At 62.7% G+C, this 57050-nt stretch carries 55 protein-coding genes (1 of these 55 running past the window's edge); 29 read left to right on the forward strand and 26 right to left on the reverse strand.

What is annotated here, in order from left to right; all coding sequences use genetic code 11:
- On the reverse strand, positions 1–1041 hold a 1041-nt coding region (locus DKB74_RS16930; protein ID WP_109809385.1), incomplete at its 3' end, for an adenosylhomocysteinase.
- 214 nt (positions 1042–1255) lie between these two features.
- On the opposite strand from DKB74_RS16930, the gene DKB74_RS16935 reads away from it, so the two are divergent.
- A complete protein-coding gene (locus DKB74_RS16935) occupies positions 1256–2803 on the forward strand; it encodes an MBL fold metallo-hydrolase (RefSeq protein ID WP_161956898.1) in 1548 nt (515 codons plus the stop codon).
- Positions 2804–2827: 24 nt separating this feature from the next.
- On the opposite strand, the gene DKB74_RS16940 is transcribed toward DKB74_RS16935, so the two are convergent.
- Entirely contained in the window at positions 2828–3388 is a 561-nt protein-coding gene (locus DKB74_RS16940) for a YqgE/AlgH family protein (protein ID WP_109809387.1), read from the reverse strand.
- 113 nt (positions 3389–3501) lie between these two features.
- Here DKB74_RS16940 and DKB74_RS16945 point away from each other — a divergent pair, with 113 nt between their 5' ends.
- From DKB74_RS16945 to DKB74_RS16955, 3 genes are all read left to right on the forward strand, one after another.
- Positions 3502–3984: a peroxiredoxin gene (locus tag DKB74_RS16945; protein WP_109809500.1), complete on the forward strand. Its 483-nt coding sequence runs from the start codon at positions 3502–3504 to the stop codon at positions 3982–3984.
- Positions 3985–4100: 116 nt separating this feature from the next.
- Complete coding sequence (locus tag DKB74_RS16950; RefSeq protein WP_109809388.1) at positions 4101–4394, forward strand: hypothetical protein; 294 nt, start codon at positions 4101–4103, stop codon at positions 4392–4394.
- Between the two features lie 55 nt (positions 4395–4449).
- On the forward strand, positions 4450–5886 hold the full coding sequence (locus tag DKB74_RS16955) for an AMP nucleosidase (RefSeq protein WP_109809389.1): 1437 nt from the start codon (positions 4450–4452) through the stop codon (positions 5884–5886).
- A 165-nt stretch (positions 5887–6051) separates the two neighbouring features.
- Here the strand turns inward: DKB74_RS16955 and DKB74_RS16960 are convergent, their stop codons facing one another.
- Together DKB74_RS16960 and DKB74_RS16965 are read right to left on the reverse strand one after the other, a co-directional pair.
- Positions 6052–7908 (reverse strand): M2 family metallopeptidase, encoded by a 1857-nt coding sequence (locus DKB74_RS16960; RefSeq protein WP_109809390.1) that lies wholly within the window; start codon positions 7906–7908, stop codon positions 6052–6054.
- A gap of 59 nt (positions 7909–7967) precedes the next feature.
- Entirely contained in the window at positions 7968–8732 is a 765-nt protein-coding gene (locus DKB74_RS16965; protein WP_164497958.1) for an alpha/beta fold hydrolase, read from the reverse strand.
- Positions 8733–8900: 168 nt separating this feature from the next.
- On the opposite strand from DKB74_RS16965, the gene DKB74_RS16970 reads away from it, so the two are divergent.
- Genes DKB74_RS16970 through DKB74_RS16980 form a run of 3 tightly spaced genes read left to right on the forward strand, consistent with a single transcriptional unit; the run spans position 8901 to position 12016 of the window.
- Positions 8901–9344 (forward strand): MarR family winged helix-turn-helix transcriptional regulator, encoded by a 444-nt coding sequence (locus DKB74_RS16970; RefSeq protein WP_109809502.1) that lies wholly within the window; start codon positions 8901–8903, stop codon positions 9342–9344.
- Complete coding sequence (locus DKB74_RS16975; RefSeq protein WP_109809391.1) at positions 9337–10437, forward strand: HlyD family secretion protein; 1101 nt, start codon at positions 9337–9339, stop codon at positions 10435–10437. The genes DKB74_RS16970 and DKB74_RS16975 overlap by 8 nt, the downstream gene beginning before the upstream one ends.
- Positions 10418–12016: a DHA2 family efflux MFS transporter permease subunit gene (locus DKB74_RS16980; RefSeq protein ID WP_275658176.1), complete on the forward strand. Its 1599-nt coding sequence runs from the start codon at positions 10418–10420 to the stop codon at positions 12014–12016. The genes DKB74_RS16975 and DKB74_RS16980 overlap by 20 nt, the downstream gene beginning before the upstream one ends.
- 86 nt (positions 12017–12102) lie before the next feature.
- Here the strand turns inward: DKB74_RS16980 and DKB74_RS16985 are convergent, their stop codons facing one another.
- The 3 genes from DKB74_RS16985 to DKB74_RS16995 form a co-directional block, all read right to left on the reverse strand.
- Complete coding sequence (locus DKB74_RS16985; RefSeq protein ID WP_109809392.1) at positions 12103–12669, reverse strand: hypothetical protein; 567 nt, start codon at positions 12667–12669, stop codon at positions 12103–12105.
- 72 nt (positions 12670–12741) lie between these two features.
- Positions 12742–13770, reverse strand: a complete 1029-nt coding sequence (locus tag DKB74_RS16990) for an aspartate-semialdehyde dehydrogenase (RefSeq protein WP_109809393.1) — start codon at positions 13768–13770, stop codon at positions 12742–12744.
- Between the two features lie 227 nt (positions 13771–13997).
- On the reverse strand, positions 13998–16235 hold the full coding sequence (locus DKB74_RS16995; protein ID WP_109809394.1) for a S9 family peptidase: 2238 nt from the start codon (positions 16233–16235) through the stop codon (positions 13998–14000).
- A gap of 140 nt (positions 16236–16375) precedes the next feature.
- On the opposite strand from DKB74_RS16995, the gene DKB74_RS17000 reads away from it, so the two are divergent.
- Positions 16376–17389 carry a zinc transporter ZntB gene (locus tag DKB74_RS17000; RefSeq protein WP_164497959.1) on the forward strand — a complete coding sequence of 338 codons (1014 nt, stop codon included), beginning with the start codon at positions 16376–16378 and terminating at the stop codon, positions 17387–17389.
- Positions 17390–17523: 134 nt separating this feature from the next.
- On the forward strand, positions 17524–18828 hold the full coding sequence (locus DKB74_RS17005; RefSeq protein ID WP_109809395.1) for an OmpP1/FadL family transporter: 1305 nt from the start codon (positions 17524–17526) through the stop codon (positions 18826–18828).
- A 4-nt stretch (positions 18829–18832) separates the two neighbouring features.
- On the opposite strand, the gene soxR is transcribed toward DKB74_RS17005, so the two are convergent.
- Positions 18833–19315 (reverse strand): redox-sensitive transcriptional activator SoxR, encoded by a 483-nt coding sequence (gene soxR, locus DKB74_RS17010; RefSeq protein ID WP_420822422.1) that lies wholly within the window; start codon positions 19313–19315, stop codon positions 18833–18835.
- Between the two features lie 77 nt (positions 19316–19392).
- Here soxR and DKB74_RS17015 point away from each other — a divergent pair, with 77 nt between their 5' ends.
- From DKB74_RS17015 to DKB74_RS17030, 4 genes are all read left to right on the forward strand, one after another.
- A complete protein-coding gene (locus tag DKB74_RS17015) occupies positions 19393–19770 on the forward strand; it encodes a VOC family protein (protein ID WP_109809396.1) in 378 nt (125 codons plus the stop codon).
- 93 nt (positions 19771–19863) lie between these two features.
- A complete protein-coding gene (locus DKB74_RS17020) occupies positions 19864–21090 on the forward strand; it encodes an NADP-dependent isocitrate dehydrogenase (protein ID WP_109809397.1) in 1227 nt (408 codons plus the stop codon).
- 171 nt (positions 21091–21261) lie between these two features.
- Positions 21262–23037, forward strand: a complete 1776-nt coding sequence (locus tag DKB74_RS17025; protein ID WP_109809398.1) for a cation:proton antiporter domain-containing protein — start codon at positions 21262–21264, stop codon at positions 23035–23037.
- A gap of 48 nt (positions 23038–23085) precedes the next feature.
- Positions 23086–24708, forward strand: coding sequence for an acyl-CoA dehydrogenase family protein (locus DKB74_RS17030; RefSeq protein ID WP_109809506.1), 1623 nt, complete (start codon positions 23086–23088; stop codon positions 24706–24708).
- A gap of 7 nt (positions 24709–24715) precedes the next feature.
- On the opposite strand, the gene dinB is transcribed toward DKB74_RS17030, so the two are convergent.
- On the reverse strand, positions 24716–25798 hold the full coding sequence (gene dinB / locus DKB74_RS17035; RefSeq protein WP_109809399.1) for a DNA polymerase IV: 1083 nt from the start codon (positions 25796–25798) through the stop codon (positions 24716–24718).
- A 100-nt stretch (positions 25799–25898) separates the two neighbouring features.
- Positions 25899–28559, reverse strand: coding sequence for an alanine--tRNA ligase (gene alaS / locus DKB74_RS17040; protein ID WP_109809400.1), 2661 nt, complete (start codon positions 28557–28559; stop codon positions 25899–25901).
- Between the two features lie 163 nt (positions 28560–28722).
- On the opposite strand from alaS, the gene DKB74_RS17045 reads away from it, so the two are divergent.
- The gene (locus DKB74_RS17045; RefSeq protein ID WP_109809401.1) at positions 28723–29193 is read left to right on the forward strand and encodes a carboxymuconolactone decarboxylase family protein; all 471 of its coding nucleotides are present in this window, start codon (positions 28723–28725) and stop codon (positions 29191–29193) included.
- The gene (locus tag DKB74_RS17050) at positions 29190–30062 is read left to right on the forward strand and encodes a sigma-70 family RNA polymerase sigma factor (protein ID WP_205007899.1); all 873 of its coding nucleotides are present in this window, start codon (positions 29190–29192) and stop codon (positions 30060–30062) included. Before DKB74_RS17045 ends, DKB74_RS17050 begins: the two co-directional genes overlap by 4 nt.
- 9 nt (positions 30063–30071) lie before the next feature.
- Here the strand turns inward: DKB74_RS17050 and DKB74_RS17055 are convergent, their stop codons facing one another.
- The 4 genes from DKB74_RS17055 to recA form a co-directional block, all read right to left on the reverse strand.
- Positions 30072–31322, reverse strand: a complete 1251-nt coding sequence (locus DKB74_RS17055) for a M24 family metallopeptidase (RefSeq protein ID WP_109809403.1) — start codon at positions 31320–31322, stop codon at positions 30072–30074.
- Positions 31319–32638 carry a dicarboxylate/amino acid:cation symporter gene (locus DKB74_RS17060; RefSeq protein WP_239987577.1) on the reverse strand — a complete coding sequence of 440 codons (1320 nt, stop codon included), beginning with the start codon at positions 32636–32638 and terminating at the stop codon, positions 31319–31321. The genes DKB74_RS17055 and DKB74_RS17060 overlap by 4 nt, the downstream gene beginning before the upstream one ends.
- A 27-nt stretch (positions 32639–32665) precedes the next feature.
- The gene (locus DKB74_RS17065; RefSeq protein ID WP_109809404.1) at positions 32666–33310 is read right to left on the reverse strand and encodes a glutathione S-transferase family protein; all 645 of its coding nucleotides are present in this window, start codon (positions 33308–33310) and stop codon (positions 32666–32668) included.
- 257 nt (positions 33311–33567) lie between these two features.
- Positions 33568–34644: a recombinase RecA gene (gene recA, locus DKB74_RS17070; RefSeq protein ID WP_109809405.1), complete on the reverse strand. Its 1077-nt coding sequence runs from the start codon at positions 34642–34644 to the stop codon at positions 33568–33570.
- A gap of 138 nt (positions 34645–34782) precedes the next feature.
- Here recA and DKB74_RS17075 point away from each other — a divergent pair, with 138 nt between their 5' ends.
- From DKB74_RS17075 to DKB74_RS17085, 3 genes are read left to right on the forward strand one after another with little or no spacing between them, the layout of a single operon-like run.
- A complete protein-coding gene (locus DKB74_RS17075; RefSeq protein WP_109809406.1) occupies positions 34783–35217 on the forward strand; it encodes an acyl carrier protein in 435 nt (144 codons plus the stop codon).
- A gap of 46 nt (positions 35218–35263) precedes the next feature.
- Positions 35264–36277: an adenosine deaminase gene (locus tag DKB74_RS17080; RefSeq protein ID WP_109809407.1), complete on the forward strand. Its 1014-nt coding sequence runs from the start codon at positions 35264–35266 to the stop codon at positions 36275–36277.
- Positions 36277–36795 carry a phosphoribosyltransferase gene (locus tag DKB74_RS17085; RefSeq protein WP_109809408.1) on the forward strand — a complete coding sequence of 173 codons (519 nt, stop codon included), beginning with the start codon at positions 36277–36279 and terminating at the stop codon, positions 36793–36795. The genes DKB74_RS17080 and DKB74_RS17085 overlap by 1 nt, the downstream gene beginning before the upstream one ends.
- 10 nt (positions 36796–36805) lie before the next feature.
- On the opposite strand, the gene DKB74_RS17090 is transcribed toward DKB74_RS17085, so the two are convergent.
- The 4 genes from DKB74_RS17090 to smpB all read right to left on the reverse strand — a co-directional run bounded on the left by DKB74_RS17090 (position 36806) and on the right by smpB (position 42415).
- A complete protein-coding gene (locus DKB74_RS17090; RefSeq protein WP_109809409.1) occupies positions 36806–37159 on the reverse strand; it encodes a response regulator in 354 nt (117 codons plus the stop codon).
- A gap of 39 nt (positions 37160–37198) precedes the next feature.
- Positions 37199–39589 carry a hybrid sensor histidine kinase/response regulator gene (locus tag DKB74_RS17095; RefSeq protein WP_109809410.1) on the reverse strand — a complete coding sequence of 797 codons (2391 nt, stop codon included), beginning with the start codon at positions 39587–39589 and terminating at the stop codon, positions 37199–37201.
- Between the two features lie 151 nt (positions 39590–39740).
- Positions 39741–41795 (reverse strand): M13 family metallopeptidase, encoded by a 2055-nt coding sequence (locus DKB74_RS17100; RefSeq protein ID WP_420822423.1) that lies wholly within the window; start codon positions 41793–41795, stop codon positions 39741–39743.
- Between the two features lie 140 nt (positions 41796–41935).
- A complete protein-coding gene (gene smpB / locus DKB74_RS17105; RefSeq protein ID WP_109809412.1) occupies positions 41936–42415 on the reverse strand; it encodes an SsrA-binding protein SmpB in 480 nt (159 codons plus the stop codon).
- Between the two features lie 448 nt (positions 42416–42863).
- Here smpB and DKB74_RS18650 point away from each other — a divergent pair, with 448 nt between their 5' ends.
- Entirely contained in the window at positions 42864–43103 is a 240-nt protein-coding gene (locus DKB74_RS18650) for a hypothetical protein (protein WP_145961039.1), read from the forward strand.
- A gap of 45 nt (positions 43104–43148) precedes the next feature.
- Positions 43149–43403 (forward strand): hypothetical protein, encoded by a 255-nt coding sequence (locus DKB74_RS17110; RefSeq protein ID WP_109809413.1) that lies wholly within the window; start codon positions 43149–43151, stop codon positions 43401–43403.
- 151 nt (positions 43404–43554) lie between these two features.
- Here DKB74_RS17110 and dapA read toward each other — a convergent pair whose 3' ends face one another.
- Positions 43555–44436, reverse strand: a complete 882-nt coding sequence (gene dapA / locus DKB74_RS17115) for a 4-hydroxy-tetrahydrodipicolinate synthase (protein ID WP_109809414.1) — start codon at positions 44434–44436, stop codon at positions 43555–43557.
- A gap of 69 nt (positions 44437–44505) precedes the next feature.
- Between dapA and DKB74_RS17120 the strand changes: the two genes are divergently transcribed.
- A complete protein-coding gene (locus DKB74_RS17120; protein ID WP_109809508.1) occupies positions 44506–46515 on the forward strand; it encodes a lytic transglycosylase domain-containing protein in 2010 nt (669 codons plus the stop codon).
- Positions 46516–46593: 78 nt separating this feature from the next.
- Here the strand turns inward: DKB74_RS17120 and DKB74_RS17125 are convergent, their stop codons facing one another.
- The 3 genes from DKB74_RS17125 to DKB74_RS17135 are packed head-to-tail and all read right to left on the reverse strand — an operon-like array spanning position 46594 to position 47794.
- On the reverse strand, positions 46594–47001 hold the full coding sequence (locus tag DKB74_RS17125; RefSeq protein ID WP_109809415.1) for an MAPEG family protein: 408 nt from the start codon (positions 46999–47001) through the stop codon (positions 46594–46596).
- The gene (locus tag DKB74_RS17130; RefSeq protein ID WP_109809416.1) at positions 46998–47468 is read right to left on the reverse strand and encodes an SRPBCC family protein; all 471 of its coding nucleotides are present in this window, start codon (positions 47466–47468) and stop codon (positions 46998–47000) included. Before DKB74_RS17130 ends, DKB74_RS17125 begins: the two co-directional genes overlap by 4 nt.
- The gene (locus DKB74_RS17135; protein WP_161956899.1) at positions 47465–47794 is read right to left on the reverse strand and encodes an ArsR/SmtB family transcription factor; all 330 of its coding nucleotides are present in this window, start codon (positions 47792–47794) and stop codon (positions 47465–47467) included. Before DKB74_RS17135 ends, DKB74_RS17130 begins: the two co-directional genes overlap by 4 nt.
- Positions 47795–48161: 367 nt before the next feature.
- Between DKB74_RS17135 and DKB74_RS17140 the strand changes: the two genes are divergently transcribed.
- The 8 genes from DKB74_RS17140 (at position 48162) to putP (ending at position 53883) form a co-directional block, all read left to right on the forward strand.
- Positions 48162–48596 carry a DUF983 domain-containing protein gene (locus DKB74_RS17140; protein WP_239987578.1) on the forward strand — a complete coding sequence of 145 codons (435 nt, stop codon included), beginning with the start codon at positions 48162–48164 and terminating at the stop codon, positions 48594–48596.
- Positions 48577–49938, forward strand: coding sequence for an aminotransferase-like domain-containing protein (locus DKB74_RS17145; RefSeq protein WP_161956900.1), 1362 nt, complete (start codon positions 48577–48579; stop codon positions 49936–49938). Before DKB74_RS17140 ends, DKB74_RS17145 begins: the two co-directional genes overlap by 20 nt.
- A gap of 55 nt (positions 49939–49993) precedes the next feature.
- Positions 49994–50476: a transcription elongation factor GreB gene (gene greB, locus DKB74_RS17150; RefSeq protein ID WP_109809419.1), complete on the forward strand. Its 483-nt coding sequence runs from the start codon at positions 49994–49996 to the stop codon at positions 50474–50476.
- Between the two features lie 131 nt (positions 50477–50607).
- Positions 50608–50883, forward strand: coding sequence for an acylphosphatase (locus DKB74_RS17155; protein WP_109809420.1), 276 nt, complete (start codon positions 50608–50610; stop codon positions 50881–50883).
- Between the two features lie 54 nt (positions 50884–50937).
- Entirely contained in the window at positions 50938–51174 is a 237-nt protein-coding gene (locus DKB74_RS17160) for a hypothetical protein (RefSeq protein ID WP_109809421.1), read from the forward strand.
- A 93-nt stretch (positions 51175–51267) separates the two neighbouring features.
- Positions 51268–51999: an NYN domain-containing protein gene (locus tag DKB74_RS17165; protein ID WP_109809422.1), complete on the forward strand. Its 732-nt coding sequence runs from the start codon at positions 51268–51270 to the stop codon at positions 51997–51999.
- A 1-nt stretch (position 52000) separates the two neighbouring features.
- Complete coding sequence (locus tag DKB74_RS17170; RefSeq protein WP_109809423.1) at positions 52001–52276, forward strand: acylphosphatase; 276 nt, start codon at positions 52001–52003, stop codon at positions 52274–52276.
- Positions 52277–52371: 95 nt separating this feature from the next.
- Positions 52372–53883, forward strand: a complete 1512-nt coding sequence (putP, locus tag DKB74_RS17175; protein ID WP_109809424.1) for a sodium/proline symporter PutP — start codon at positions 52372–52374, stop codon at positions 53881–53883.
- Between the two features lie 73 nt (positions 53884–53956).
- Here putP and DKB74_RS17180 read toward each other — a convergent pair whose 3' ends face one another.
- The 4 genes from DKB74_RS17180 to ettA form a co-directional block, all read right to left on the reverse strand.
- The gene (locus tag DKB74_RS17180) at positions 53957–54781 is read right to left on the reverse strand and encodes a DUF3108 domain-containing protein (RefSeq protein WP_109809425.1); all 825 of its coding nucleotides are present in this window, start codon (positions 54779–54781) and stop codon (positions 53957–53959) included.
- A gap of 362 nt (positions 54782–55143) precedes the next feature.
- Entirely contained in the window at positions 55144–56022 is an 879-nt protein-coding gene (locus tag DKB74_RS17185) for a DUF4238 domain-containing protein (RefSeq protein WP_239987579.1), read from the reverse strand.
- A 351-nt stretch (positions 56023–56373) separates the two neighbouring features.
- Positions 56374–56517, reverse strand: coding sequence for a lmo0937 family membrane protein (locus DKB74_RS17190; protein WP_109809427.1), 144 nt, complete (start codon positions 56515–56517; stop codon positions 56374–56376).
- Between the two features lie 144 nt (positions 56518–56661).
- Positions 56662–57050: the 3' portion of an energy-dependent translational throttle protein EttA gene (ettA, locus tag DKB74_RS17195; RefSeq protein WP_109809428.1), read on the reverse strand. Its footprint extends 1291 nt past the window's final position; the window shows 389 of its 1680 coding nt (coding positions 1292–1680); the start codon falls outside the window, past its right edge; it ends in the stop codon at positions 56662–56664.

The raw sequence follows: 57050 nt of genomic DNA on the forward strand, positions 1-57050 counted from the left end.
CCCCGAAATCTGGATCTCGCTGTCGAAATGGCCGATGTTGCACACGATCGCCATGTTCTTCATCGCCTTCATGTGATCGGCGGTGATCACATCGGCATTGCCGGTCGCAGTGACGAAGATGTCGGCGCGCTTGACCGCATCTTCCATCGTCACGACTTCATAGCCTTCCATCGCCGCCTGCAGCGCGCAGATCGGATCGATTTCGGTGACGAGCACGCGCGCGCCGCCGTTGCGAAGGCTGTCGGCCGAACCCTTGCCGACATCGCCGAAGCCCGCGACGACCGCGACCTTGCCCGCCAGCATCACGTCGGTCGCACGACGGATCGCGTCGACCAGCGATTCCTTGCAGCCATAGAGATTGTCGAACTTCGACTTGGTCACGCTGTCATTGACGTTGATCGCCGGGAACGGGAGCTTGCCTGCCTTCGACAGGTGATAGAGGCGGTGCACGCCCGTCGTCGTCTCTTCGCTGACGCCCTTGATGTTCTGCACCGTCTGGGTGAGGTAGCCCGGCTTGCGCGCGATGAACGCCTTGAGCGCGCGCTGCATCTCGACCTCTTCCTCATTCTCCGGCTCGGGCAGGCTCTCGCCCGCTTCGACCCGCGCACCCCACAGCGCGAACATCGTCGCATCGCCGCCATCGTCGAGGATCATGTTGCAGGTCTCGTCACCCCAATCGAAGATCGAGCCGACATAGTCCCAATATTCGGCGATCGTTTCGCCCTTCACTGCGAACACCGGAACCCCGGTTTCGGCAATCGCCGCCGCCGCATGGTCCTGCGTCGAGAAGATGTTGCACGTCGCCCAGCGCACGCTCGCACCCAGCGCCGTCAGCGTCTCGATCAGCACCGCGGTCTGGATCGTCATGTGCAGCGATCCCACGATCCGCGCACCCTTCAGCGGCTGCGCTGCACCAAATTCCTCGCGCAGCGCCATCAGACCAGGCATCTCGGTCTCCGCAATCTCAATCTCCTTGCGGCCCCAGGGCGCAAGCGAAATGTCCTTGATTACGCAATCCTTCGGTTCTGCGACGGTAGCCACGCGATAATCTCCTGAAGACGAATGAAAGCCAGCCGCAAAGCGTTGCGGCCCGATGATTGTCACGTAGAGATTTGCGGCCGCGATTGCAAACCGAATATAAAGATTTCTTTATATCCCACCGGAGCACCGCCGCGATCCGGATGTGCCGGGGTACTTGCCTTATGGGCGGCGAAGCTGGGATGATCGGGCAAAACAGGACCCGGAGAAGATGTTCATGCCCTCATGCCGCCTGCTTCTGGCGATCGCCACCGCCCTGGCCCTTCCCGCCGCGGCTAGCGCGCAGAACAGCCTCCCCCTGCGTCAGGACAGGCTGGCGCCGGGCTTTGTCGCCGAACGGTGGAACGAAGACGGCTATGCCATCGGCTTTGAGAGCGACAATCCGTGGGGCGAATATACTGCCTATCTGATGGCGACCGATGCGGACGGACGGCGCAGCTGGCGGATCGAGCAATATCTGCCCAATCCCGGCACCGATTTCCGTCAGGGTTCGACCATGTATCTGGTCGAAGGCGACGCCCGCGCGCTGCTGATCGATACGGCGCAGCCTTCGCAAAACCCCGCCGATCATGGTTTGAAGGCGCTGGTCCGCACGTTGCTGGGCCATGAAAATGATGGTTCGGTGCGGGACGCACCGGTGGATTTCATCGTCGCCAACACGCATGGCCATGCCGACCATATCGGCGAGAACCGGCAATTTTCCGATCGTACCCTCTACTATATGGCGGGCGACTGGCCCGACGCCGCACCGGCCAATTATGTGCCGGTAAAGGAAGGCGGCGGCCCGACGCCCAATGGCCAAGCGCTGGGCAGCATCGATCTGGGCGGGCGCGTGTTGCGCGTGATCGACATGCCGCCGCATACGCCGGGATCGGTAGGCTATCTGGATAGCGCGCATGACATGTTCTTTACCGGCGATGCAGTCGGATCGGGCTATGTCTGGCTGCACTGGGCAAGCATCAGCCGATATGCCGCGACGATGGATCGCATCGCGGAACTGACCGAAGGCAGAAGCGATCTGGCGGTGCTGCCCGCCCATTTCTATCAGATCCGCGCCGATCACCGGCGGTTCGGCCCGCTTGGCCACGAATATCTGCTCGATCAGCGCGCAACCGCGCATGGCGTGCTCGACGGGACGATCGACGGCGAACCTTATTATGTCGTCGGGCCCGGTGCGGTCTGGGCGGGCACGGGGTCGGCGCGCATGACCTATGCGTTCGAATGGCTCGATCCCGAACCCGGAGCCGATTATCGCGCCATCGCCATTCCGGGCCACATGGTGTCGCCCGCACAGGCAGACGCGCGTTATGCCCCGCTATTTGCGATGCACACGCCGCTGTTCCTGATCCGCAGCCGACAGGGCGAGACGCTGTATCTGCTGATCGGTTCGCGCGCGGCGTTGCTGATCGGGACCGGACTGGGTGCCCCGGGGCTCGCCGATATGGTCGAACGGCTGAAAGGCGATGTTCCGCTCGAAGTCGCGCTCCTGTCGGATGATCCCGCACAGGCCGGCGGGCTGGCGCAACTGTCGCCCGCCGCAGTCCACCGCCCAGGCGACGGAGACACGATCGAACTGGGCGCAGCGCCCGATGGCACGGCGATCACGCTCACTGCCGTGGCGGCGGATTCCGCAAGTGTCGCGCTGCTCTCACCCGGAGACCGCACGCTGTTCCTCGGCGAGGGCGAAGCGCCCGCCGGCGCAAAGGGCCTGTACGACCTGATCTACAGCGCGCGCAGCAGCGCTTGGATGGTGACGCCGCACTAGGTCGTGAACCCTAGTCGCGCAGCATCACGCCGTACCGGTGTCGTTCGCCAGCAAACGCGGATCGATTCCCGCCTGACGAAACCCCCGCGTCCAGCGATCGGCGGCGGCCCCGTCATAGATCAGATCGACATCGCCCGGCGTGCTGAACCAGCCATGCCGTGTCATTTCCTCGTCAAGCTGGCCCTCGCCCCACCCGGCATAGCCGAGCGCGACAAGCCAGCGGCTGGGGCCGTTATTGTCGGCAATCGCCTTGAGCACATCGACGGTTCCCGACAGGGCCCAGCGCCCGGCGACATCGATCGTGTCCTGCCCGCTCCAGTCGGTCGAATGCAGCACAAAGCCGCGCCGCGGTTCGACCGGCCCGCCGAAATGCACGGGCAGGTCGGGAACATTGCCCGGATCGATTTCGAACTGGCCCAGCAGGTCGTGAAGCCCGAGCCCCTCGATCGTGTCGCCGATTCCGATTCCCAACGCGCCCTCGCCGTCATGCGCACATATCGCGATCACCGCGCGTTCGAAGCGGGGATCGCCGATTCCCGGCATAGCGAGCAGAAACTGGCCCGTGAGGAAGGAAGGACTCTCCATCTGAAGGCAGCATAGCCTGCCTCTATTCGCTTCGCCACCGGTTGAAATCGCGCGCCGTCGTCCCGATTGAATCGCAGTGCCGCCGATACGCGGCCGATCAGGAGGAGAGTTTCATGACCATCACAGTCGGTGATCGCGTTCCGCAGACCAAATTCGTCAAGATGACCGAGCAGGGCCCGGAGCAGGTCGAATCGGAAGATTATTTCAAGGGCCGCAAGGTCGCCCTGTTTTCGGTGCCGGGCGCCTTTACCCCCACCTGTTCGGCCAAGCATCTGCCCGGCTTCATCGAAAAGGAGAGCGAGCTGAAGGCCAAGGGCGTCGATGAAATCGCCTGCACCGCCGTCAACGACGCATTCGTGATGGGCGCCTGGAGCAAGGCTGCCGGCGCCGACGACAAAGTGACGATGCTTGCCGACGGCAACGGCAATTTCGCGCATGCCGTGGGACTGGAAATGGACGGCTCCGCATTCGGCATGGGGACACGCGGCCAGCGTTTTTCGATGCTGGTCAATGACGGGGTCGTCGAACAGCTGAATGTCGAAATGCCCGGCGAGTTTCGCGTGAGCTCGGCCGAACACATGCTCGAACAAATGTAAGATATTCGCGTGCCGGGGTTTTCTGCACTCCGGCACGCGAAAGAAACGACTTTCGACAATGGAACTTGCGGACGCTGGCCGAGTTGGAATCCCATCAAGCAATCGGAGGAATTCCCATGGTTACCGACACCGCCGAACTTCCGCCCCAAACCAATGACGCCACTGCCGACAAGACCGGCGAAACTGCGTCCGAAAAGGCAAGCGCGTTCGTCGCCAGCGCCCGCGAAAAGGCCGGCGAAGCGATCGACACCACCGTCGATACCGTCAAGAAGAACCCCGTGACCGCCGCCGCGATCGCCACCGGAGCCGTTGCCGCAGTCGCCGGCGCGCTGTTCGGCGCGAGCAAGCTGCGCAAAAGCGAAGACGACAGCGGTTCGACGGCGAAGAAGCGCAAGACAAAGGCCGACTGACCCCGAAACGCCACGATTGCTTGCAAGCCGCGCTGCGTCGCTATAGCGGCATAGGATGGCAAAGGCTTCTGAGATCGTCGCCGAACTGGATCGGCTCTACACCGCCTCCGTGGGGAGGCTTCGCGATGCCCTCGACAGATATCTGACCGATGGCACGCCGCCTCCCGCCTCCGCGCGCACGGACGGTTCGTTCGCATATCCCGAGATTCGGGTTCGATACGGTGGCGGGCTCGATCGGCCCGCCCCTCCCCGGTCGTTCGGGCGGTTGGTCACGGCGGGCGAATATCATGCCAGCGTCACCAAACCGGCGATGTTCGCCGAATATCTGTGCGAACAGCTGACCTTCCTGATCGAGGATTATGACGTCGAAGTCGACGCGGTCCCCGGACGGCAGGAAATCCCCTTTCCCTATGTGCTCGATCCCGGCCATGCGCTGAGCCTCGACGAAGTGTCGGCGGCCGAACTGGCGCATCATTTCCCGGCAACCGAACTCGCGCATATCGGCGATGAAATCGCCGATGGCGTGTGGGAACAGACCAAGGGGTCGCGTCCGCTCGCGCTGTTCGACGGGCTGCGCACGGATTTTTCGCTCGCACGGCTGCGGCATTATACCGGCACGCCGCCCGAGCATGTGCAGCGCTATATCCTCTTCACCAACTATCACCGCTATGTCGACGAATTCGTCCAATGGTCGGTGCGGCAGTTGAATGAGGGCGGACGTTTCACGCAATTTTCCGCCGCGGGCGGCGTCGTCATCAACCCGGGCGATGATCCGTCACAGCTGATCAACGACAGCGCGTGGCGCAAGCATCAGATGCCGGCCTATCACCTGATGGCGCCCAATGGTTCGGGCGTCACATTGGTCAATATCGGCGTCGGCCCGTCAAACGCGAAGACGATTTGCGATCACCTGGCGGTATTGCGGCCCGAGGCATGGCTGATGATCGGCCATTGCGGCGGTTTGCGGCCCAGCCAGCGGATCGGCGACTATGTCCTCGCCCATGCCTATCTGCGCGACGATCATGTGCTCGACGATGTCCTGCCGCCCGAAATTCCGGTCCCGGCGATCGCCGAGGTCCAGCTTGCCATGGCGCGCGCGGCGGAGACGATTTCGGGCCAGTCGGGCGACGAACTCAAGCGGCGGCTGCGCACGGGCACGATCGTCACTACCGACGATCGCAACTGGGAGCTGCGCTTCTCGCAGTCGGCGCTGCGCTTCTCGCTCAGCCGCGCGGTCGGCATCGACATGGAATCGGCAACGATCGCCGCCCAGGGCCTGCGCTTCCGCGTTCCCTATGGCACCTTGCTCTGCGTGTCGGACAAGCCGCTCCATGGCGAGCTCAAGCTGCCCGGTCAGGCCAACCGCTTCTACGAACGTGCGATCAACGAACATCTGCGGATCGGCCTGCAGGCAGTCGAGGAACTGCGCAAGGAAGGTTCCAAGCTCCACAGCCGCAAGCTGCGCGCGTTCAACGAACCGCCATTTCGGTAAGCATTCGGCGCCGAACTGTACGTCTGTGCTGAGCCTGTCGAAGCACCGTTCTTCTTCCACCACTAGGCGGAGGAAAACAGCACTTCGACAAGCTCAGTGCGAACGGACGGACTCAGTCGGCCTGTGGCATGATGCCGCCCTGACGGGCGGGAAGGTTCCGGGCGCTTACCAGCCTGCCTCATACCCCGCATTCTGCTCGTCGAGCCATGCTTTCAGCGGCGCGAAATATTCCATCATCGCTTCGCCCGAGATCTCGCGGCTGCCGGTAAAGGCTTCGAGCGCGTCGGGCCAGGGCTTCGACATGCCCATTTTGAGCATCGCGTCGAGCCGCTCGCCGACTTCCTTGTTACCGAAGAAGGAACAGCGATGCAGCGGCCCGGTCCAACCCGCCTGTTCGCACGCCGCCTTGTAGAACTGGAACTGCAGCAGCCGCGCGAGGAAATAGCGCATATAGGGCACGCTTCCGGCGATATGATATTTGCCGCCGGCATCGAACCGGGTTTCATCGCGCGCCACCGGGGGAACGATCCCCTGATATTGCAGGCGCATCGCATCCCAGGATGCCTGATAATTTTCCGGCTGGATTTCGCCCGAAAACACGCCCCAGCGCCATTTGTCGATCAGCAGTCCGAAAGGCAGGAACGCGACCTTGTCCATCGCCTGTCGCAGCAAAAGGCCGGTATCCTTGTCCGCGCTCGGCACCTGGCTTTGGTCGAGCAGGCCGGTCTGCACCAGATATTCCGGCGTGATCGACAGCGCGACAAAATCGCCAATCGCTTCGTGGAACCCGTCATTCGCCCCGCCGCGATAGAGCAAGGGCTGATCCTGATAGGCGCGCTGATAATAATTATGCCCCAGCTCATGGTGGATCGTGACGAAATCGTCCGAATTCACCTTGATGCACATCTTGATCCGGACATCGTCCTTGTCGTCCAGATCCCAGGCCGATGCGTGGCACAGCACTTCGCGATCGGCGGGCTTGAGGAACATCGAGCGTTCCCAGAATGTCTCGGGCAGCGGCGCGAACCCCAGCGAGCTGTAGAAATTCTCGCCGGTGCGGACCATTTTCAGCGCGTCATAATCCTGCGCCTGCAGCAGGTCGCCGATATCGAAGCCCAGATCGCCCGAGCCCTCCGGCGCGACGATGTCATAGATATTGCCCCATTCCTGTGCCCACATATTGCCGAGCAGGTCTGCACGGATCGGGCCGGTAGCGGACTGAACCGAATCGCCATATTTCTCGTTGAGCTTGTGCCGGACATAGGTGTGCAGCGCGATGTAGAGCGGCTTCACTTCGTCCCACAGGCCGTCGACCATCTGCGCGAATGCGTCGGGCGGCATATCATAGCCCGAGCGCCACATCGCCCCGACATCGGAAAAGCCAAGTTCGCTCGCGCCCTGATTGGCGATATCGACCATCTGCCGATAATCGCCGCGCATCGGCGCGCCGACATTGTCGTTCCAGCTGGTCCACATTTCCTTGAGCGCCGCCGGATCGCGCTCGGTGCCCATCGCCGCTTCGATATCGCTGCCGCTGATCGGCTGACCATGCAGCGTGCCCCTGCCCCGCGCGTAGAGCGAGCTCATCCGCGTCGACAGATCGGACAAGGTCGCTGCAGCGCCGTCCCGCGTCGGCGCCGGCAGCGTGATCGCGCTACGCAATATGTCGAGCATGCGGATCTGATCGTCAGACAGCCCTTCGATCGCGCGATATTTGGCCGCTTCCAGGGCGAAGCGCACCGACATCCGCGTCCCTTCGGCCTGGCTTTCCGACGCAAGTGCATCGGTGTCGTGCGTGATATAGGTCGCGTTGACCCAGGCAATACGCGAAGCGGTCAGGTTGAACGCCGCATATTCGCGCTGAACCTTGTCGAGAAAGGTAGCTGCGTCTTCCGAGCTCAGCGTGTCGGCGGCTGCGGTTACCGGCGCGGTCGTGGTGCCGGTGGAACCATGGTCCTGCGCCACTGCCGGCGTAATGACGAGCGAGGTGATCGCGATCAGCGACGTGCCGGTTCTGAACATGATCGATACCCTGATTTGGAGAAGCCGTACGCACAGACTGCGCAAAGCCCCCCAACGGGTCAAGCTGCGAGGAAATCGGCGATTGCCTGTCCGAATTCGGGCTTCACGATCGCGCTCATATGGTTGCCGGGCACTTCGGCATAGCGTGCGTCGGGCAGCGCTTCGGCCAGTTCCTGCGCACTGCCATTGTCGCGATCCTCTTCGCCGCAAACGACCAGCGTCGGCTGGGTGATGGCCGCGAGTTCTGCCCGCGTCGTATCGACAAAGGTATCGACGATATGGATCAGCGCGTCGGGATCGCCGCCGGTCGTCTTCAAAAACGCCTCTGCCATCCATTCGGGTGTGCCGCGCTCATGCTTTCCGAAATTGGCGAGGATATTGCGGAAATGCCGTCCGCGCCGATGGGTATCGACAATCCCGTCCAGCCCCATGCCGCCCAGCACGACGCGACGCGGCGATGCGCCGCCCGCTACCAGCATCCGCACCGTCGTTCGCGCGCCGAGCGAATAGCCGCCCAGATCATATTCGGTCAGTCCCAGATGCGCGATCAGCGCAAGATTGTCGCGCATCAGCGCATCGGGCGGATAGGCGGCGGCATCGTGCGGCGCGGCACTCGCGCCATGCGCGCGCAGTTCGGGCATGATGACGCGAAAGCCGCTGGCGGCAACCTTCCGGGCATGGCCATAGCGGACCCAGTTGGTCCAGGCGTTCGAAAAGAGCCCGTGGATCAGAATGACCGGCCGCCCCTCCCCCGTTTCGCGCCATGCGATCGACTGTCCGTCGAAGCTGGAAAAATATTGCGGGTCGGGAAGCGTCTCGGTCACGGAACCTCGGAAGCGTTGATGGATTAGGTCCAATCGGACAGGCACGGTGGTACCGGGATCGACGCCCCAAGTCGAGCTTTTGCGTCGGTTTCAGCGTCGAATGCTGCACTGCAAAAATAATTTCGGTTGCGACTAGAAATTGATGTCTATGCTTATTATATGCGCCGCATGGCTGAGACCCTCGGTTTTGTGATGAAGGATATTTCGCGGCTGATGCGGCGTCGTTTCGACGCCCGCGCCCGCGAAATCGGAGTCACGCGCGCCCAATGGCACACCTTGTTCGTGCTGTTGCGGAATGAGGGGATCAACCAGGGCGGCCTTGCCGAACAGATGGAAATCGAACCGATCACCGCATGCCGGATGATCGACCGTCTCGAAGATGCGGGACTGGTCGAGCGCCGCCACGATCCGGGCGACCGGCGCGTGCGCCTTATCTATCTGACCGAAGCTGCTCGTCCCCTGATCGAACGGCTGGAGGTCATCGGGGGCCAGGTGACGGAGAGCGCTCTGGCGGGCGTATCCCCGGAGGAACGGGAGCAACTGGATGCGATTCTGGGAAAGATCCGCGCCAACCTCGCTCCGAACGATAATGAAGAGATAGCCCATGGCTGACGCCGATCCCAAGATTGAAATGCGCGAGATGGACGTGAATGCCACCGAAGCCGAAACTCCCGAAGCCGAGGCGACGCCCGCCGCAAAGCGCAGCTGGCTGCGCCCGATACTGATGTTCGGCGTGCCGATTCTGGTCGCGCTGGTGATCGGCTATTTCTGGCTGACTTCGGGCCGCTATGTCTCCACCGACAACGCCTATATCTCTCAGGACAAGGTGTCGGTTTCGGCCGAAGTGGCGGGCCGCATCGTCGATGTCGCGGTCAAGGAAAACCAGAGCGTCAAGCAAGGCGATCTGTTGTTCCGCATCGACCCCGAACCCTATCGCATCGCAGTGCAGCAGGCCAATGCCGCCATCGCCGACGCGCAGGTCGATCTGGAAACGCTGCGTACCAGCTATCAGGGCACGTCCGCAGATATCGAAGCGGCACGCGATCAGATTCAGGCGGCGCAGCAGGATTATGACCGCCAGGCCGAACTGATGCGGCGCGGATTCACGACGCGCGCGCGGCTGGAATCATCCGAACATGCGCTCGAACAGGCACGTGCCGGGCTACAGCGCGCGCAGGCAGCTGCGGCCGAGGCACGGTCCAAACTGTCGACCGGCTCCGCCGTACCGGGTGAGAATCCCGCCATCGCCGCAGCGCGCGTGCAGCGCGAACAGGCGCAGCTCAATCTGTCGCGCACCGAAGTCCGCGCGCCGGTGGACGGCGTCGTCAGCCAGACCGACCGGCTTCAGGTCGGCCAGCAGATGATGAGCGGCCTGCCGGCCGTCACCATCGTTGCCAACGGGCTTTCCTGGGTCGAAGCCAATTTCAAGGAAACCGACCTCGATCACATGTGCGTCGGCCAGCCTGCCGAAGTGACGGTGGACGCCTATTCGGGTCTGCGCCTGCGCGGCCATGTCGCCTCGATCGGCGCGGGCACCGGATCGGAATTCTCGCTGCTCCCGGCACAGAATGCCAATGGCAACTGGGTGAAGGTGACACAGCGCGTACCCGTCCGGATCGCGCTGGACGAAGCCAGCCCCCGTCCGCTGATCGCCGGTATCTCGGCAAATGTGCGAGTAGATATTCGTGGCAACTGCCAGCGGTAAAGCATCCGGCGCGCGCGGACGCGCAGCGCCCAGGCCAGCTGATCACGAAGGTCAGGCAGCGCTCCCGGTTACCAACCGGGGGCTGCTGACTCTGGGCGTCATGATGGCGACGCTGATGCAGATCCTCGATACGACGATCGCAAACGTCGCGCTTCCGCATATGGAATCGGCGCTCAACGCCACGGCCGACACCATCACCTGGGTTTTGACCAGCTATATCGTCGCGACCGCAATCGCGATCCCGATCACCGGCTGGCTGGCCGACAAGGTGGGATCGCGCAACCTGTTCCTGATCGCGGTGGTCGGCTTCGTCGCATCGTCGGCATTGTGCGGCATGGCCACCAGCCTGACCGAAATGGTCGCCTTTCGTGCGCTGCAGGGTATTTCCGCCGCCTTTATCAACCCGCTCAGCCAGACGGTGATGCTCGACATCAACCCGCCGGAGAAACAGGCGCGTGCCATGTCGATCTGGGGCATGGGCATCATGGTCGGCCCCATTCTGGGCCCGGTGCTCGGCGGCTGGCTCACCGAGAATTTCAACTGGCGCTGGGTGTTTTACGTCAATTTGCCCGTCGGCATCGTGACGTTCCTGATCCTGTGGCTGCTGCTGCCATCGCGACCAAAGCGGCAGCGATCGTTCGATCTGTTCGGCTTTTCGATGCTCGCGCTTGGCGTGTCCGCGCTCCAGCTGATGCTCGACCGCGGGCAGCAGCAGGACTGGTTCTCGTCCCCCGAAATCGTGATCGAGGCACTGACTGCCTTCACCGCGCTATGGATTTTCGTGGTCCATATGGCACTCGGCAAGAATCCGATGTTCGAGCGCGGACTCTGGAAAAACCGCAATCTCGTGACCGCAATCGCCTTCATGCAGGTGATCGGCGTGGTGATGATGGCAGTGATGGCGCTGCTGCCGCCGATGCTTCAGAATCTCTACGGCTATTCGGTGCTCGACACCGGCATCCTGCTCATGCCGCGCGGCATCGGCGTGCTGCTCACCATGGTCGTGTCGGCGCAGCTTACACAGCGCGGCTTCGATCTTCGCTGGGTGGTGGGGATCGGCCTTGCGATCGCGGCGGTTTCGCTATGGGATATGACGCACTGGTCGCTCGACATGGGATCGCATCTGATCATCGTATCGGGGTTGATTCAGGGGCTCGGCCTGGGGCTGGTGTTCATGCCACTCAACAATCTGGCCTTCGCCACCCTGCCGGCGGAATATCGCACCGAGGGCGCCAGCCTGCTCAACCTGTCGCGCAGCGTCGGCGCCTCGATCGGCATCTCGCTGGTCACGACCATGCTCGCGCGCAACATGCAGGTCAGCCATGCCGATCTGGCGCAGTTCATCAACCCGCAATCGCTCGACAGCTTCGATCCGTCGATGCTCGAAACCCTGGGCAGCATGGGGTCAGCGGTGATGGGCATGGTGAATGCGGAAGTCACGCGACAGGCAGCGATGATTGCCTATCTCAACGATTTCTGGGCGATGATGATCATCACTGCGGCGTCGATTCCGCTGGTCCTGCTGCTTCAGAAGCCGGGCAAGCCGATGAAGGCGGATCCGGCGGCTGCGGGGCACTGAAGCCCCGGTCGATACGCTATCGTTCGGTTCCCCGGATATGCCGCTATGTTTCCCGGCAGGCAGAGAATAGCGCTTCGCATGCCCAATCAGGCGTAGGGTGGCAAACCGACCAGATCGGGCGCCGGCGCGTCCCGCCGTTCCCAGGCGCATCGCTTGAAATCCAGCATCTCTTCCGGCGGGCTGGCACGGCGATTCATATCGGCGGGCTGGTACCAGAAAATACTGCGCAAATCGGCAAGAAACATGTGCGCGGGCGCCGGGGCGCCGCGCATCGGCAAATCATAGATGCGATCGAAATTCGCGTCGAACAGATAATAGCGGAACTGATGGTGCATGATCCGCTCGCGGCTCTCACCGCTCTCGCGCAGCGCTACCCGGCTCATCGTGTAGATATCCGAAGACCCCACCTCCAACGGGACCCACCAGCTGTCCTCGCCCGAGGGGCGCAAATCGATCCGTAGCGCTACGCCCAGATCCCATGTCGCCGATCCGCGGCGGTTCGACGCGGCCGGATAGAAAGCCACATCGATATCGGGGGCACCCCGGACCGAATATTCCGCGAGTTCGACGGGACAAGGTCCAGGCCGCGTGCCCGCACCATCCCGGCCCGATGCAGCAAGCGCCAGAAACATCGCGGGCAACAGGACGGGCATGGCGACTCCCCGGCAATGGGTTGGTCGCCATGCTTATCACCACCGCATCCGCGCGAAAGCGCGAAACGACGGTCAGTCGGCCTTTTTCAGATGGCGCCGTCCCAGCAGTTCGGCGATCTGCACCGCGTTCAATGCCGCACCCTTGCGCAGATTGTCCGACACGCACCAGAGCGCGAGACCGTGCTCAACCGTGGAGTCCTCGCGTACGCGGCTGATGAAGGTCGCATATTCGCCGACGCATTCGACCGGGGTGACGTATCCGCCATCCTCGCGCTTGTCGACGAGCATGATGCCCGGCGCCTCGCGCAGGATATTCTGCGCGTCTTCGGCGGAAAGCTCGTTCTCGAACTCGATGTTGATCGCCTCGCTATGGCCGACGAACACCGGCACGCGCACACAGGTGGCGGTCACCTTCACCTTGGGATCGAGGATCTTCTTGGTCTCGACCACCATCTTCCATTCTTCCTTGGTCGAACCATCGTCGAGGAAGACGTCGATATGCGGGATCACGTTGAACGCGATCTGCTTGGTGAATTTCACCGGCTCGGCGGGATCGCCGACAAAGATGTTTCGGCTCTGTTCGAACAATTCGTCCATGCCGACCTTGCCCGCGCCCGAAACCGACTGATAGGTCGATACGACGACGCGCTTGATCGTCGCGGCATCGTGCAGCGGCTTCAGCGCAACCACCATCTGCGCAGTCGAGCAGTTGGGATTGGCGATGATGTTCTTCGCCTTGTACCCGTCGATCGCTTCCGGGTTCACTTCGGGCACGATCAGCGGCACGTCCGGGTCCATGCGGTAGAGCGACGAATTGTCGATCACCGTGCAGCCGGCAGCGGCAAATTTGGGCGCATAGATTTTGGTCGCGTCCGATCCGATCGCGAACAGCGCCATGTCCCATCCGGTGGGATCGAAATGTTCGATGTTGCGAATTTTGAGTTTTCGCCCGGTCTCGCCATATTCCACTTCATCGCCGGTCGAGCGGCTGCTCGCCAGCACAGCGATGTCGTCGAGCGGAAATTCCCGCTCGGCCAGGATGTTCAGCATTTCGCGGCCGACGTTGCCCGTCGCGCCTGCGACAACCACGCGATAACCCATTTCAATTTCCCATTGTCCAGCCGCCCGACAGGGGCGGCGCGGGACCGCCATGTAGGGATGCGCGGCGCAAAAGGAAACGAGTTTTGCTTGGCCCGGCGCAAACACCCGGTTCATTTGATACGAAAACGCGCGCCCGAACGGCAGTTTCGTTCACGGCGCGCGCCGATACACGCAATTAATGGAATGGCGAGGACGGCGTAAAATACCCGCCCTCGCCTGTCTGTCGCTTATTCCGCCGAAGCCGGCTCCGGATGGGCGTAGCGATCGAGGAAGTTGAAGATCGTCGTCCACACATGGATTTCGCGCCCGGCGCTGTGCGTCTTGCCGGGATAGAACATCATTTCGAACGGAATGTTCGCCGCCTGCATCCGGGCGGCGAAGGCCGTCGAATTGTCGAGCACGACATTATCGTCGGACATGCCATGGATCAGCAGCAGCGGATCGCGGATGTTTACCGCATCCTCGACTGCAGCCGATTCGGCATAGGCTTCGGGGACCTGGCGCGGATCGCCCATATAACGCTCGGTATAATGGGTGTCGTAGAGTTCCCATTTGGTCACCGGCGCACCCGAAACGCCCGCTGCATACACACCCGGATCGGCTTCGAGCATCTTCAGCGTCATATAGCCGCCATAGGACCAGCCATAGGTGACGATCCGGTCGGGATCGACGAAGTCGAGCGTTTTGAGATATTCGGCGCCCGCCAGCTGATCCTGCACTTCGACACTGCCCATCGCGTGATAAATGGCATCCTCGAACGCCTTGCCGCGATTGGCCGATCCGCGATTGTCGATCTGGAAGAAGATATAGCCCTTATCGACGATATATTGCTCCATCGCGCCGCTCCAGCCCTGCGAAACGGTCTGCGAATGCGGGCCGCCATAATGCTGGAAGAACACCGGATATTTCTTGCCCGGCTCGAGCTCAGGCGTGATCATTTCCCAATAGAGCGTCTGTCCGCCCGGACCGGTGATCGTGCCGAACTTCGTTTCGCGATGGCTCGGCAGATAGGGGTGATAGGGATGGCCCGGATCGTTGACGTCGTTTTCGCTGATCCACGCGATCCGCTTGCCATCGGTGTCGGCCAGATAGATCTGCCCCGGCTGATCGGTGTTCGACCGGCCGACGATGATGCGCGTCGCCGCATCGTCCATCTGCGCGCTGTTGTTCCAGCCAAGCTCGGTCAAGCGGCGCGGTTCGCCGGGCCGGCTGAGCCGCGTTACATAGAGATGCGTTTCGAGAACGCCGTCCTTGTTGCCGCTGAAATAGACTTTGTCATGGTCTTCATCGACGCCGACGACGCTGCGGACTTCCCAGTCGCCATGCGTCAGCTGTGTCCAGTTGCCGTTGCGGAAGCGATAGAGATGGCCATGGCCGTCGCGTTCGGACCACCACAGAATGCTGCCGTCCTTGAGCACCTTGAACACATTGGACAGGTTTACCCAGCTGTTTTCGGCTGCGCGTTCGGTGAACAGGATGCTCGAGGCGCCGGTGGCCGGATCGACCTTGAGCATGTCGAGCGTCTTCTGGTCGCGGCTCGAACGCTGGACGTACAGCGTGTTGCCATCCGGGGCCCAATAGACGCGCGTCAGATAGATATCGGGGTTACCGCCCAGATCGACCTTTACCCGGCCCGATCCGTCGCGATTCATCACATAGAGTTCGACCAGGACATTGTCGGTTCCGGCCTTGGGATAGCGCTGGTCGTAAACCCGCGTGCCATCGGCGCCGATCGCCGAACGCGTGACGACATCGACCGGGCTCTCGTCGAACCGCTCGACTGCGATCCGCTTGTCGCCGGGCGACCACCAATAGCCTGTGCGGCGCCCCATTTCCTCCTGTGCGACAAATTCCGCCTCACCCCAATGAACCAGCCCTTGGCCGGTCGTGGTGAGCTGTTTTTCGGAAAGGTCCGCCAAGTCGACGACATAGAGATTCTGGTCGCGCACGAAGCTTGCAAAGCCGCCATCCGGGCTGATCACCGGATTAAGCTCGCCTTCCTCGGTCTCGGTCAGGCGGCGTACCTGTCCATCGAGCGTCGCCAGATAAAGGTCGCCGTCGAGCGGAACGAGGATCGAATGCCCATCGGGCGACCAGTCATAGGCGACGATGCCGCGCTGGTTGCCGATGCGCAGCCGCTCACGCTGCATCAGTTCGGCCTCGGACAATTCGGCGCCGGTGCCGACCTTTTTCGAATCGACCAGCATCTTCCATTCGCCGGTCGCGCTATCCATCGCCCAGAGGTCGAAACGCGAAGGCTCTTCCTGACGATTGCGCAGCACGGTGAGATATTTGCCGTCGGGCGACAGCGCCAGCGCGCGCGGAGTCGATCCGCCCAGGCTCGGGCCCGAGAACACCCGGCGCAACGTAAGGTTGGGCGGCGAATCCTTCACCGGCTCAGTTTGCGCCATTGCGGCGCCCCCGGTCGTGGCCACCAGCGTCAGCGCCATTGCCCATTTCAGCATGCCTCGCATTCTCCAACGGATATTTGCCCCGAACGGGGTCGTGATCCGCAGCTTATCGACGCAGCAGGCGTGCCAGTAAAGGGCAGCGCTCCGGGCGTTGGGCGATTGCTCCGCGGCAAAGCGTCGCTATTCTCGCCGGCATGAAGGCACCCCCTGTCGACGACCAGATGATGGCCGACCCGCAAACCGGGCTGATCTTTGCGCGCGTTCTGAACGGGCGCGGCGGCGCGACGGCGCTGGGGTGGGAAGCGGCACGCCACTGGATGCCGCACGATCCGCAGGAAACGCTGTGGATGCATGTCGACCGGAGCGTCGATTGCGTCGACGACTGGCTGCAATCCGAACTCGGCCTGTCCGAAGCCACGGCGGAAGCTCTGACCGCCGATGAAACGCGCCCGCGCGCGTTTCGCGAAGGCGATGCGCTGGTCGCGGTGCTGCGCGGGATCAATTTCAATCCCAATGCCGAGCCGGAGGACATGGTGTCGCTGCGCATGTGGGCGCGCGGCAATCGGGTGCTGACGTTGCGCCGCCGGCCGCTGCAATCCCCGCGCGAGATCGCGGCGATGCTCGACCGCGGCAATGGCCCGAAACGCACCGGCGACCTCGTCACCGAAATCATCGAGCATCTGGTGACCAAGATCGGCAGCACGATCGTCGACATGAACGAGAAAATCGACGAGCTGGAAGACGGTCCCGGCGATTATGACACCGACGATGTGCTGACGATCATCGCCACCATCCGTCGCAACTGCCTTGCGCTCAAACGGCATATGTCGCCCCAGCATGAAGCATTGCTGCAAATCAGCCGCGATCCGCCCGAGTGGCTGAACGAAAATAACAGCCGCGACATTCGCGAAACGATCGATCGGCTCAAGCGCTACCTCGAAGACCTTGATGTTTCAAAGGAAAGTGCCCTGGTCCTTCAGGACGACATCAACAACCGCGCCGCCAATATGGCCAATCATCGCGTCTATCTGTTGACCATTGCGGCTGGCATTTTCCTGCCGCTCAGCTTCGTGACCGCATTGCTCGGCGTCAATCTGGGCGGCATCCCCGGCATGAACGATCCCAACGGATTCTGGATACTGACCGGAATCCTGTGTGCGATGACAGCGTTGCAGTTGATCATATTTCGTATCCTGAAGTGGATCTGACCACGGAACCCGGCGCCTTTCCGCTGGTTCTTGCATTGGAAGCGCAGGCAATTCACAGACCCGTCTGAAATGTCGGGCCGACAAAAGTGGACCGGCGCTTTCATGTCTTGGATATTGTTTGACAGGGTTGCGTAATGCGTTTTCAAAATAAGTGTTTGCTTGCCGCCGCGGCATCGCCGTTGGCGCTTTTCTGCTTTTCGGGCACCGCCAACGCCCAGGCTTTCTATCTTCAGGAACAATCGGCCAAGGCGGCCGGTCGCGCCTTTTCGGGGGAAGCGGCCGATACCGGCGCGGATTCGCTCTGGTGGAATCCGGCGGCGAGCGCGGGCCTTGACCGCGCCGAAATCACTGCTTCGGCTGCAGCGATCCTGCCCGCGGGCGAAGTCGTCGACACCGGCACGCTGATCGTCCGTCCCGGCCAGAGCGCCGCGCCGGTCGGCGGTACGGCCTATTCGACCAATCCGATCGAGGAAGGCGTGTTGCCGACCGGATCGATCGCCGTGCCGCTCAGCGACCGGCTTTCGGTCGGCCTGACGCTGACCTCTCCCTACAGCTTCACCACCGATTACCGCGACGATAGCTGGGCACGCTATTCGGCCGACAAGACGCGGCTGCGCACCTATGACATCCAGCCGTCGATCGCCTTTGCGCCGACATCCTGGCTGCGGGTCGGTGCCGCGCTGAACGCCGAATATGCCGAGGCGACGCTTTCCAACAAGCTGCCCAATCTTTCCGCCGCGCTTCCCGATGGTCAGCAGACGCTCGACGGCAATGGCTGGGATTTCGGCTGGTCGGCCGGGGTGCAGGTGCATGGCGGACCGGTGACGGTCGGCCTGTCGTACAAGTCCGCCATCGAACACACTTTGGACGGCACGGTGGAAATCAGCGGCCTCGTCGGTCCGCTGGCGGCGCAGAACATGTCGCTTGACGGCGTGACGGCGACCTATTCGACGCCGTGGCAGGCGATCGGCGCGGTTCGTTTCGCGGCGACCGACAAGCTGACGCTCAACGCCCAGGTGATTCGCTATGGCTGGAGCGAGTTCGATTCGATCGCGCTCGGCGATCCGCTGAACACCGCGATTCCCGAAAACTACAAGGACAGCTGGAGCTTCGCCGGCGGCTTCGACATGCAGGTCGATCCGTCGCTGACGCTGCGTGCGGGCGTGCAATATGCACAGACGCCGACCCGCGACGGCGAGCGCGACGCGCGCGTTCCGGATTCGGATCGCTGGAATTTCGGCGGCGGTGCGACCGTGAAGGTCTCCAACGCCTTCTCGATCGACGCGGCGGCCAATTATGTGATGTTCGAAGACACGACGATCGATCGTGTGACGGCAGCATATCCGGGCACGGCGGCCCAGACGCCGATCCTGACCAATGGCGAATTGCGCGACGCCAACGCAATCGTGCTTTCGCTCGGCGGTCGTTTCCGCTTCTGACGACCTAGCCTTCGGGATCCAGCGCTGCCGCGGCGGCGCTGGATTCCCGCGTAAAGCGCGGCCCCGGCCCGCGCCGCGCCGCGCGATCCTGAGGATTGTAGAGCGCGCATTTCGCCAGCGATAGACAGCCGCAGCCGATACAGCCGTCGAGCACGTCGCGCGTGCGTTCCAGCTCCGCGATCCGCGCGTCGAGCCGATGTTTCATCTTGCTGCTGATCGCTGCCCAGTCGCGCGCGTTGGGCGCCCTTCCCTGCGGCAATCGATCGAGTTCGTCCGCGATTTCGGGAAGCGACAGTCCAAGCCCCTGCGCGATCATCGCAAAGGACAGGCGGCGAATGTCCGAACGCAGGAAACGGCGTTGCCCGCCGCGCGTGCGATGCGGCGCAACCAGCCCCTTTTCCTCGTAAAAACGGATCGCCGAAACCGCCAGCCCGGTCCGGCGCGCCAGTTCCCCGATCGTCAGCTGATCGTCGGGTCGCAGCGCCATTGCATTTCCTTCTTGACCTCAACCTGACTTGAGCTTGTAGATGCTCGTGGCATGGCAGTCCAACCCGGAGAATTTCCATGCCCGATATCTTCATCGAACACGTCAACATCACCGTTCGCGACGCAGAGCGCAGTGCAATGCTGATGGAACAGCTATTCGACTGGAAAGTCCGTTGGCAGGGCCCAGCCCTCAACGACGGGCATAGCGTCCATGTCGGCGATGATCGTTTCTATCTCGCGCTCTATTCGCCGCCTGAAACTCCGGACGCAGACAGTTTCGTCAAGGGACGCCCGCTCAATCATATCGGCATTTGCGTCGATGACCTCGACAGCATCGAACAGCGGGTCATCGACGCCGGACTGATCCCGTTCAACCATGCCGAATACGCTCCGGGCCGTCGTTTCTATTTCCTCGATCCCGACGGCACCGAATTCGAGATTGTGAGCTACAGCTGACCGGCATGCACGAAGAGGGGCCCCGCCCGGTTGATCCGGGCGCGGCTTGCCCCTAGAGCCTGCGCCAAACCTTCAAGAGGAAAGCGCAGACGCATGGCGAAAATTCAGGTCAAGAACCCCGTCGTGGAGATCGACGGCGACGAGATGACGCGGATCATCTGGCAATGGATCCGTGAGCGTCTCATTCTCCCCTATCTCGACATCGACCTCAAATATTACGACCTTTCGGTCCAGAAGCGTGACGAAACCAACGATCAGATCACGATCGATTCGGCCAATGCGATCAAGGAACATGGCGTTGGCGTGAAGTGCGCCACGATCACTCCGGACGAAGCGCGTGTCGAGGAATTCGACCTCAAGAAGATGTGGAAGTCGCCGAACGGCACGATCCGCAACATTCTGGGCGGCGTTGTTTTCCGCGAGCCGATCGTGATGCGCAACGTCCCCCGCCTCGTCCCGGGCTGGACCAAGCCGATCGTCGTCGGCCGCCACGCATTTGGCGACCAGTATAAAGCGACCGATTACAAGGTGCCCGGCCCCGGCAAGCTGCGCCTTGTGTTCGAAGGCGATGACGGCACCGTGATCGACGAGGAAGTGTTCCAGTTCCCCGGCGCCGGCGTCGCGATGGCAATGTACAATCTGGACGAATCGATCCGCGATTTCGCGCGTGCATCGCTCAACTATGGCGTCGACCGCAAATGGCCGGTCTATCTCTCGACCAAGAACACGATCCTCAAGGCCTATGACGGTCGCTTCAAGGACATTTTCCAGGAAGTGTTCGAAACCGAATTCGAAGCCAAGTTCAAGGAACTGGGCATCGAATATCAGCACCGCCTGATCGACGACATGGTCGCTTCGGCGCTCAAGTGGCACGGCGAATTCATCTGGGCCTGCAAGAATTATGACGGCGACGTCCAGTCGGACACCGTCGCGCAGGGTTTCGGCTCGCTCGGCCTGATGACTTCGGTGCTGATGTCGCCCGACGGCAAGACCGTGGAAGCCGAAGCGGCGCACGGCACCGTTACGCGCCACTATCGCCAGCACCAGCAGGGCAAGGCGACGTCGACCAACCCGATCGCGTCGATTTTCGCCTGGACGCGCGGCCTGATCTATCGCGGCAAGTTCGACAATACGCCCGATGTGACGAAGTTCGCCGAAACGCTCGAAAAGGTCTGTGTCGACACCGTCGAAGGCGGCCAGATGACCAAGGATCTCGCGATCCTGATCGGCCCGGACCAGCCGTGGATGACCACCGAGCAGTTCTTCGAAGCGATCCGCGTCAACCTCGAAACCGAAATGAGCAAACAGGGTCTCGGCTGAGCCCCTTACGCCATTCAGGCTTTTGCGGCCCGCCGCTCGGAAACGAGCGGCGGGCCGTTTTGATTCAGGGCGCCGCTTCACCGGTCATCCGGCCGGTACAAAAGCGATTTTCGTAAGCCGGCACGCATCCTTTCCGATGACAATCCGCGTCGAGCACGTAAGAATGGCGCCATGCTCAATGTGGAAAATAACGGATTCAGCGACGCGCTGGTGATTTTGGGGGCCGCGGGGATCGTGATCCCTGCCTTTGCGCGGTACAAGATCAGCCCGGTGATCGGGTTCATCCTGGTCGGCGTGCTGGTGGGGCCTGCCGGGCTGGGCTCGCTCGTGAGCAATTACCCCTGGCTCTATCACATCACCATTTCCGATCCGCATGCGATCGAACCCTTTGCCGAATTCGGCATCATCCTGCTGCTGTTCGCGATCGGACTGGAGCTGTCGTTCAAGCGACTTTGGGCAATGCGATCTTTGGTGTTCGGCGTCGGTGTCGCCGAACTGCTCGGTTCGGGACTGTTGCTTGGCGTCGGTATCCACTTGCTGGGTCAGAGCTGGGGCGGTGCCATCGGTCTCGGCCTCGCGCTTGCGCTTTCCTCGACTGCACTGGTGTTGCCGATCGCCGGGACGACCAGCCCGGTCGGCCGCGCCGCGTTCGCGATGCTGTTGTTCGAGGATCTGGCGCTTTTTCCGATCATCTTCCTGCTGGGTGCGATTTCACCGCTGTCGATGGACGCCGGGACCGACGATCTGTGGCGGGTCATCCTGATCGGCGTCGTCACCATCACCGTGCTGATCCTGGCGGGACGGTTCCTCGTCCCGCAGCTTTTCGCTCAGGCTGCGCGAACCAAAAGCCCCGAGCTGTTTCTGGCGGCCAGCCTGCTCGTCGTGATCGTCGCCAGCCTGGCGACATCGGTGATCGGCCTGTCGCCGATCGTCGGCGCGCTGATCGCGGGGATGATGATCGCGGAGACCGAATATCGTTCGGAAGTCGAATCGATCACTGCGCCGTTTCGCGGGCTCGCGCTGGGCGTATTTCTGATCACGGTCGGCATGCAGCTCGATCTGCGGCTGGTCGCGATGAACTGGACGACGCTGCTCAGCGCCATCCTGGCGGTCATGGTCGTCAAGGCAGGGGTGACGATGGCGCTGCTGAAACTCAGCGGCGCGCGTACCGGCACCGCTGCCGAAACCGGCGTGCTGATGGCCAGCCCTTCGGAAACGACACTGATCGTGCTCGGCGTCGCGGCGGCCGCCGGCCTGATCCTGCCGTCGACCGCCGCCTTCTGGACCAGCGTGACGGCAATCGGCCTCACCATCACCCCGCTGCTGGCCAAGGCGGGAAAGCTCGCTTCGCGGATGATCGAACGGCAATCCAACGAAGAGAAGGAAGAAACCGAAGTCGCGCCCGAAGGGCCCGGAACCGTCGTCATCGGCTTCGGTCGCGTCGGCCGGACGGTGGCGGACATGCTGGTCCGGCACGGCATTCGCTATACCGCCGTCGACGCCGATATCGACAATGTCACCTCGGCCCGGCGCGAAGGATATCATGTGCTGTTCGGCAATGTCGGGCGCACCGAATTCGTGGATATGCTGAACCTGGGCCGGGCGACCGCGCTGGTGCTGACGATGGACGATCCGGTGCTGACCGTGCGCCTGACCCGGCGGGTGCGCAGCTGGGTTCCGCATCTGCCGGTCATCGCGCGCGCCCGCGATTCCCGCCACGCCGCCGAATTGTACAAGGCCGGGGCAACCGATGCCGTGCCCGAAACGCTCGAAAGCTCGCTGCAGCTTTCCGAAGCGTTGCTGGTCGATCTCGGCATCGCCGTCGGACCGGTCATCGCCTCGATTCACGACAAGCGCGACGAAATGCGCAAGGCGATCATGGACGATGCCGGGCTGGACCGGGAACCGCGGCTGCGCATTCATCGCCTGGGCGACGCACAAAGTTGACGTTGCACGGGGCGCGAGACCCCGGCGACGCAGGACAGGAGAGCCATGATGCCCCGCTTCGCCCCCGCGACGCGCCTCGAAACGCATGAGGTCACCAACCAGCCGCCCGAATTCGGCGAACGCGACCTGTACGCCACCGACACCGCCTTGCGCGAAGCGGTACGGCGCGAGGGCGGCGATTGGCTCGACGGACCGCTGACGGCGCTGGGCACCGCATGTGGATCGGAGGAAATGCTCGACCTGGGCGATATTGCCAATCGCAACCCACCCGAACTGGTGCGGTTCGATCGCTATGGCCGCCAGATCGATGAGGCGCGCTTTCACCCCGCCTATCACCGGCTGATGGCGGCGGCGATGGATCATGGCATCCATGACATCGCCTGGCGCGCGGACCGGCCGGGCGGGCATGTCGGCCATGCCGCGATGCTGGCTGTCTTTACCCAGACGGAAGCGGGCGTGATGTGCCCGATCAACATGACCTATGCCGCGGTGCCGGCGTTGCGGACACAACCCGAGGTCGCCGAGCCCTGGCTGAACAAGCTGATCGGCGGCACCTATGACGCGCCGCTGCGCCCCATCGCCGAAAAGGCGGGGATTACGCTGGGCATGGCAATGACCGAGAAACAGGGCGGCAGCGACGTACGCGCCAATACGACCCGCGCCGAACGGGCCACTGACGGCTGGCGGCTGACCGGCCATAAATGGTTCTGCTCCGCCCCGATGAGCGACGGGTTTCTTACCCTCGCTTATGTCGGTGACGGCCTCACCTGTTTCCTCGTCCCCCGGATCACACCCGATGGCGAGCGCAACGCGATCCATGTGATGCGGCTGAAGGACAAGCTGGGCAACAAATCCAATGCGTCGAGCGAGATCGAATATCACGGTGCCTTCGCGTGGATGATCGGCGAACCGGGGCGCGGCGTGCGCACGATCATCGACATGGTCCACCACACCCGGCTCGGCACGATCGCCGGCACGCTGGGCATCATGCGCCGCGCATTGGCAGAGGCCGTGCACCATGTCCGCCATCGCCGCGTGTTTCAGAAGACACTGATCGACCAGCCGGCAATGGCGGCGGTGATCGCCGATCTGGCCATCGAATATGAAGCCGCCGCCGCGATGGTGATGCGCGTTGCACGCGCCTTTGACGACGAGCCCGCCTTTGCGCGCATCGCCGTCGCGCTCGCCAAATATTGGCTGACCAAACGCTGCGCCAATTTCGTTTACGAATGCATGGAATGCCTGGGCGGCGCCGGATATGTCGAGGAAGCCCCCCTCGCCCGCTATTATCGCGAGGCGCCGCTCAACGCGATCTGGGAAGGTTCGGGCAATGTCATCGCGCTCGATATCCTGCGCACGCTGGCAAAGGAGCCCGAGGCTGGACAGGCGCTCTTTGCCGAACTGGCGACGGCACGCGGGAGCGACGCGCGCTTCGACGGTGAGGTTGCCGCTTTGCAGGATCGGCTCGCCAAGGGCCTGCCGTCGGAAAGCGAAGCGCGCTTCATCGCCGAACGACTGGCATTGCTGCTACAGGCCAGCCTGCTGATCCGTCATGCGCCCGCCGCCGTCAGCGACGCCTTCATCGCCACGCGCATCGCCGGTGAAGGCGGGCGCAGTTTCGGTATTCTGCCGCCCTCCAGCGACATCGCAACCATCTTGTCGCGGCAATAGCAGGCGTTCAGGCGGCGCCGCCGAGCAACGGCAATTCCTCCCCGGATTCCTCGCTGGGAAAGTTGGACACGGTCACGCCCACCAGCCGGATACCCATTTGCGTCGGCAGCACGCCGCGGATCAGCGCAAGGCTCGCCTCGCGCAAGGCCGCTTGCGTGCGCACCGGCGCGGGCTGGCTGCGGCTGCGCGTGATCTGGCGGAAATCGGCGAATTTCACTTTCACAGTGACGGTTCGCCCGAACCGCTGCGCCTTTTCGCACCAGTCCCAGACACTATCGGCCTGACCCAGCACCCCCGCTTCGATTTCCGCAGGATCGGTCAGGTCGCTGCGAAAGGTGGTTTCCGAACCCGATGATTTGCGCGTCCGGTTGGGATTGACCGGGCGATCATCCTCGCCGCGCGCGATTGCATGATACCATTGCGCCGAACTGCCGAAATGCCGTTGCAGGAATTCCATCGATTGCGCGCGCAGATCGGCTCCGGTTTCGATGCCCAGCCGGTTCATCTTTGCCGCCGTTACTGGCCCGACACCGTGGAAACGCTTGACCGGCAATGTCGCGACCCAGTCGGCGCCCATATCCGGCGTCACTGCGAACTGGCCGTTGGGCTTGCGGTGATCGGACGCGAGTTTGGCGAGAAACTTGTTGTACGAAATCCCGGCCGAAGCGGTCAGCCCGGTCTCTTCCCGGATGCGCGCGCGGATCGCCTTCGCCGTCGCCCAGGCGGTCGCCAGTCCCATCCGGTTTTCCGTGACGTCGAGATATGCCTCATCGAGCGAAAGCGGCTGAATAAGGTCGGTATATTCGGCGAAGATCGCATGAATCTGCTGCGACACCGCGCGATAGACGTCGAAGCGCGGGCGCACGAAAACAAGCTCCGGGCACCGCCGGATCGCCGTGACCGACGGCATCGCCGAACGCACGCCATATTCGCGCGCTTCGTAACTCGCCGCCGCAACCACCCCGCGCGATGCGCCGTGACCGACCGCCACCGGCTTGCCACGCAGCTCCGGCGCGTCGCGCTGCTCCACCGACGCGAAGAACGCGTCCATGTCGATATGAATGATCTTGCGGACATCGCCCGGTGCCATGGCGAGGGCTTAGCGCATCCGGAACATGATGGGAACATCAACAGTTAGGGCCCGGACTGCCGCCCGGACCCTTACTGTGTGCGATCCTGTCCGTCCGCGGTCAGGCCGCTTCCTTCGCAGCCTCCAGCGCGCCCTTTACGGCGGCAAGCGCCTCGGCACCCTTGTCGCCATCGGGGCCCCCGCCCTGCGCCATGTCGGGACGGCCGCCGCCGCCCTTCCCGCCCAGCGCTTCGACCGCCGCTTTCACCAGATCGACGGCGCTGTGCGTAGCGATCAGGTCATCGGTTACGCCCACCGCAACAGAAGCGCGACCGTCATTGACCGCCACCAGCGCCACGATGCCCGATCCGACCCGCTGCTTGGCATCATCGATTGCACCGCGCAGTGCCTTGGGATCCAGCCCGTCGAGCACCTGACCCAGGAAGTTGACGCCCGCCACTTGCTCCGGGCCGGCAGCAGGCGCACCGCCCCCACCGCCCAGTGCCAGTGCCTTTTTGGCGTCGGCGAGTTCGCGTTCGAGCCGTTTGCGCTCCTCGACCAGGCTGACGATGCGCGCGGGCACTTCGTCGGGCGAGGATTTGAGCACCGATGCCGCTTCGCGCAGCTTTTCGTCACGCCCGACCAGCCACTGACGCGCGCCTTCGCCGGTCAGTGCCTCGATCCGGCGAACGCCGCTCGAAACCGCGCTTTCGGACACGATCTTGAAAATCGCGATGTCGCCCAGCGCAGTGACGTGCGTGCCGCCGCACAGTTCGACGGAGAAATGCTTGTCCACCGCCTTGCCCATCGAAAGCACGCGGACTTCATCGCCATATTTTTCACCGAACAGTGCCATCGCGCCTGCGGCAATGGCATCGTCGGGCGTCATCAGCCGCGTCGTCACCGCTTCATTGTGGCGGATCTGCGCATTCACATCGGCCTCGATCGCCGCAATCTCTTCCGCCGTCAGCGCCGAGGGATGCGAGAAATCGAAACGCAGACGATCGGGCGCGACCAGACTGCCCTTCTGGCTCACATGCGGGCCAAGCGTCGAACGCAGCGCGGCATGGAGCAAATGCGTCGCAGAGTGATTGGCGCGGATCGCATCGCGGCGCGCGACATCGATGGCAAGATGCACTGTGTCGCCCACTGCGATGTCGCCGCTTTCGACCGTCGCCTGATGCGCATGGAGCCGCCCGAGCGGCTTCGACGTATCGGAAACGATGGCGCGCAAACCCTTGTCATCGCTGACGATTCCCGCGTCACCCATCTGGCCGCCGCTTTCGCCATAAAAGGGCGTCTGGTTGGTCAGGATGACGATTTCGTCGCCCGGCCCGGCACGCTCGACACGCTGGCCGTCCTTGATAAGCGCGACGACCTGTCCGTCGCTTTCGGTCGCCGAATATCCGGTGAATTCGGTCGACCCCACTTCGTCGGCAATGTCGAACCAGATATCGTCCGAAGCCTTTGCCCCTGACCCCTTCCACGCCGCGCGCGCAGCGGCCTTTTGTTCGGCCATCGCGGCGTCGAATCCGGCGCGGTCGACTGCGATCGACTGGCTGCGCAGCGCGTCTTCGGTCAGGTCATAGGGGAAGCCATAGGTGTCATAGAGCTTGAACGCGGTTTCGCCGGCCAGCGTATCGCCAGCGCCCAGCTCGATCGTCGCTTCCTCAAGCAGCTTCAGGCCCGTCGCCAGCGTACGGCGGAAGCGGGTTTCCTCCTGCAACAAGGTTGCTTCGATCAACGGCTGCGCACGGATCAGGTCGGGGTACGCCCCGCCCATTTCCGAAACCAGCGAGGGCACCAGCCGGTGCATCAACGGCTCCTTGGCACCCAGCAGATGCGCATGCCGCATCGCGCGGCGCATGATGCGGCGCAGGACATAGCCGCGCCCTTCATTCGCCGGTAGCACGCCGTCCGCAACCAGAAAGCCCGAGGCGCGCAAATGATCGGCGATGACGCGATGGCTCGCCTTGTTCTCGCCACCGGTCGACGTGCCGGTCAGCGCGGCGCTTTCGTCGATCAGCGCAACGAAAGTGTCGATATCGTAATTGTCGTGCTTGCCCTGGAGCAGCGCGGCGATCCGTTCCAGCCCCATGCCGGTGTCGATCGACTGTTTGGGCAGGTCGCCGACGATCTTTCCGCCCGCCTGCACATATTGCATGAAGACGAGGTTCCAGATCTCGATGAAGCGATCGCCATCCTCGTCGGGCGAACCGGGAGGGCCGCCGGGGATATGATCGCCATGATCATAGAAGATTTCCGAGCACGGGCCGCAGGGGCCATCATCGCCCATCGTCCAGAAATTGTCGCTGGAGGCGATGCGGATGATGCGATCCTCGGGAAGGCCCGCGATCTTTTTCCACAGGTCCGCCGCCTGATCGTCCTCATGGAAGACAGTGACGAGCAGCCGCTTGGGATCGATGCCCCATTCCTTGGTCACCAGCCCCCAGGCGAGTTCGATCGCGCGATCCTTGAAATAGTCGCCGAACGAGAAATTCCCCAGCATTTCAAAGAAGGTATGATGCCGCGCGGTATAGCCGACATTGTCCAGATCATTATGCTTGCCGCCCGCGCGCACGCATTTCTGGCTGCTGGTCGCAGTCGAATAATCCCGATGCTCCAGGCCGGTGAACACGTTCTTGAACGGCACCATGCCGGCATTCACGAACATCAGCGTGGGATCGTTATGCGGAACCAGCGGCGCCGAAGGCACCTTGGCGTGCCCTTCACGCTCGAAATAGTCGAGGAACGAGCGGCGGATATCGTTTGTGGACGTCATGCCAGCGATTTAGGCGCGGTCCGCGTGTCACTCAAGCGAAACGGTTCGATGGATGTGATCGACTGACCCCCTTGCGGCTTTCGCCACGATTTTTTGTCGTCCATGTCACATTCGCGCACCGCGTCTCGTCATGCTTCCGGACAGATTGAAAGGAAACCGGGACATGACTGACAAGACCGACATCTTCGCCGCCGAACCCGAACTGATGCGGCAATGGAAGCAGCTTTCGACAAATGTCGGGCACAGCATCGATCCCGTCACTGCGGCGCTGGTGATGATCCGTACATCGCAAATCAACGGCTGCGCGAATTGCATCAACATGCACACTGCCGAAGCCCGCGCGCAGGACGAGACCGAGCAGCGCATCTATCTGTTGTCGGCATGGCGCGACGCGCCATGTTACAGTGATCGCGAGCGCGCCGCGCTTGGCTGGACCGAGGCACTGACTCGCCTTTCGGAAGGACATGCGATGGATTCGGCGAAGACCGCGCTTGCCGAACATTTCGATCCGGAGGAGCAGGTGCGGCTGACCCTGATGATCAACATCATCGCCGGCTGGAACCGGCTGGCGACGGGATTCGGGCTGTGGATCGAACCGGTGCGTGGCAAGGTCACGCCCTCGCAAGCGGCGTGAACCCGCCTTCCACCCTCGACGATAGCGACGCGGCGGCGGCTTTCACGCCGCTGCGTCCGGTGCTGATTCGTGTGGCCTATCGCATGCTGGGTTCGGTTTCGGATGCGGAAGATGCGGTGCAGGAGGGGTTCCTGCGCTGGATGGCAACCGACCGCGCCGCCATTCGCGAGCCGGAGGCATGGCTGCGGCGCACCGTGACGCGACTATGCCTCGATCAGCTCAAATCGGCACGGCATCGGCGCGAAACCTATATCGGCCCCTGGCTGCCCGATCCGGTGATCGAAGATGGCGGCAGTGACCCGGACGATGTCACACTCCCGCTGATGCTGGCGCTGGAACGCCTGTCGCCGCTCGAACGCGCTGCGTTCCTGTTGCACGATGTGTTCGGGCTCGACTTCGCCGAAGTGGCCGCGACGATCGGTCGCGAACCGGCCAGTTGCCGCCAACTGGCGAGCCGGGCGCGCTCCCATGTCCATGCCGAACGGCCGCGATTCATGATCGAGCGCGAGCGCGGCCTGCAACTCGCCCAGGCATTTTTCCACGCGTCGCGCAGCGGCGATACTACGGCATTACGGGCCATGCTGGCCGATGACGTTTCGATTCATTCGGATGGCGGAGGCAAGCGACCGGCCGCCATCGTTCCCGTCATCGGGGCAGATCAGGTCGTCCGATTGCATCGGGCGCTGGCGATATTGTTCCGCAAATATGGGTCGCAGCTGGTGCGAACCACATTCATCAACGGCCTGCCGGGTTTCGTGACGCGCGAAGGCGACGGCGTGTTACAAACCACTGCGCTCGATATCGACGGCGATCGCATTCGCGCGATCTATATCATGCGCAACCCGGACAAGCTGCGCCATCTGCACTAGCCCCGGTGATCAGCGGAAAGGTTCGTCCAGGCTGACCGGCGGTTCGCTGAACCATGCGGGGCCGGTTTCGGTGATGTGGATGCAGTCCTCGAGCCGCACGCCGAATTTGCCGGGTAGATAGATGCCCGGTTCGTCGGAGAAGCACATGCCCGGCTTGAGCAACGTCGCCTCACCACGCACGAAATTGACCGGTTCGTGGCCTTCCATGCCGATGCCGTGCCCCGTGCGATGCGACAGGCCGGGCAGCGCATAATCGGGGCCATAGCCGAGGCTGTCATAATAGCGGCGCACCGCATCATCGACCGCGCCCGCAGGCGTGCCGACCTGCGCCGCCTCGAACGCGATCTGCTGGCCGCGATGGACTTCGTTCCACACCTTGCGCTGTTCGGGCGTCGCTTCGCCATGAACGAAGGTGCGCGAGACATCGGATTCATAATCATGCACCGAACAGCCGCAATCCATCAGCACGACTTCGCCCGGGCGAACCATCTGTGGCTGGCCCGATCCATGCGGATAGGCCGACGCCTCGCCCAGCAGGATCAGGTTGAATTCGACATTGCCCCCCATCGCGCGTGTCGCCGCCGTCATCAGCGCGCCGATGTCGCGCGGAGTCATGCCCGATTCGATCTGCGGCCAGGTCCAGCGATAGGCGGCGATGGTGATGTCGGTCGCGATCTGCATCAGCGCGAGTTCGGCGGGCGTTTTGATCATGCGGCAGCCGCGAATGATCGGATCGCCGGGAACCAGCCGGGCATCGGGTAGCGCCCTGCCCAGCCCCGCGACCGCGAAATAGCGCACCGATTCCTCGATACCGACCGGCTTGTCGGCAAGCCCGCGATCCTTGAGAAATCCCGCGACAATTTCGGTCGGGTCCTCATGTTCCTGCCACACGCGCACTTCGCACGGGACCCCGAGCGATTCGCGCACCGAAGGCTCTTCGAAGAAGGGCGTGACGATGCACGGCTCACCCTCCTGCGGAATCACCAGCGCGGTCAGCCGCTCGCTGCGCCACCAGCGTACGCCGCTGAAATAGATCATCGACGCGCCGGGCTCGATCACCACCGCGCCGATGCCCTGTTCCTGCATCAGTTGCTGGGCACGCGCGATCCGCCCTGCCCGCTCCTCCGGCCCGATTTCGACTGCATTGGCGGCAAGGTTCGGCAAGTCGCTCGCCTGCTGCGCCAGCGCGCGGGCGAAGGGCGTCGCAAGCAGCGGCACCATCGCCGCGCCGGCAATCAGCCTGCGGCGATCGACGATCATGCCGGCGCTCCCTCCGGCGCGTCCTTCTCTCCGGTCGACACGACCGTGGCGAGCACCAGATCGCCGACGACGTTGAGCGTGGTACGGCACATATCGAGGAACCGATCGACGCCCAGAACCAGGCCGATCCCTTCGGGCGGGACGCCGACCATGCCGAGAATCAGCGCCACGACCGGCAGTGATCCCGCAGGCACGCCCGCCGTTCCGATGCCGCCAAGGATGCAGATCAGCATCACCGTGACTTGCTGGGTGAAGCTGAGATCGACGCCGAAAAACTGCGCGAGAAACAGAACCGTGACGCCTTCGAACATCGCGGTGCCGTTCTGATTCGCAGTCGCGCCCACCGTCAGCACGAACCGGGCAACCTTACGCGGAAGCTTGAGCTCAAGATCGGCGACGCGCAGCGCCGTCGGCAATGTCGCGTTCGACGATGCAGTCGAAAAGGCCATCACCGTCGCTTCCTGAGTCTGACGGAAGAAATCGAGCGGGTTCTTCTTCGCGATCAGGATCAGCAGCAGCGGGAAGACGAGGAACATCTGCGCCCCAAGCGCGAGCAGCACCACGCCGACATAGGCCGACAGCCGCACCATCAATTCCCAGCCGAACAGCGCGGCGAGGTTGAACATGAAACAAAAGACCGCGAGCGGCGCCATTTTGATGACGATGCCGATCAGTTTCATCGCGACGACGAAGATGCCTTCGATGCCGTCCTTCAGCACCTGAACTTCGCGCCGGTCACCCGCCAGCAGGATGCCGATGCCGAAAAACAGCGCAAAGAACATCACCGCCAGAATATCGTTCGCAGTCATCGCCGAAACGACGTTCGACGGGACAATCGAAAGCACGGCATCGATACCGGTAGGCGTCGAACCGGTGCGTTCGAGGATGGCGCTGGCATTGCTGCCGGCGTCGTCGAGCATCGACTGGACCATGGCGGGATCGGTGCCGGCACCCGGCTGAAGCAGATTGACGATGCCAATGCTGATCAGCACCGCGATGCTCGACACGACGATCGTCAGCATCAGCGTGCGCAGGCCGACACGGCGGAGCGACTTGATCTCGCCCATTTCGGCGATGCCGACGACCAGCGCCGAAAACAGCAGCGGAATGACGAGCATGAAGAGCAGGCGGAGGAAAAGCTGGCCGATCGGACCGGTGACATAGGTCGTCACCGTTTCCACCCAGGACGCGCCACCGGCGAAGAAATGCACCAGGAGGCCAAGCCCCAGGCCGAGCGCGAACCCGCCCAGCATCCACCATTGCAGCTTGCTTTCGCCGCGCGCTTCCGTTGTTGCGCTGCCCTCGGCCGCTTCCATCAATACCCCCTTGCTGATTTCCAAGCGTCACGCATAGGCATAAGGGCCGCCCTTGGCGAGAGCCCTCTGATAGGCGGGGCGGCCATGAATCGTTTCCAGCCATTTGCCGATATGCGGACGGTCGTTCCGGGCATCGGCCCGCGCCGCGGCGGCTTCCAGCGGAAAGCTCATCATGATGTCAGCGGCGGTGAAGCTGTCGCCGGCGAACCAGGGACGCGACGCGAGTTCGGTTTCGACCCAGTCGAGATGCGTGTCGATCATCGGCTGGATGCGCTTCTGCGCGGCCTTGCCGAACAAGGGCACGCGCGTCAGCACCAGCTTCACCAGCAACGGCGGCATCAGCGACCCTTCGGCATAATGCATGAAGTGGCGATAGCGCAGCGTGTTTTCGCGGTGCGCCGGCGCACCAAGCCTGCCATCGGCCTTTTCGACCAGATATTCGACGATGGCGCCGGTTTCCGCCACAACACGCGGGCCTGCCTGCGACGCACTGCTCGAATCGGTAATGACCGGCGATTTGCCCAACGGGTGCACGCGCCTAAGCTCGGGCGGCGCAAGCATGGTCTGCTTGTTGCGCGCATAGCGCTGGACCTCATAGGGCATGCCCAGTTCCTCGAGCAGCCAGAGGATCCGCTGCGAGCGCGAATTTTCGAGATGGTGAACCGTGATCATCGTGCCAGAGCTCCGTCGGCGAAATCGTTGGAGCGCGGTCTACCCTGTCGGCGCGGATATTTCCCGCAATTTCAGCACGAAGATTGCGCGGACGATCCGGAAATTAGCGCACACGAAGCGTTTCGTAGCGGAAGCCGGGTAACAGGAAAGACCCGGCGCAAGGGAGCGACGCCGGGTCTTCCTGTGGGAACATGTCCCGTGACCGCCTTCGCCCCATGCGCGCGAACGAAACGGTCGATACCTTATTGTAGAAGGACTCAATCCTCTGCGTCGGGTCCGGTCATCATTTCCTCAGCCACCTGATCGGTCCGGCCACGGATCGCCTTTTCGAGACGGTCGCAGAGATCGGGATTTTCCTTGAGGAAGGTCTTGGCGTTTTCACGCCCCTGGCCGATGCGGACGCTGTCATAGCTGAACCAGGCGCCGGCCTTTTCCACCAGACCCGCCTTGACGCCGAGATCGAGGATCTCGCCGATCTTCGACACGCCTTCGCCATACATGATGTCGAATTCGACTTGCTTGAACGGCGGCGCGACCTTGTTCTTCACCACCTTCACGCGCGTCGAATTGCCGATGATGTCGTCGCGATCCTTGATCTGGCCGGTGCGGCGAATGTCGAGCCGCACCGAAGCATAGAATTTGAGCGCATTACCGCCGGTCGTGGTTTCCGGATTGCCGTACATCACGCCGATCTTCATGCGCAGCTGGTTGATGAAGATCACCATGCAGCGCGAGCGGCTGATCGATCCGGTCAGCTTGCGCAGGCTTTGCGACATCAGCCGCGCCTGCAGGCCGACATGGCTGTCGCCCATTTCGCCTTCGATTTCGGCGCGCGGCACCAGCGCGGCAACCGAATCGACCACCAGCACGTCGATCGCATTCGAACGCACCAGCGTATCGGTGATTTCCAGCGCCTGCTCGCCGGTATCAGGCTGAGACACGATCAGTTCGTCGATATCGACGCCCAGCTTGCGGGCATAAACCGGATCGAGCGCGTGTTCGGCATCGACAAAGGCGGCGGTACCGCCCATTTTCTGCGCTTCGGCGATCACGTGCAGCGCGAGCGTCGTCTTGCCCGAGCTTTCCGGGCCATAGATTTCGATCACACGGCCGCGCGGCAGGCCGCCGACGCCAAGCGCGATGTCGAGTCCCAGCGACCCGGTCGAAATCGCTTCGACCTGCATCGTCTCCTTCGAGCCGAGCTTCATCGCGCTGCCCTTGCCGAACGCGCGATCGATCTGCGCGAGCGCCGCGTCCAGAGCCTTTTGCCGTTCGCCTGCTGCCTTGTCGGTTGCTGCCATCTTGCCGTCGATCACCTTGAGAGAAGCCGCCATTGGATTCGTCCCTGTCGCTAAAGGAATGCCGAAACGCGTTCAACGTCTGTCGCATCGTGTACGACATTTGTTCTCAAAGAACAAGAGCGGAACGAAATCTTCATTGCGACATGCGAAAAGCAGGCTATTTCCAGTCGCATGAGCGTCGAGCGCGAAATCCGCGAGTTGATCGCCGAACAGAGCGGCATGCCGCTGATCCGCATTCATCGCGACTCCCGCATCGCGGAGGATCTGGGCATTTCGGGTGATGATGCAGTGACATTGTTTTCGCGAATTTCGGGGCGGTATCGTGTCGATCTGACCGCTTTGTGGAAACGGTGGGACCGGCATTTCCTGATCAATGCGCTTTCCATCCGCACGATCGTGGCGATGGCTGTCGTGCTGCTGATCGCAACATTGATCGCAAAATGGGTCGGCGGGGTGATGTATCTACCTGCCAGCGGCATTTTCCTTCTCGCCCTGTTGCTCGCCGCGCTGATATGGCTGCCGTTGCGCAGGACGCTTCCGCTGCGAAAGCCGGTGCCGATCCGGGTTCGCGATATCGTTCAGGCGGTGGAACGCGGAAACTGGTGATGGTACGCGGCTTGCCAGAGCGGTCGCCGCGCGCGATGCTCCGGCGATGACCAATCTCACCAGTTTCGTTCAGGGCCTGCCCAAGGCCGAGCTCCACTTGCATATCGAAGGCAGCCTCGAACCCGAATTGATGTTCGCGCTTGCCGAGCGCAACAAGGTGTCGATTCCGTTCGCCAGTGTCGAAGATGTGCGCGCGGCCTATGATTTTTCGAACCTGCAGGATTTTCTCGACATCTATTATGCTGGCGCGAATGTGCTGCGTACCGAAGCGGATTTTTGCGATCTGGCGACTGCCTATTTCGATCGCGCGGCGGCGGACGGCGTGCGCCATTCCGAAATCTTCTTCGATCCCCAGACGCATACCGATCGCGGCATCCCGTTTCAGGTCGTCGCCGACGGCCTTCTCGCGGGCATGGCCGAAGCCGAAGCGAAACACGGGCTCACTTCCAAACTGATTCTCTGCTTCCTCCGCCATCTGGACGAGGACGCTGCGTTCGAAACGCTGAAAGCCGCCGAACCCTGGCTCGATCGGATCGAAGGCGTCGGGCTCGATTCGTCCGAAGTCGGCCATCCGCCGAGCAAATTCGCGCGAGTATTCGAAGCCGCTCGCGGCATGGGGCTGAAAGCAGTCGCGCATGCGGGCGAGGAAGGTCCGCCCGAATATGTGTGGGAAGCGCTCGATCTGCTCCATATCGACCGGCTGGACCATGGCAATCGCGCGCTTGAGGACGCGAAACTGACCGAGCGGCTCGCGCAGAGCGGGATGACGCTGACGGTGTGCCCGCTTTCCAATCTGAAGCTGTGCGTGATCCCCGACATGGCCGCGCATCCGATCGACCGGATGCTGAAAGCGGGGCTGCGCGCCACGATCAATTCCGACGATCCGGCCTATTTCGGCGGCTATGTCGTCGATAATTATGTCGCGGCGGCACAGGCACGCGGGCTCGATCGCGACGATCTGGTAACGCTCGCCCGCAACAGCTTTCTCGGCTCGTTCCTGCCGCCGGCGGAAATTGCCGGGCATGTCGCGCGGCTCGATGCCTGGGCGGCGGCAAATTGATGCCGGTATTCACACCAATCCCGCACGAGCAATTCGTCGATCATGTGCACAGGCTTGCAAAGGCCATCGCCGCCGACAGCGCGTGGGAACCGAGTTTCCTGATCGGCATCGGTCGTGGCGGCCTGGCACCGGCGGTGTATCTCAGCCACGCGACCGGTCGGCCGATGCTGTCGGTCGACCATAGTTCGAAAGTGCCCGATTTCGCCGACGCGCCACTCGAACGCCTGGCGGCACGCACCACATCGGGCGAACGGCTGTTGTTCGTCGACGATATCAACGATACCGGCAGCACGATCGCGAAGTTGCGCGCGGCGCTTGCTGCGGCGGGCGCGGTTGCGGGCAATGTCCGGTTCGCGACGCTGATCGACAACAGCGGATCGAGCCAGCGCGTCGAATATCGCGCGCGCACGATCGACCGCGCAGTGACGAAGGACTGGTTCGTCTTTCCCTGGGAAGCGGTCGCCTCGCAAAAATCGCTGGAACAAGACGCCGCAGAAGTGCCGCAGCGGACGGCCTGAACCGGCCGACTTAGTCGAGCGATTCAAGCGCGGCCTCGACCGCTTCGAGCGTGAACGGCTTTTGCAGCACCGGGCGCCCCTTGTGCGCATCGGCGATACTGTCGTCCGACCCGCCGGTGGCCAGCACGAAGGGAATGCCGCTTTCGGCCAGCTTGTCCGCGACCGGCCAGCTGGTTTCGCCCGCGCGCAGATTGACGTCGAGGATCACGGCATCGACGCCGCCATCCTCCAGGCGCGACAATGCCGTTTCGCAACTGTCGGCGGTGCCCGCGACCTGGCGATCGAGCACTTCGAGAAAATCCTCGAGCATCATCGCGATCAAGGGTTCGTCCTCGACGATCAAAACACTGGAGATACTGACCATAGACTTCATGGAATGCAGAAATTTCCTGCGCAGGCCAAGCTATTTCGCCGAAAGCGCTTCGCGAACCGCCTCGGCGAGTTGCTGCACCGAAAATGGCTTGGGCAGAAAAGCGACATTGTCGAGGTCGATCGACTTGCGAAGCTGTTCCTCGGCATAGCCCGACATGAACAGAATCGGGATATCGGGATAGCGTTCGCGAACCTGCCGCGCCATGGTCGGACCGTCCATCGAAGGCATCACCACGTCCGAAACCAGCAGATCCGGGCGATCGCAGTCCTGAAGCAATTCCAGCGCGGCCTCGCCATTTTCCGCCGTCATCACGGTATAGCCCTGCCGCGTCAGCGCGCGTTCGGCGACAGCGCGAACCATATCTTCGTCCTCGACCACCAGCACGGTGCCGCTGCCCCACAGGTCGGCCGGCTTTTCCTTGACCGGCGTGACTGCCTTGGTCGCTTCCGCCGCGGCATGCACGGGCAGATAGATGGTGAAGGCCGTTCCCTTGCCCAACGCGCTTTCGGCGAAGATGAACCCGCCCGATTGCTTGATGATGCCGTAGACGGTCGAAAGGCCCAGTCCCGTCCCCTTCCCCACTTCCTTGGTCGTGAAAAAGGGTTCGAAGATCTTGGGCAGGATGTCGGGCGGGATGCCCGTGCCGGTGTCGGATATGCGCAGCGCGGTATAATCGCCGACGGGCAGCACATCCTCGTCCATCTGCCGCACTTCGGAAGACGGCACGGCCGCCGTCTCGATCGTCAGCGTCCCACCACCGGTGGGATTGGCGGCAAGCATGGCATCGCGCGCATTGACCGCCAGATTGACGACCACCTGCTCAAGCTGGCCGGGATCGGCGCGTACCGGGCCAAGATTGCGGCCATGTTTGACTTCGAGCTTCACCGTTTCGCCGAGCAGGCGCTTGAGCAGGTTCGACACCTCCGAAATCACGTCGGGAAGCTGTAGCACCTGCGGCCGCAGCGTCTGCTGGCGCGAAAAGGCGAGCAATTGCCGCGTCAGGCTGGCCGCACGGTTCGAATTGGCGCGGATCTGCTGGATATCGTCATAATCGCTGTCGCCGGGCGAATGGCGCATCAGCATCAGGTCGCAATGGCCGATAATCGCGGTCAGGATATTGTTGAAATCATGCGCGACGCCGCCGGCAAGCTGGCCCACTGCCTGCATCTTGGTCGCCTGCGCCACCTGGCGCTTGAGCTTCCCTTCCTCCCCCGAATCCTTGAGGCTGATCAGCACCGCAGCTTCGCCCAGCCCGCGCGCGCTCGCCAGCGAGATGGCGAGCGGCTCTTCGGGTGCGTCGGCCAGCCGGATCGCCATATCGGTCGAATGCGCCGCACCGCCCGAAAAACGGCGTACGGCATCGGCAAGCGCCGCCTTGTCCTCGCGCACCACCAGGTCGCCCGGATATAGCGGCGGAGCGGCGGGGTTCACGCGCGTCGCGCGGACGAACGCATCGTTCATATGGACGAAACGCCCGTCGCGATCGACCAGCGCCATGCCGAGCGGCAACAGCGAGATCAGCGAGCGGACATGCGCCGTCGCGCTGCCGCCGATCGCCGGAGTGTTGACCGCGCTCGTCTCTTCGTCGAGCAGCGCGACCAGCATCGGAGAATCCTCCGCGTCGAGAAACGGAATCTGCAGGACGCGCAATGGCGTGCCGGTCAGGCCTTCGCGCTCGAACCGCACCTGGCCGCTACTGTCGGTAATCAGGAAGCGCGTGAAATCGCGTCCTTCGATCGCGGCATCGTCGCGACCCATCGCACGCAGCCGCAAAACCCGATTGGCCGACCGCACCCGCCCTTCGGGCGTCACCAGCGCCGCCATGATGCCCGCGCTGCCCAGCCGATCGCCGGTCTGGCTCGCGATCAGGGTCTGGACGGTCTGGGCAAGGTCGAGCCCCTGAACGCCCACGAAGCGCCATACGAGCATATCCTCGCCGACGCGCGCGACCTGCGCGGTTACCGGCGCGCCCGAAACGTCGATCGGATCGCTGCGCCCTTCGCCATCGCGCCATGCCGCGCGACCGGCGATATGCAGCGATTGCCCGGCCTCGGTCGATACCGGCAGATTGGGAGGCGTCGGATAGCCTTCGAACAATGCCGCATAGCGCGCGTTCGCGCATACCAGCCGGCCCGCCCGATCGGTCACGGCCAGCGCATCGTCGCTCGCCGCCGCCAGGGCGTGCGCGACCGACCAGTCGATGGTCGGTTCTGCCGCATCCGTGCCGCCGAACAGTTTTCGCGCGGCGAGCAGGCCACCCGCCACCAACAGCGTCGCGGCAACGAACCCGACCGCGAGCGCACGATCATTGAGCGTGATCAGAACCAGCCCCGCCGCCGCGAATCCCGCGAGCAGCGCGGCGAGCAGCGGCATCAGCGCGCGCGCATGTTCACGGGAGGGAGCTGCCGGTACCGAAGCCATGGCCCGTCCTGTGCCGGACATGCTTCCCGGTCAAGCATCCGGGCGCCGAAACGCGCGATTTGGCAAATGAAATCTCACGCCCGGCCAAAAACGAAAACGGCCCGCCGAAAGGATCCGGCGGGCCGCATTTTCGGTGTGAACCGCGTTCAGGTCACCAGATCTTCACGCGTTGTTCCGGCGTCAGATACAGTTTCTGCGACGGGTCCGGTGCGAACGCCGAATACCAGGGGTCCAGATTGCGGACGACCCAGGCACGCTGTTGCGAAGGCGAGTGCGGATCGGTGAGCAGGCGCTGGCGCAGATTGGCCTCGCGATAGTTGCGGCGCCACACCTGTGCCCAGCCCAGATAGAAGCGCTGATCGCCGGAAAAGCCATCGATCACCGGCGCAGGCTTGCCGCCCAGCGCGGTCTTGTACGCATCATATGCGACGGTCAGGCCCGCAAGATCGGCGACATTCTCGCCGAGCGTCATCGCCCCCTTCACATGCATGCCGGGCAACGGCTCATATTGGTCATATTCCGCGATCAGCGCGTCGGTGCGTGCCTTGAATGCCGCGATATCGGCATCGGTCCACCACTGGGTCAGGCGACCATGGGCGTCATATTTGGCGCCCTGATCGTCGAAATGGTGGCTCAGTTCGTGGCCGATCACTGCGCCGATGCCGCCATAATTGACTGCCGGATCGGCGTTGGGATCAAAGAAGGGCGGCTGAAGGATCGCAGCCGGGAACACGATTTCGACCATGCCGAAATTGGCATAGGCATTCACGGTCATCGGGGTCATGCCCCATTCCCACCGCTGCAGCGGCTTGCCGAGATGGCCGATATTGTAATTATGCGACCAGTTATTGGCGCGCAGATTATTGCCGAACGCATCGCCCGCGACGATCTGAAGGTCGGAATAGTCGCGCCAGCGATCCGGATAGCCGATCTTTGGCGTGAAAGCGGCCAGCTTGGCATGCGCCTTCACCTTGGTTTCCGGCGACATCCAGTCGAGTTCATCGATACGACGGCCCATCGCCGCGATGATATTGCGGACCAGTTCGTCGGCCGCTGCCTTGGCTTCCGGCGGGAAATATTTGGCGACGTATAATTGGCTGACGTCATCGGCCAGCGCGCCGGTGGTGAAGCTGACCGCGCGCTTCCAGCGCTCTTCCTGCTGCGGCGTGCCCGACAGCGCGGTTCCATAAAATGCGAACGACGCATCGTCGAATTTCTTGGGAAGAACGTCGGCAAAGCTGACCAGCGAACGTACCAGCAGCTGGTCCTTCAGCACGGCGAGCGGCGTCGTGCGGATCAGATCGGCGATGCCGGTCACTGCGGTCGGCTGGGCAACGATGACCGAATCGACGTTGGCGCCGATCCCATGAAAATAGGTGGCGAAATCAAAGCCCGGCGCGGCGGCGGTCAGTTCGGCAACCGACATCTTGTTATAGGTCTTGTCGGCGTCGCGGCTTTCGATCCGCGTCCAGTGCGCCTTGGCGATCTGAGTCTCGAAATCGAGTATCGCCTGGGCACGCGCTTCGGCATTCGCTTCGCCCGCCAGCGTCAGCATACTGGTCAGCATCGCCAGATACTGGTGGCGCGTCTCCACCAGCTTTTCGTCGTCCGACAGATAATAATCGCGGTCGGGCATCCCCAGCCCGGACTGGCTTATGTTGAGGGCATAGACTTCCGGATTCTTGTCATCCTGTCCGACATAGGTGCCGAACGGAATGCCCACGCCGTTGCGGTCCGCCTGTGCCGCGAGCGCGGCATAGCCTGACTTGGCGGTCAGCGCCTTGATCTGATCGAGCCACGGCTGGATCGGCGCGAGGCCGAGCGAATCGATGTGATCGCGATCGAGATAGGTGGTGTACGCAGTGCCGATTTTGGAGCCCTTCGCGGCTTCCTGCTGCAGGATCGACTGCGTCCGTTCGCGCGACAGGTCGTCGAGCGCCGTGAACATGCCATAGCTGGACTTGTCTGCGGGAATCGCAGTTTCCTGTGCCCAGGTGCCATTGGCATAGCCGTAGAAATCATCGCCCGGAGCGACCGACCGATCCATGCCGGCGACATCGAAGCCGAAGCTGCCGATTTGCGGGCCCGGCGCCGAAGCCGGCGCCACCGGCGCAACCGACGCCTGATCCGGCGTAGCGGCCTGCTGCGACGCCGAAGCGGTCGATTTATCGTTCATCGAGCAACCGGCGAGCAGGACCGGCGCCATAAGGATGGTGGAAGTGAGGAGCGGACGACGCATGGGAACTCCACGAAAAAGAATAGATGCGCCGTATTAGCCCGTTAGCACGCCGCGTCAAACCCATGTGACAAGGTTACGTGCGCATATTCGACGGGGTTTGGCAGCGGTCAGCCGCGATCGCGCAGCAGACGGCCCTGTTCACGCTTCCAGTCGCGTTCCTTGATCGTATCGCGTTTGTCATGCGCCTTTTTGCCCTTGGCGAGCGCAAGCTCGACCTTCGCACGACCGCGACCGTTGAAATAGATGGACAGCGGCACGAGCGTCATGCCCTCGCGATTGACTGCGCCGTGCATCTTGTTGATTTCCCGTTCGTGCAACAGCAGCTTGCGCGGACGTTTGGGCTCGTGGTTGAAACGGTTGCCATGGCTGAATTCGGGAATGTTCGAATTGACCAGCCACACCTCGCCATTTTTCACTTCGGCATAGCTTTCGGCGATCGAGCCTTCGCCGAAACGCAGCGACTTCACCTCGGTGCCGGTGAGTGCGATCCCCGCCTCATAGGTCGTGTCGATGAAATAATCGAACCGCGCGCGCCGGTTCTCGGCGACGGTCTTGGACTTTTCGGCTGGAGGACGCGGACGTGCCATAGGGGGAGCGCATTTAGGGACTGGCAGCGAATAAGGGAAGCACCCGGCAGCCTGTGGCAGACGATTGCCACCCCTTTTGCGGGTCAGGCGCAACGCCGAGGCCGTCACCGCGTGACATTGTTGCAACGCCCCAGGGGCAAACAGTCGTGCGCTTGTGCCAGCGTCGGACAGGATCGGGAAGCGTAACGTCCGACAATCGCTGTGCGAGCGAGCGCATCGCGCACGCACCGGATCGATAAAAATGGCTTTTAAATCAAACGATAAAGACCGATCCGGGAAGGCCTGCGATCCTTGCCTACGTGCATCATCAAGACAAGTTTATCGATAAACACACAAATCTATAACATTTCCATCCCTAGACTAAATACTCTTTACAACAGCAAGGGTGCATGGAACCACATCCTTAACCACGCCTATTATGTGTGAAACTAAGGGAAAGTACGGCATCATGCGCAAGACATTTGTTATGGGAGCGATTATTGCGCTGATGACCAGCGCATCAGTTGCTCAGCCCGCACTTGCAACTCAGGGCACGAGTGCATTGTCTCTCGCCAGGGCATCGACAGTTGGTGGCAAGTCTTCGAAGGCAATCGCGCCCGCGCTGGGTGTAGTATTGGGCGTCGTCGGTATCATCGCTGGCGCCGTGGTTGTGGTCGCGGACGATGAAGATCGTCCTACCAGCCCATAGCGTCCCCATAACCACGCCTTATTATCTTATTTGAGGTGAGCAACCATGATTTCCAAGCTTCTCGCCGCAATTGCGGCACTCAGCCTTGTCGCCACGCCGGCGATTGCAGCATCGGGCGCGGCTTCTTCGCTTTCGCTGTCAAGCGCTCGCGCCAGTACGTCGGTTGGTAAAAGCAACCGGGCAGGTGCTGAAACCATCGGCACCATCCTCGCCATCGGCGTAGGCGTCGCCGCGGTGGTCGCTGGTGTCGTTGTCACCAATGAAGACGATGACTTCGAAATCACACCGGTCAGCCCATAGGCTATAGCTGGTTTTTCCAGGTTGAAGCGCCCGCACTTTGGTTCGGGCGCTTTTTCACATGCGCGGCTCTTTTATCGCAACCTTTCGTGCGTGCATCGTCAGCGCTCGCTTCAAAATGCTCGCTTTCGGAGCGAGGCCCGACAGCGTCGCGCTAAACCAGCCGCGCATGCGCCAGCGCAGCGTCGACCGCCGCCTTGGCCGCGTCGCTCGGTTCGGTCATCGGCAGGCGCAATTCCATGGGGAAGCCTTCGCGGACCCGCGTCATCGCGTATTTCACCGGCCCCGGCGAGGCATCGGTGAACATCGCGATATGCAACGCATAGAGCTTGTCCTGATAGGTCAGCGCGGTGGCATAATCGCCGGCCGCCAGTGCGGCCTGAAATTCGGCGCATAGTTTCGGCGCGACATTGGCGGTGACCGAAATGCACCCCACCCCGCCCATCGCGTTGAACGCAAGCGCGGTTTCGTCATTGCCCGACAGCTGGCAGAAATCCGGGCCGCAACCCGCGCGCTGTTCGCTGACGCGCCCCAGAGTGCCGGTCGCGTCCTTCACCCCGACAAAGGTCGTGGGGAACGCCGTAACGATCCGCGCCATCGTCGATGGGTGAATGTCGGTCACAGTGCGGCCCGGCACGTTATAGAGCACGATCGGAAGGTCGGTTTTCTGCGCTACCGCTTCGAAATGGCGGAAAATGCCTTCCTGGCTCGGCCGGTTATAATAAGGCGGCACCATCAACGCAGCGTCCGCCCCGGCTTCCTTAGCAGCATGCACGTTGGCGCAAGCGACCGCCGTGTCGTTCGACCCTGCACCGGCAATCACCGGAACCCGGCCCTTCGCCTGATCGACGCAGATTTTGACGACGTGGAAATGCTCTTCGGCAGACATGGTCGCCGCCTCGCCCGTCGTGCCACAGGGCACCAGCGCCGACGAGCCTTGCTCGATCTGCCACTCGACCAGCGCGCGGAAATCGCTCTCGGCGAAATATCCGTTGCGAAACGGAGTCACCAAAGCGGGTATCGACCCAGAAAACACGTCCCGAATTGCTCCCATCCGGTAAAATCTGGGGTGGCAGATAGTCCGCGCTTCCGTATGATGTCCAGCATGCTGGCTACATTGCTCAAGAACGCGCTTCTGGTTGCGGGTGTTTCGGGAGTCGCCGCCACTTCGCAGCTGACGCAGGAACAGGTCCAATGGTACCGCACGCAGCTGGAAAGCGGCGTACCCGGCGAGACGCCCGGCTATATTCAGTCGAACAGCCTGGCCGACGCCCTGGTCGAATGGAAACGCCTGCAACAATCGGATAATTATCCGTTCACCGATTATGCCAATTTCCTGTTGCTGCACCCCGGCTGGCCGGGCGAAACCAGCCGTCGCGCCGCCGCAGAGACCGTGTTGCAGTCGGGCGATCTCTATCCCGGCCTCGCCGTCCGCTATTTCGAGCAATTTCCGCCGTTGACTGCCGCCGGGCATTTGCGCTTTGCCGAAGCGCTGTCGGCATCCGGCCACCCCGAACGCGCCGCCGAACAGGCGCGCGCGGCATGGCGCAAGGGGCGGCTGCGCAGCGAAGATGAGACTGCGCTGCTCGGCCGTTTCGCGCCCGCCCTTCGGTTCGAGGACCATGACGCGCGGATGGACATGCTGCTGTGGAACGGCGCGACCGACGCGGCGGCGCGGCTGTCCAATCTCGTTTCCCCCGAAAAGCGCGCATTGTTCGCGGCGCGGCTCGCCTTTCGTACCAATGCGGCCAGTGTCGCCGAATTGTCGGGCGGGGTCAGCGCGGAGCAGCGGCGCGATCCGGGCTTCATGGCCGATCGTGCGCTATGGCTGCGGGCTAACGGCCAGAGCGCCGCGATGCGTTCCTATCTGGCCGAACCGCATCGGCTGACCGCGCTGCCCGGCGATGTCGAGGAATGGTTCGAAGTGCTGCTGATCGCGGCGCGCGGCGCGGCGAATGACGGCAATTGGCAACAGGCATATGCTATCGCCAGCCAGGTCGACGACGCGTTCCTGCCCGGCACCGATGTCAGCGAAAAAGCCTATGGCGTGCGCGACGATTATACCAGCCTGGTCTGGCTGGCCGGCACCACGGCCTTCTACAAGCTCAATCGCCCGAGCGACGCGATGGAGATGTTCGCGCGCTATGGCGGCGGATCGCGAACCCCGCAGACTCAGTCCAAGGGCTTTTACTGGGCCGGGCGCGGCGCGGAAGCTGCAGGACAGAGCGAGATCGCAAAGGCGTGGTACGAGCGCGCGGCCGGGTTCCCCGATCTTTATTACGGCCAGCTGTCGATGGAGCGGATGGGCGTCCCGCTGGCGGCACCCGCCGCGATGGGGGCCGCCGACGTGGCCCCGGAAATCCGCACTGCCTTTTACAACAGCGAAGTCGTGCGCGCGGCCCAGATGCTAGGCACGCTCGACAGCTGGGAAGACCAGAGCCTGTTCGTGCGTCAGATCGCCAACACGGCAAAGACCGACGCCGATCATGTGCTCGCCGCCGAACTGGCGCGCACGATCGACCGCCCCGATCTGGGCGTGATGGTCGGCCGGTCGGCGCTGCAGAACGGATTTTCGGACTATACCGCCGCGGGCTATCCCTCGGTTCGGGTGCCGGTGGCACAGCAGGATTACTGGACGATCATCCATGCGATCGCGCGGCAGGAAAGCCAGTTCGACCGCGCCGCGATCAGCCATGCCGGCGCACGCGGGCTGATGCAGCTGATGCCGGGCACGGCGCGCGAACAGGCGGGCAAGATGGGCCTGGCCTATTCGAGCGACGCGCTGACCCGCGATCCGGAATATAATATCCAGCTCGGGTCGAGCTATTTCCAGCGGATGCTGAGCTATTATGGCGGCAGCTATCCGCTGGCCGTCGCCGCCTATAATGCCGGGCCGGGCAATGTGAACCGCTGGATCGCCGCCAATGGCGACCCGCGCCTGCCCTCGGTCGACATGGTCAAGTGGATCGAGGAAATCCCGATCTTCGAAACCAAGAACTATGTCCAGCGCGTGCTGGAAAATGCCGTGGTATACGACCTGATGAATCCCGAGCGCGCGCGCTCCGAAGGGCCGAACCGCATCTCCTGGTATCTGGGCAAGCGCACGCCCGGTTGAGGGCGGCGGCGGCTTTTTGGGCGAGAGCTGTCAGGCAGCTTCTTTGCACCCGAACGAAAAGGCGGACTGCCGTCTTTCTCAGGCGCTGAGAAGCCACCATGCGGGCACCAGCAAGGCGGCGTAGGTGGTGAGCATCGCCACGCCACGCGGTGCAGGATTGAGCGGGATGAAGGTCATCGAAATTGCGTGCAGGATTCGTCCTGCGACGAACGCACCTCCTACGATCCAGAGCCCTGTTTCCGGTGCGCCGCGCCATTCGGACAGGCCTAGCAAGACCAGCACCATCGGGACATATTCGATGAAATTGCCGAAGGCCCTGTCTGCATTGCGCAGCCCGTCATTGCCGGCATCGCCGAATACCGCGGCGTGAATGACACCGGCTTTCATGCCGATCATCGCGCGCCGCATGGAAACCTGCAAGGTCAGTGGAAACATGGCCAGAGCAAGCAGTCCGGCGATAGTGGCGGTAACGGGCAATGTCGTCATGCGGGAGCCCCTTGCGATCCAGTTTCAAGCAGTCGTTCCAGCCGTCCAAGCGCGCCAGCCCAGCCCTGGCTGTGGCGCTCGGCCATCTGCGCCTCGTCAAGGCGACTATGCCGCAAGCTGAGTTGCGTGCCCTTTGGTGTCGGAGCGAAATCGATTTCGACCAACGACTCAATTCCCGCATGGATGTCAGGCGGTAGCCAGCACCAGGAAAAGCTCAGTCGACGCGGCCGGTCGATGGTCAGGAAGCGCCCCTCAAGATGGAGTTCCCCTGCATCGGGAATGGCATAACAGAAGCGATAGGCCCCTTCCGTGGCGAACTGAAAGACTTCGACAATCAGAGCGATGCTGTCATGCGGCGCAAGCCAGCGGGAGATCGCCTCCGCGCTGGCAAAGGCAGCAAACACCTGTTCCGGCGGATGCGCGAAGTGACGGGTTATCACGACGCAGTCTGTGTCGGCAGGGCTCATATGTCCTGCTCGTCGAGATAGTCAGCGAGCCGGTCCAGATTGCCGCTCCACAGCTTTTGGTGGCGCTCCATCCAACTGCGCGCCGGAGCCAGCCCACCCGGAACCAGTGCGTAATAGCGAATGCGGCCTTCCTTGCGCACCGTCACCAACCCGGCGGCCTGCAGCACTTTAAGATGTTTTGAGATCGTTGGTACCGCACTGGCAAAGTGCCCGGCGATCTCGCCAGCAGGCAGTTCTTCTTCCTTTTCGAGGAATCGGATGATCGCGCGGCGCGTGCCGTTCCCAAGTGCGTGGAATGCGTGATCGAGCGGAGAAATCGAATCCATAGCCACATGGCTAAATATTAAGGTCCTGACTGTCAAATACGGTCTGATCGACATCCCGAAAGTTGGCCGACCAGAATTGCGTGCGCGCTCAATGTCAGCTCTGGGCCTCACGTCTGGAGCGACCGAACGGATGGAACCGAGGCGCTCAGCTTACTCCATGCGCCATTCCCCGACATCGCAGAACCGACCGCCCGCCCCGAAGGGTGCCGGACTTACATCGCGTGGCCCGGGTCGGGGACCGCAATCGCCTGAGCAGCGGCTTCGACTTTGGCCGGTGAGGGTCGGCGCGGCGCAAAATCCTGCCTATGATTCTCGCCGGCGCGCGGTTATGTATGGCTCAACTGATATTTATGTATGGATTTATCCCGTGGACAGCGTGGAAAGAGAAAAATGGCCGTGGATCTTTGAATCGGGCTGGAAGGGGCTGTGCCCGCGATGCGGCAAGGGGCATATGTTCAGTTCCTGGTTGAAGGTCACCGACAGATGCGAGGTTTGCGGTCTCGATTACCGTTTTGCCTCCCCCGACGACGGCCCGGCATTTTTCTCGCTGTGCTTCGTGGCATTTCCCCTGCTCTTCGTGATTGTATGGATGCAGGTGTCGCTTGAACTCCCGGTGCCGCTGTTGCTCGCGATCGCGATACCGCTGATGGGGATCGGTTGCCTGTTGCCGCTTCGCCCCATCAAGGGCTGGCTGGTCGCCTCGCAATATGTCAACCGATCGGTGGAGGCGGGCACCGAGAAGCTGTGGGCGGAAATGCATGCGCGAGAGGACGCGGCCAAGGGTGACACGCTGGATTCCTGATCTCAGCGGATTTTCGGGTCCGATCTATCGCAAGATCGCCGAGGCATTGACCGATGCGATCAAGAAGGGGGAATTGTCCCCCGGCGATCGATTGCCCCCACAGCGCGACATGGCCGCAACGCTGGGCTGCGACCTGACCACGGTGACGCGCGGCTATGCGATTGCCCGTCAGCGCGGGCTGATCGAAGGACAGGGCAAGGCGGGGAGCTTCGTCCGCAACGCTGCGGCCGCGTCCATTTCGGCGGCGTCGCAAGTGGATACGGCCCTCAACACCCCGCCGGTACCCGCCAGCGGCGTGTTGCAGGCTGCCATGACCGACGGTCTTGGAAGGCTCGCCGGACAGCTGCACAGCCCGTTGTTCCAATATCAAGGCGCCGGAGGAGACTCAGTAAGTCGGCGAGCCGGAGTCGACCTGGTATCGCGGCTGGGGATCAGGGCCGAAGTCGATCAGATCGTGGTGACGGCGGGCGGACAAAATGCGTTGCATGCCGTGGCGAGCACGATCCTGCGCCCCGGCGACAGCGTAGCCTGTGGCAGCTTCGCCTATCCGGGCTTTCGCGCGATCGCCCATCGCCTGTCGCTGGACCTCGTCCCCCTGCCCGCCATGACCGCAGCGGCATTGGAACAGGCGTGCACGGCCCGCACGATTTCGGCGCTGTACGTCGTTCCGACCAACGACAACCCCACCACCGCCACCATAAATGCCGCCGAGCGCGAGCGGATCGCGCAAGTCGCCGCGCGTCACGGCATCCAGATTATCGAAGACGATGCCTATGGCCTGCTTGCGCCCGCGCCGATCCGTTCGATCGCAAGCTTCGTGCCGCAACTGGCATGGTATATATCGAGCACGTCGAAGATCATCTCGCCAGCGTTGCGCGTCGCGTTTCTGAGCGCACCCAATATCCCGGGCGCGCTTCAGGTCGCAGACTGCATCCATCAGACCGCAGTCATGCCGCCGCCGATCAATGCCGCGATGATCGCATTCTGGCTGCAGGAAGGTACTTTCGACACGCTCGTTCATGCCGTGCGCGGCGAAGCCGCATGGCGGACAAGACTGGCGCGCGACGTGCTCAAGGACCATGCGGTCGAATGCCATCCACAGGGTTATCACCTTTGGCTGCGGCTGCCCGAAGGCCATTTGGCGAGCGAGCTTTCGCAAAAGCTGGCGGTCGCGGGCATCGGGGCAATTCCGTCGGACCGGTTTGCCGTCGCCGGCAGCGACGAACAGGCGCTGCGTATCTCGCTCGGCGGTCCAGGCGACCGGCCTACGCTGGAAGCCGCGCTCAAGCTTCTGGCGGGGCATTTGTCGCTGCTGGACGTCGCGCGCACAAACCTGGTGTGACAAACCGGACGCCGCTGCCATTTCCCCGCCGCTGCACACTGCTTATGCTGCACCCATGGATCGCCCCAACTATATCACCCCTGCCGGCTATGCCGCGCTGAAGGCCGAATATGACCAGCTCTTTGGCGAAGAGCGGCCCAAGCTGGTCGAAACCATCGCCTGGGCGGCGGGCAATGGCGATCGCTCGGAAAATGGCGATTATATCTATGGCCGCAAAAGGCTGCGCGAAATCGATCGGCGGCTTGGATGGCTGTCGCGGCGGATGAAGGCGGCCAAGGTGGTCGATCCCGCGCTTCAGCCGGATCGGGACCGCGTCTATTTCGGAGCTCGCGTGCTGATCGCTGATGAGGACGATAATCAGCGGACGCTGACGATCGTCGGCGATGACGAGGCGGACGCATCGTCAGGGCGGATCGGGTGGAATGCGCCGCTGTCGCGGGCGCTGCGCGGGGCAGGCATCGGCGATTTGCGCCGGGTGATCCTGCCCGCCGGCGAGCGCGAATATGAAATCCTGGAAATCGCCTATCCCGAAGGCTGAACCCGCAAATTCGCCGATGTCAGGACGTGCCGTGCCCACCGCACGGCGAGCGGCCCTTCGCGGAGTCCCCCTGCTCGGCTAAGCAGGTTGCAGGCGCGGGGTTTGCGCCGGGTAAGCGTAGCGTGGGGATTATGGGTTCGCGACGATTGTTGATCGAAGGACGCGTGCAGCGCGTCGGTTATCGGGACTGGGCGGTGCGCACCGCCAAGGAATGGAACATCACCGGATGGGTGCGCAATCTGAGCGACGGACGCGTCGAAATCGTCGCGGTCGGCGATGACAATGCGATCGACGCCTTTACCGACGATTGCCGGACCGGACCGCGCGCCGCGACGGTTTCGCGAGTGGAGGCAACGGCGATGGAAATGCCGAAGGTAAAGGGATTTACCAAGCGCTTCACTGCCTGAGCGTGGAACGCGCGGCAGGGTCCGTTCATTGGTTGACAGGAAAGGAGATCGACCATGAACGACCGCACCCAAACCGCGCGCGACCATGACGACAGCAACGTCATCGATCGTGCCGAACAGAACAGCATTTCCGGCGGACAGCAAGGACGCGAGGGCGGCAATATCCAGCGCGACGTCGGCACGCAGGACGCATTGGCCCGCGCCGCCGATCCCGACACGCATACCCGTGTCACCAAGGAAGACGAAATCGCCCATGGCGAGCGCTATCCCGCGCCCAGGCGCGGCGACTGAGCCACAAATCTCCCGCTCCTGCGCCGTCGGCGTGGGGGCGGTTTTCCTTTCGGGGATTGTGCAGCCTGTCCCCCACCCCCTACATCGCAAGTCATGCAGAATTCCAATCTTGGCCCGCCTGCGGGCAATGTCGCCTTGCTGATCGATGCCGACAACGCATCCCCCGCCTCGATCGACCCGGTGCTGACCGTCCTGGCCGAACTGGGCACGGTCAATATCCGCCGCGTTTATGGCAATTGGCGCAAACAGTCGCTCAAGGGCTGGGCCGACATGACGCTGAAGCACGGCATCGAGCCCTATCAGCAATTCGACATCACCAAGGGCAAGAACGCCACCGACATGCGGATGACGATCGACGCGATGGACCTGTTGTTCCGCGGTCGCGTCACCGGTTTCGGTATCCTGTCGTCCGACAGCGATTTCATGCCGCTGGCGATGCGCATCCGGCAGGAAGGCCTCCCCGTTTACGGCTTCGGGACGCCGCGTACGCCCGACGGATTTCGCCAGGCATGTACCCGCTTCATCGATGTCGACGCATTGATCAAATCGGGTCAGCCGGCCCCGGCCAGTGGCGCTGCCCCCGAACCCGACAAGGCGCTCGACAAGGAGCTGCTCAAGCTGCTGATCGACGCTTATAACAGCGCCAAGCGCGACGAGCGGGGCTATGCCGCGCTTTCCGATGTCGGGCAGCGGGCGGGCAATCGATCGAGCTTCGACACGCGCAATTACGGCTATAGCCGCCTGTCCGACCTGATCGAAACGATCCCCAATTTCCAGACCGAGCATCGCGAAGGCGGGCAGGTCTATGTGAAGCGGCTGCGCTGAGGTGATCGCGCGCCACCTGTTTGTTTCGGGCCGGGTCCAGGGCGTGTTCTTTCGTGACTGGACGGTGGCGACCGCACGCGGGCTGGGGCTGGTCGGATGGGTACGAAATCTGTCCGACGGTCGGGTCGAAATCGTTGCGCAGGGCGACGAGACTGCGATCGAACGCATGATCGCCCAATGTCGGCAAGGTCCGGAAAACGCGCGGGTCGATGAAATCGACATATCCGATGCCCCGACAGAGAATTTCACAATATTCGAGAAGCGCGCAACCGTCTGAAACATTGCTTCGACGCACGGCGGATCGCCGCAAGTTAATGGGTTTCTCCGGCGGGCGGGGTGACTTTCGCGACGAACCCCCTTACGTCCGCGGCCATGCAGACAGGAATCATCATCAGCCTTGCGGTGTATTTCATCGCGATGCTGGGCATCGGGGTTTATGCCTGGCTCAAATCGACCGACGACAGCGAGGGGTATCTCCTTGGCGGTCGTCAGCTTCCGCCTGCCGTCGCCGCGCTTTCCGCCGGGGCTTCGGACATGTCGGGGTGGCTGCTGCTGGGGCTTCCCGGCGCGCTTTATCTTGGCGGACTTTCGGAAGCATGGATCGGCATCGGCCTGTTCATCGGCGCTTTCGTCAACTGGCTCGTCGTCGCGCCGCGGCTGCGCCAGCAGACCGAAGAGCTTGATGACAGCCTGACCATCCCCGAATTTCTTTCGCGCCGTTTCCCGACCCAGGCGATTCCGCTGCGCGTGATTTCGGCGGTGGTGATCGTGATTTTCTTTGCGGTCTATTCCGCCGCCAGTCTGGTCGGCGGCGGCCTGTTGTTCCAGACCAGCTTTGCCGGGATGTTCGGCAGCATTCCCGAAATGATCGGGGCCAGCGACTATGCCTTCGGCATCTGGATCACGGCGGGCGTCGTGCTTGCCTATACCATGTTCGGCGGCTTCCTCGCGGTCAGCCTGACCGACTTTGTGCAGGGCTGCATCATGGTCGTGGCGCTTATCCTGATGCCGATCGTCGCGACGATGGGCGAAGGCGGCGTCGGGCCGATGACGCGGGCGCTGCACAATGTCGATCCCGATTTCCTCAGCCTGACGGCGGGGGTGACGTTCATCGGCTTTCTGTCCGCCGTCACCTGGGGCCTGGGTTATTTCGGCCAGCCGCACATCATCGTCCGTTTCATGGCGATCCGTTCGCTGAAGGAAGTGCCGACGGCGCGAAACATCGGCATGACCTGGATGGGCGTGTCGCTGATCGGGTCGCTGGGCGTCGGCATTGCCGGTCGGGCGTTTATCGAGCGCAACGGTATCCCGATGGACAATCCCGAAACGATCTTCATCGTGCTGGCCGACCTGCTGTTCCATCCGCTGATCACCGGCTTCCTGCTCGCCGCGCTGCTCGCCGCGATCATGAGCACGGTTTCGTCGCAGCTGCTGGTCGCATCCAGCTCGCTGACCGAGGATTTCTATCGCCTGTTCTTCCGCAAACAGGCGAGCGAGAAGGAAATGGTGACGGTCGGCCGCATCTGCGTGATGCTGGTTTCCGTCGTCGCGGCAGTCATCGCACTCGATCCCGACAGCGAAGTGTTGCAGCTCGTTTCCAATGCCTGGGCCGGGTTCGGCGCCGCCTTCGGGCCGTTGATCCTGCTTGCCCTTACCTGGAAACGGATGACCGGCGCTGGCGCGGTTTCGGGTCTGGTGATCGGCGCGGGCGTCGTGATCTGGTGGATCGCGATGGGCTGGAATTCCAGCTTCCTGGGCGGCGAAGGCGTGTACGAGATCATTCCGGGCTTTGCCGCCGCCATGGCCGCGATCGTGATCGTCAGCCTGCTCGGCAAGGCGCCCGAGCGCAAACAGCCGCTCGACGAGCCCCTGCCCGCCCAATAACCGCCGTCCGCCGGAGCGTTCCGCCCGATGCAGAGCATTACGGAGCGTAACGTTCCGGCGCGGCGCGTGCGCGTCAGTCGTCGCTAGCTGGCGTTGCCGGTTCCTCGACTGCTTCGGGCGCATCGCCCGGCGCGTCGGTGCCCTCCGGCGCGGCGGGCCGGGTCGCTTCGGCAAAGCCCGAGCAATCGCCGCCGAGCATCGAGCCGAACCCGCCCGGCGCGCGCGTACCCAGTTCGCGCCCATCCTCCTTGGCGATCAGATAAGTGGTGCGACGTTCCGGCGATGTGCCTGCGTCGATCGTCCAAGCCTCGACCGGGCCATCGGGCGTTTCCACCGTTTCCGATCCGGTCACTTTCAGCGTGAAGGCGCCGACCCCGTCATCATATTGATAGATGGGCAGCGTATAGCTTTCCCCCTGTTTCAACCCGACGATCGCGCCGAACGGGATGCCCCATAAATTGCCGTCCCACACCGGATCGGGAACATCGGCATGGATCGCGTCGGTTTCGCCCTTCGCCATGCGGAAGCCATCGACCGTGCCGCCGCGATAGCGCAGCCGGATCATGTGCAGCTGACCGCTCATCCGCGCCTTCACCGCGTCGACGCTGTCAAACGCCATCGGCGTCAGATCGGACTGGCGGACGACGACATGGTCGCGCAGGTCGAACACCCCGCCCGAAAGCCGCTGATGCGTGACGATGTCCCAGGCCGGTTCGCCATCCATTTCGAGCGGCACGATCTTTTGAAACATCGCGCCGAGCACCGTGCCGTTATGCGTGAGCGCCCAGCACACCTCCCCTTGCTGGACATGGGTGCCGTCGACCCGAGGAACGACGGGATCGTCCTGAACCGGGGGTGCGGCGTGCGGCATGGCGAGCGCGAGGAGGATCGAGAACATGGGTTCAGCCTATCTCCAACAGGGCGCCCGTGGGCGGCGCAGTCAATTTGAGTTCCCGTGTATTAACCCCGCAATACGCATCGTACCAGCGCGAAGATACGACACTCGGAAACCCACGGATTTCCGTGCAAAGTTCGCAATGGTCGCACCGTAGCGCGCGCGCGTGCGCATGCGAGAACCGCGATTCCAGCGACGGGGTAGCGTGACGGGGGCGTGTAGGACAGGGGAATTGCGAGGCGGCGGGTTGGCGCCCTCAATGTAGGCGTTCGCGCTTAACTCTGCCCGTCCCAAAAAGCAGACAGTCGCTTTCCGACTCCATTGACTGAAAATCAATGTCAGTGGCAGTTCTCGCGCGCTCAGGTTTATAGTGATCGGTCACGGCTCCGGTCGTATTTCGTCTCCAGTTTGCCATTGATCCAGCGCCATCCGATTGGCGACGGCGCCGACACCCCGAAATGCCTAGTGATGAAGGCGAGCGGCGGCGGTGATTTTGTGAAGACAAAGCGCTTGGCATCGGCAAGCATCATGCGGTTGTAACGGGCGACGCCGCGCGCATTAATCCGCGAGATCCATAGACCGCCGGTATAGGCATCGGGCAACGGCAGCACGTTGAACGCCAGCTTGGGGGTCAGCGGCGCATAAAGGTGGAACGGCATCGGACGCTGGCTCCACGGCTCCTCAGCCGTCACGCCGCCATCCGCGAATAGGAACTCACGGTCGCAATCCGCGATCATCAGATTGATATATCCGCCCGCAATCGCCTCGCGATAGACGTTGTACAGATAGAGCATATTTTCGAGTGCGAAGCCGCGAAAGGTCGCGGGGCCGACGGGGAGGTCGCCCGAGCCGTTATTGGCTTGATGCCAGTCGGTGAGCTTGGTCAGATAGGTCGGGCTGCGAACTATCAGCGCCGCGAGGTAATTAGCGATTGTGGTGCGGACCGGTGCGGTCAGCGGCATCCGCTCGTCATAGTCGCCGACGATGAAGCCCAGCTCCTGCAACTCCTTGCGCCGGACCGGATCGCCGCGTCCGGGGAACTTGCGTCGCTCGATGCCAGTTAGCGTCAACAGCCGGGTCAGCGCACCCGCGAATGGTGTCTCGATCTCGCGCGAAAACCAGCGCTCGATGTCGCGATCCTTAGCGCCACTCGGGTCGAGGCGGGTATAGAGCTCGCCTTCGACGCCAACCTTAGAGGGCGGTGCGCGGAAGGTCGTGCCGTCGGCGCGCACAACATGCAGCATGCCGTCTGCTCCCGCCCATTGCGCTGACTGGATCTCGGGCCACCAATGATGTCGCTTAGGCTCGTTCATTTGCCGAAGGTAGAGTGCCCGGGCTGCACCTCGCAAGCCGCTCGTGCTTACGTCCGCAGCATAGGATGATCTCGTGCTAGGCCTCCCAACAGCGAGGGGGGGGTACATACATCCGAGCGCCGCCGGAATAGATCGACTTATGATGGCGGCTATTCACGTATCATCACCTAAAACCTGCCAGTCGGCTACCGGCCCATTTTCCACCCACCACCGCCCCTCCCCAACAAAAAAAAGCGGCGGGTTTCCCCGCCGCCTTTCGTGGCTTTGCGCTGATTGCGCGCCCTATACTCTGCGGCCGCGCACCAGCTGTACGACGAGCACGATTACGGCGACGACGAGCAGCAAGTGGATGAGCGATCCGCCGACGCTGCCCAGCAAGCCGAGCAACCACAGCACCAGCAAAATTACGATGATAGTCCAAAGCATTACGCATACTCCCCTGTTGAATTGGTACAGGGGCAGAATGGCCCGCGAGCGCTTTCGTTCCGCCGGTGGTTCGCGGCGGGGTGCGTTTTCGCGATGGCGCAGGCGTATGGCGCGGGCGGAAACGGGTCCGCCCGCGCCGCGCGATCAGCGGGTAAGTTTCTTGTACGCCAGTCGCGTCGGGCGATCGGCGGCGTCGCCCAGGCGGCGGCGCTTGTCCTCTTCATAGGCTTCGAAATTGCCTTCGAACCATTCGACATGGCTGTCGCCTTCGAACGCAAGGATGTGCGTGGCGAGGCGATCGAGGAAGAAGCGATCGTGGCTGATGACCACGGCGCAACCGGCGAAATTCTCGATCGCTTCTTCGAGCGCGCCCAGCGTTTCGACGTCGAGATCGTTGGTCGGTTCGTCGAGCAGCAGCACGTTGCCGCCCTTTTTCAGCATCTTGGCCATATGGACGCGATTGCGTTCACCGCCCGAGAGCTTGCCGACATTCTTTTGCTGGTCCTGGCCCTTGAAGTTGAAGGCGCCGACAT

Origin of the sequence: Stakelama portus (assembly GCF_003171655.1) — a bacterium.
In the GTDB taxonomy this organism is placed as follows: Bacteria; Pseudomonadota; Alphaproteobacteria; order Sphingomonadales; family Sphingomonadaceae; genus Sphingomonas; species Sphingomonas portus.

Bases quoted from the DNA above. Each gene is read 5' to 3' on its own strand.
- DKB74_RS17190 (WP_109809427.1), bottom strand. From the start codon at position 56,517: ATGCTTTGGACTATCATCGTAATTTTGCTGGTGCTGTGGTTGCTCGGC.
- DKB74_RS17180 (WP_109809425.1), bottom strand. From the start codon at position 54,781: ATGTTCTCGATCCTCCTCGCGCTCGCCATGCCGCACGCCGCACCCCCG.
- DKB74_RS17085 (WP_109809408.1), top strand. From the start codon at position 36,277: ATGCCGGTATTCACACCAATCCCGCACGAGCAATTCGTCGATCATGTG.
- DKB74_RS17060 (WP_239987577.1), bottom strand. From the start codon at position 32,638: ATGGAAGCGGCCGAGGGCAGCGCAACAACGGAAGCGCGCGGCGAAAGC.
- DKB74_RS17090 (WP_109809409.1), bottom strand. From the start codon at position 37,159: ATGGTCAGTATCTCCAGTGTTTTGATCGTCGAGGACGAACCCTTGATC.
- DKB74_RS16960 (WP_109809390.1), bottom strand. From the start codon at position 7,908: ATGTTCAGAACCGGCACGTCGCTGATCGCGATCACCTCGCTCGTCATT.
- DKB74_RS16990 (WP_109809393.1), bottom strand. From the start codon at position 13,770: ATGGGTTATCGCGTGGTTGTCGCAGGCGCGACGGGCAACGTCGGCCGC.
- DKB74_RS17025 (WP_109809398.1), top strand. From the start codon at position 21,262: ATGCTCAATGTGGAAAATAACGGATTCAGCGACGCGCTGGTGATTTTG.
- DKB74_RS16975 (WP_109809391.1), top strand. From the start codon at position 9,337: ATGGCTGACGCCGATCCCAAGATTGAAATGCGCGAGATGGACGTGAAT.
- DKB74_RS17125 (WP_109809415.1), bottom strand. From the start codon at position 47,001: ATGACGACATTGCCCGTTACCGCCACTATCGCCGGACTGCTTGCTCTG.
- DKB74_RS17030 (WP_109809506.1), top strand. From the start codon at position 23,086: ATGCCCCGCTTCGCCCCCGCGACGCGCCTCGAAACGCATGAGGTCACC.
- DKB74_RS17100 (WP_420822423.1), bottom strand. From the start codon at position 41,795: ATGGCGCCGGTCCTGCTCGCCGGTTGCTCGATGAACGATAAATCGACC.
- DKB74_RS16935 (WP_161956898.1), top strand. From the start codon at position 1,256: ATGCCCTCATGCCGCCTGCTTCTGGCGATCGCCACCGCCCTGGCCCTT.
- DKB74_RS17045 (WP_109809401.1), top strand. From the start codon at position 28,723: ATGACTGACAAGACCGACATCTTCGCCGCCGAACCCGAACTGATGCGG.
- DKB74_RS16955 (WP_109809389.1), top strand. From the start codon at position 4,450: ATGGCAAAGGCTTCTGAGATCGTCGCCGAACTGGATCGGCTCTACACC.
- putP (WP_109809424.1), top strand. From the start codon at position 52,372: ATGCAGACAGGAATCATCATCAGCCTTGCGGTGTATTTCATCGCGATG.
- DKB74_RS16995 (WP_109809394.1), bottom strand. From the start codon at position 16,235: ATGCTGAAATGGGCAATGGCGCTGACGCTGGTGGCCACGACCGGGGGC.
- DKB74_RS17080 (WP_109809407.1), top strand. From the start codon at position 35,264: ATGACCAATCTCACCAGTTTCGTTCAGGGCCTGCCCAAGGCCGAGCTC.
- DKB74_RS17130 (WP_109809416.1), bottom strand. From the start codon at position 47,468: ATGAGCCCTGCCGACACAGACTGCGTCGTGATAACCCGTCACTTCGCG.
- soxR (WP_420822422.1), bottom strand. From the start codon at position 19,315: ATGGCGCTGCGACCCGACGATCAGCTGACGATCGGGGAACTGGCGCGC.
- recA (WP_109809405.1), bottom strand. From the start codon at position 34,644: ATGGCGGCTTCTCTCAAGGTGATCGACGGCAAGATGGCAGCAACCGAC.
- DKB74_RS16950 (WP_109809388.1), top strand. From the start codon at position 4,101: ATGGTTACCGACACCGCCGAACTTCCGCCCCAAACCAATGACGCCACT.
- DKB74_RS17055 (WP_109809403.1), bottom strand. From the start codon at position 31,322: ATGATCGTCGATCGCCGCAGGCTGATTGCCGGCGCGGCGATGGTGCCG.
- DKB74_RS17135 (WP_161956899.1), bottom strand. From the start codon at position 47,794: ATGGATTCGATTTCTCCGCTCGATCACGCATTCCACGCACTTGGGAAC.
- DKB74_RS17020 (WP_109809397.1), top strand. From the start codon at position 19,864: ATGGCGAAAATTCAGGTCAAGAACCCCGTCGTGGAGATCGACGGCGAC.
- DKB74_RS17185 (WP_239987579.1), bottom strand. From the start codon at position 56,022: ATGCTGCATGTTGTGCGCGCCGACGGCACGACCTTCCGCGCACCGCCC.
- DKB74_RS16940 (WP_109809387.1), bottom strand. From the start codon at position 3,388: ATGGAGAGTCCTTCCTTCCTCACGGGCCAGTTTCTGCTCGCTATGCCG.
- dinB (WP_109809399.1), bottom strand. From the start codon at position 25,798: ATGGCACCGGGCGATGTCCGCAAGATCATTCATATCGACATGGACGCG.
- DKB74_RS16970 (WP_109809502.1), top strand. From the start codon at position 8,901: ATGGCTGAGACCCTCGGTTTTGTGATGAAGGATATTTCGCGGCTGATG.
- DKB74_RS17005 (WP_109809395.1), top strand. From the start codon at position 17,524: ATGCGTTTTCAAAATAAGTGTTTGCTTGCCGCCGCGGCATCGCCGTTG.
- DKB74_RS17000 (WP_164497959.1), top strand. From the start codon at position 16,376: ATGAAGGCACCCCCTGTCGACGACCAGATGATGGCCGACCCGCAAACC.
- DKB74_RS17065 (WP_109809404.1), bottom strand. From the start codon at position 33,310: ATGATCACGGTTCACCATCTCGAAAATTCGCGCTCGCAGCGGATCCTC.
- greB (WP_109809419.1), top strand. From the start codon at position 49,994: ATGGATCGCCCCAACTATATCACCCCTGCCGGCTATGCCGCGCTGAAG.
- DKB74_RS16945 (WP_109809500.1), top strand. From the start codon at position 3,502: ATGACCATCACAGTCGGTGATCGCGTTCCGCAGACCAAATTCGTCAAG.
- DKB74_RS16985 (WP_109809392.1), bottom strand. From the start codon at position 12,669: ATGCCCGTCCTGTTGCCCGCGATGTTTCTGGCGCTTGCTGCATCGGGC.
- DKB74_RS17160 (WP_109809421.1), top strand. From the start codon at position 50,938: ATGAACGACCGCACCCAAACCGCGCGCGACCATGACGACAGCAACGTC.
- DKB74_RS17155 (WP_109809420.1), top strand. From the start codon at position 50,608: ATGGGTTCGCGACGATTGTTGATCGAAGGACGCGTGCAGCGCGTCGGT.
- DKB74_RS18650 (WP_145961039.1), top strand. From the start codon at position 42,864: ATGCGCAAGACATTTGTTATGGGAGCGATTATTGCGCTGATGACCAGC.
- DKB74_RS17015 (WP_109809396.1), top strand. From the start codon at position 19,393: ATGCCCGATATCTTCATCGAACACGTCAACATCACCGTTCGCGACGCA.
- DKB74_RS17110 (WP_109809413.1), top strand. From the start codon at position 43,149: ATGATTTCCAAGCTTCTCGCCGCAATTGCGGCACTCAGCCTTGTCGCC.
- DKB74_RS17165 (WP_109809422.1), top strand. From the start codon at position 51,268: ATGCAGAATTCCAATCTTGGCCCGCCTGCGGGCAATGTCGCCTTGCTG.
- smpB (WP_109809412.1), bottom strand. From the start codon at position 42,415: ATGGCACGTCCGCGTCCTCCAGCCGAAAAGTCCAAGACCGTCGCCGAG.
- DKB74_RS17120 (WP_109809508.1), top strand. From the start codon at position 44,506: ATGCTGGCTACATTGCTCAAGAACGCGCTTCTGGTTGCGGGTGTTTCG.
- DKB74_RS17095 (WP_109809410.1), bottom strand. From the start codon at position 39,589: ATGGCTTCGGTACCGGCAGCTCCCTCCCGTGAACATGCGCGCGCGCTG.
- alaS (WP_109809400.1), bottom strand. From the start codon at position 28,559: ATGACGTCCACAAACGATATCCGCCGCTCGTTCCTCGACTATTTCGAG.
- DKB74_RS17075 (WP_109809406.1), top strand. From the start codon at position 34,783: ATGAGCGTCGAGCGCGAAATCCGCGAGTTGATCGCCGAACAGAGCGGC.